The 57,671-nt window shown below is 37.3% G+C and carries 58 protein-coding genes and 1 tRNA gene (2 of these 59 only partly in view); 19 read left to right on the plus strand and 40 right to left on the minus strand.

The genetic code is table 11. The features are described from left to right. On the minus strand, positions 1-384 hold the 5' portion of the coding sequence (locus I5M19_RS12750) for a TonB-dependent receptor (RefSeq protein WP_200066714.1). Its footprint begins 1,914 nt before the window's first position; the window shows 384 of its 2,298 coding nt (coding positions 1-384); it begins with the start codon at positions 382-384; its stop codon lies off the left edge, out of view. A 62-nt stretch (positions 385-446) separates the two neighbouring features. Beyond that, a complete protein-coding gene (locus I5M19_RS12755; protein WP_200066715.1) occupies positions 447-773 on the minus strand; it encodes a hypothetical protein in 327 nt (108 codons plus the stop codon). 136 nt (positions 774-909) lie between these two features. Here I5M19_RS12755 and I5M19_RS12760 point away from each other — a divergent pair, with 136 nt between their 5' ends. The 3 genes from I5M19_RS12760 to I5M19_RS12770 are packed head-to-tail and all read left to right on the plus strand — an operon-like array spanning position 910 to position 2,755. Next, positions 910-1,254, plus strand: a complete 345-nt coding sequence (locus I5M19_RS12760; RefSeq protein WP_200066716.1) for a hypothetical protein — start codon at positions 910-912, stop codon at positions 1,252-1,254. 1 nt (position 1,255) lies between these two features. After that, positions 1,256-1,966 carry a peptidylprolyl isomerase gene (locus I5M19_RS12765; RefSeq protein ID WP_200066717.1) on the plus strand — a complete coding sequence of 237 codons (711 nt, stop codon included), beginning with the start codon at positions 1,256-1,258 and terminating at the stop codon, positions 1,964-1,966. Between the two features lie 21 nt (positions 1,967-1,987). Beyond that, positions 1,988-2,755 carry an exodeoxyribonuclease III gene (locus I5M19_RS12770; protein ID WP_200066718.1) on the plus strand — a complete coding sequence of 256 codons (768 nt, stop codon included), beginning with the start codon at positions 1,988-1,990 and terminating at the stop codon, positions 2,753-2,755. Between the two features lie 69 nt (positions 2,756-2,824). Here the strand turns inward: I5M19_RS12770 and efp are convergent, their stop codons facing one another. From efp to I5M19_RS12800, 6 genes are all read right to left on the minus strand, one after another. After that, positions 2,825-3,388 carry an elongation factor P gene (efp, locus tag I5M19_RS12775; RefSeq protein ID WP_200066719.1) on the minus strand — a complete coding sequence of 188 codons (564 nt, stop codon included), beginning with the start codon at positions 3,386-3,388 and terminating at the stop codon, positions 2,825-2,827. A 91-nt stretch (positions 3,389-3,479) separates the two neighbouring features. Beyond that, entirely contained in the window at positions 3,480-4,097 is a 618-nt protein-coding gene (locus I5M19_RS12780; RefSeq protein ID WP_200066720.1) for an ABC transporter ATP-binding protein, read from the minus strand. Positions 4,098-4,116: 19 nt separating this feature from the next. Next, positions 4,117-4,902: an acyl-ACP--UDP-N-acetylglucosamine O-acyltransferase gene (gene lpxA, locus I5M19_RS12785; protein ID WP_200066721.1), complete on the minus strand. Its 786-nt coding sequence runs from the start codon at positions 4,900-4,902 to the stop codon at positions 4,117-4,119. 6 nt (positions 4,903-4,908) lie between these two features. Further along, positions 4,909-6,306: a bifunctional UDP-3-O-[3-hydroxymyristoyl] N-acetylglucosamine deacetylase/3-hydroxyacyl-ACP dehydratase gene (locus tag I5M19_RS12790; RefSeq protein ID WP_200066722.1), complete on the minus strand. Its 1,398-nt coding sequence runs from the start codon at positions 6,304-6,306 to the stop codon at positions 4,909-4,911. A 21-nt stretch (positions 6,307-6,327) separates the two neighbouring features. Then, positions 6,328-7,380, minus strand: coding sequence for a UDP-3-O-(3-hydroxymyristoyl)glucosamine N-acyltransferase (gene lpxD / locus I5M19_RS12795; protein ID WP_200066723.1), 1,053 nt, complete (start codon positions 7,378-7,380; stop codon positions 6,328-6,330). Between the two features lie 80 nt (positions 7,381-7,460). Continuing rightward, positions 7,461-8,690, minus strand: coding sequence for an HD domain-containing protein (locus I5M19_RS12800; protein WP_200066724.1), 1,230 nt, complete (start codon positions 8,688-8,690; stop codon positions 7,461-7,463). Positions 8,691-8,828: 138 nt separating this feature from the next. On the opposite strand from I5M19_RS12800, the gene porX reads away from it, so the two are divergent. The 3 genes from porX to I5M19_RS12815 are packed head-to-tail and all read left to right on the plus strand — an operon-like array spanning position 8,829 to position 12,096. Then, entirely contained in the window at positions 8,829-10,382 is a 1,554-nt protein-coding gene (porX, locus tag I5M19_RS12805) for a T9SS response regulator signal transducer PorX (protein ID WP_200066725.1), read from the plus strand. A 20-nt stretch (positions 10,383-10,402) separates the two neighbouring features. Continuing rightward, a complete protein-coding gene (gene tsaE, locus I5M19_RS12810; protein WP_200066726.1) occupies positions 10,403-10,819 on the plus strand; it encodes a tRNA (adenosine(37)-N6)-threonylcarbamoyltransferase complex ATPase subunit type 1 TsaE in 417 nt (138 codons plus the stop codon). Between the two features lie 50 nt (positions 10,820-10,869). Continuing rightward, a complete protein-coding gene (locus I5M19_RS12815) occupies positions 10,870-12,096 on the plus strand; it encodes an alanine dehydrogenase (RefSeq protein WP_200066727.1) in 1,227 nt (408 codons plus the stop codon). On the opposite strand, the gene I5M19_RS12820 is transcribed toward I5M19_RS12815, so the two are convergent. After that, on the minus strand, positions 12,097-12,702 hold the full coding sequence (locus I5M19_RS12820) for a phosphoglycerate mutase family protein (RefSeq protein WP_200066728.1): 606 nt from the start codon (positions 12,700-12,702) through the stop codon (positions 12,097-12,099). 56 nt (positions 12,703-12,758) lie between these two features. Here I5M19_RS12820 and I5M19_RS12825 point away from each other — a divergent pair, with 56 nt between their 5' ends. The 3 genes from I5M19_RS12825 to I5M19_RS12835 all read left to right on the plus strand — a co-directional run bounded on the left by I5M19_RS12825 (position 12,759) and on the right by I5M19_RS12835 (position 17,762). Then, positions 12,759-13,766 carry a YihY/virulence factor BrkB family protein gene (locus I5M19_RS12825; RefSeq protein ID WP_200066729.1) on the plus strand — a complete coding sequence of 336 codons (1,008 nt, stop codon included), beginning with the start codon at positions 12,759-12,761 and terminating at the stop codon, positions 13,764-13,766. 184 nt (positions 13,767-13,950) lie between these two features. Continuing rightward, complete coding sequence (locus I5M19_RS12830) at positions 13,951-15,072, plus strand: aspartyl protease family protein (RefSeq protein ID WP_200066730.1); 1,122 nt, start codon at positions 13,951-13,953, stop codon at positions 15,070-15,072. Between the two features lie 92 nt (positions 15,073-15,164). Beyond that, positions 15,165-17,762: a zinc-dependent metalloprotease gene (locus tag I5M19_RS12835; RefSeq protein WP_235985839.1), complete on the plus strand. Its 2,598-nt coding sequence runs from the start codon at positions 15,165-15,167 to the stop codon at positions 17,760-17,762. 61 nt (positions 17,763-17,823) lie between these two features. Here the strand turns inward: I5M19_RS12835 and I5M19_RS12840 are convergent, their stop codons facing one another. Next, the gene (locus I5M19_RS12840) at positions 17,824-18,096 is read right to left on the minus strand and encodes a hypothetical protein (RefSeq protein ID WP_200066731.1); all 273 of its coding nucleotides are present in this window, start codon (positions 18,094-18,096) and stop codon (positions 17,824-17,826) included. A gap of 204 nt (positions 18,097-18,300) precedes the next feature. On the opposite strand from I5M19_RS12840, the gene I5M19_RS12845 reads away from it, so the two are divergent. Together I5M19_RS12845 and I5M19_RS12850 are read left to right on the plus strand one after the other, a co-directional pair. Next, positions 18,301-19,032, plus strand: a complete 732-nt coding sequence (locus I5M19_RS12845) for a collagen-like domain-containing protein (protein WP_200066732.1) — start codon at positions 18,301-18,303, stop codon at positions 19,030-19,032. 197 nt (positions 19,033-19,229) lie between these two features. Further along, positions 19,230-22,145: an outer membrane beta-barrel protein gene (locus I5M19_RS12850; protein WP_200066733.1), complete on the plus strand. Its 2,916-nt coding sequence runs from the start codon at positions 19,230-19,232 to the stop codon at positions 22,143-22,145. Between the two features lie 32 nt (positions 22,146-22,177). Here I5M19_RS12850 and I5M19_RS12855 read toward each other — a convergent pair whose 3' ends face one another. After that, entirely contained in the window at positions 22,178-22,552 is a 375-nt protein-coding gene (locus tag I5M19_RS12855) for a response regulator (RefSeq protein ID WP_200066734.1), read from the minus strand. A gap of 176 nt (positions 22,553-22,728) precedes the next feature. Beyond that, entirely contained in the window at positions 22,729-23,418 is a 690-nt protein-coding gene (locus tag I5M19_RS12860; protein ID WP_200066735.1) for a hypothetical protein, read from the minus strand. Between the two features lie 225 nt (positions 23,419-23,643). Between I5M19_RS12860 and I5M19_RS12865 the strand changes: the two genes are divergently transcribed. Beyond that, positions 23,644-27,891: a hybrid sensor histidine kinase/response regulator transcription factor gene (locus tag I5M19_RS12865; RefSeq protein ID WP_200066736.1), complete on the plus strand. Its 4,248-nt coding sequence runs from the start codon at positions 23,644-23,646 to the stop codon at positions 27,889-27,891. On the opposite strand, the gene I5M19_RS12870 is transcribed toward I5M19_RS12865, so the two are convergent. Both I5M19_RS12870 and I5M19_RS12875 read right to left on the minus strand, forming a co-directional pair. Beyond that, a complete protein-coding gene (locus I5M19_RS12870) occupies positions 27,888-28,994 on the minus strand; it encodes an acyltransferase family protein (RefSeq protein WP_200066737.1) in 1,107 nt (368 codons plus the stop codon). The genes I5M19_RS12865 and I5M19_RS12870 overlap by 4 nt on opposite strands. Continuing rightward, positions 28,969-30,507: a YifB family Mg chelatase-like AAA ATPase gene (locus I5M19_RS12875; RefSeq protein ID WP_200066738.1), complete on the minus strand. Its 1,539-nt coding sequence runs from the start codon at positions 30,505-30,507 to the stop codon at positions 28,969-28,971. The genes I5M19_RS12870 and I5M19_RS12875 overlap by 26 nt, the downstream gene beginning before the upstream one ends. A 137-nt stretch (positions 30,508-30,644) precedes the next feature. On the opposite strand from I5M19_RS12875, the gene I5M19_RS12880 reads away from it, so the two are divergent. Further along, the gene (locus I5M19_RS12880) at positions 30,645-31,403 is read left to right on the plus strand and encodes a class I SAM-dependent methyltransferase (RefSeq protein WP_200066739.1); all 759 of its coding nucleotides are present in this window, start codon (positions 30,645-30,647) and stop codon (positions 31,401-31,403) included. Between the two features lie 4 nt (positions 31,404-31,407). On the opposite strand, the gene I5M19_RS12885 is transcribed toward I5M19_RS12880, so the two are convergent. Further along, complete coding sequence (locus tag I5M19_RS12885) at positions 31,408-32,436, minus strand: acyltransferase family protein (protein WP_200066740.1); 1,029 nt, start codon at positions 32,434-32,436, stop codon at positions 31,408-31,410. A 157-nt stretch (positions 32,437-32,593) separates the two neighbouring features. On the opposite strand from I5M19_RS12885, the gene I5M19_RS12890 reads away from it, so the two are divergent. Then, positions 32,594-33,010, plus strand: a complete 417-nt coding sequence (locus tag I5M19_RS12890) for a cupin domain-containing protein (protein WP_200066741.1) — start codon at positions 32,594-32,596, stop codon at positions 33,008-33,010. A gap of 8 nt (positions 33,011-33,018) precedes the next feature. Here I5M19_RS12890 and I5M19_RS12895 read toward each other — a convergent pair whose 3' ends face one another. Together I5M19_RS12895 and I5M19_RS12900 are read right to left on the minus strand one after the other, a co-directional pair. Then, complete coding sequence (locus I5M19_RS12895; protein WP_200066742.1) at positions 33,019-33,393, minus strand: hypothetical protein; 375 nt, start codon at positions 33,391-33,393, stop codon at positions 33,019-33,021. Between the two features lie 437 nt (positions 33,394-33,830). Then, positions 33,831-33,942 (minus strand) — tRNA-Asp (locus tag I5M19_RS12900). A 152-nt stretch (positions 33,943-34,094) separates the two neighbouring features. Between I5M19_RS12900 and I5M19_RS12905 the strand changes: the two genes are divergently transcribed. Then, entirely contained in the window at positions 34,095-34,571 is a 477-nt protein-coding gene (locus I5M19_RS12905) for an Lrp/AsnC ligand binding domain-containing protein (protein WP_200066743.1), read from the plus strand. A 66-nt stretch (positions 34,572-34,637) separates the two neighbouring features. Here I5M19_RS12905 and I5M19_RS12910 read toward each other — a convergent pair whose 3' ends face one another. The 12 genes from I5M19_RS12910 to I5M19_RS12965 form a co-directional block, all read right to left on the minus strand. Next, on the minus strand, positions 34,638-35,825 hold the full coding sequence (locus tag I5M19_RS12910; protein WP_200066744.1) for a class I SAM-dependent rRNA methyltransferase: 1,188 nt from the start codon (positions 35,823-35,825) through the stop codon (positions 34,638-34,640). 57 nt (positions 35,826-35,882) lie between these two features. Continuing rightward, on the minus strand, positions 35,883-36,215 hold the full coding sequence (locus tag I5M19_RS12915; RefSeq protein ID WP_200066745.1) for an MGMT family protein: 333 nt from the start codon (positions 36,213-36,215) through the stop codon (positions 35,883-35,885). A gap of 5 nt (positions 36,216-36,220) precedes the next feature. After that, positions 36,221-36,868 carry a tRNA (guanosine(46)-N7)-methyltransferase TrmB gene (trmB, locus tag I5M19_RS12920; RefSeq protein WP_200066746.1) on the minus strand — a complete coding sequence of 216 codons (648 nt, stop codon included), beginning with the start codon at positions 36,866-36,868 and terminating at the stop codon, positions 36,221-36,223. A 69-nt stretch (positions 36,869-36,937) separates the two neighbouring features. Continuing rightward, positions 36,938-37,360, minus strand: a complete 423-nt coding sequence (locus tag I5M19_RS12925; RefSeq protein ID WP_200066747.1) for a hypothetical protein — start codon at positions 37,358-37,360, stop codon at positions 36,938-36,940. A 6-nt stretch (positions 37,361-37,366) separates the two neighbouring features. Further along, entirely contained in the window at positions 37,367-37,705 is a 339-nt protein-coding gene (locus tag I5M19_RS12930) for a phage holin family protein (RefSeq protein ID WP_200066748.1), read from the minus strand. 43 nt (positions 37,706-37,748) lie between these two features. Beyond that, entirely contained in the window at positions 37,749-38,015 is a 267-nt protein-coding gene (locus I5M19_RS12935; protein WP_200066749.1) for a YtxH domain-containing protein, read from the minus strand. 115 nt (positions 38,016-38,130) lie between these two features. Beyond that, positions 38,131-39,174 (minus strand): AI-2E family transporter, encoded by a 1,044-nt coding sequence (locus I5M19_RS12940; protein WP_200066750.1) that lies wholly within the window; start codon positions 39,172-39,174, stop codon positions 38,131-38,133. A 70-nt stretch (positions 39,175-39,244) separates the two neighbouring features. Beyond that, positions 39,245-39,454: a hypothetical protein gene (locus I5M19_RS12945; protein WP_200066751.1), complete on the minus strand. Its 210-nt coding sequence runs from the start codon at positions 39,452-39,454 to the stop codon at positions 39,245-39,247. A 2-nt stretch (positions 39,455-39,456) separates the two neighbouring features. After that, positions 39,457-40,866, minus strand: coding sequence for a sigma-54-dependent transcriptional regulator (locus I5M19_RS12950; RefSeq protein WP_200066752.1), 1,410 nt, complete (start codon positions 40,864-40,866; stop codon positions 39,457-39,459). A gap of 154 nt (positions 40,867-41,020) precedes the next feature. Next, positions 41,021-41,599, minus strand: a complete 579-nt coding sequence (locus I5M19_RS12955) for an outer membrane beta-barrel protein (protein ID WP_235985840.1) — start codon at positions 41,597-41,599, stop codon at positions 41,021-41,023. Between the two features lie 168 nt (positions 41,600-41,767). Next, a complete protein-coding gene (locus I5M19_RS12960; RefSeq protein ID WP_200066754.1) occupies positions 41,768-42,541 on the minus strand; it encodes an enoyl-CoA hydratase/isomerase family protein in 774 nt (257 codons plus the stop codon). A gap of 12 nt (positions 42,542-42,553) precedes the next feature. Further along, complete coding sequence (locus tag I5M19_RS12965) at positions 42,554-42,976, minus strand: cobalamin B12-binding domain-containing protein (protein WP_200066755.1); 423 nt, start codon at positions 42,974-42,976, stop codon at positions 42,554-42,556. A gap of 122 nt (positions 42,977-43,098) precedes the next feature. On the opposite strand from I5M19_RS12965, the gene I5M19_RS12970 reads away from it, so the two are divergent. Further along, on the plus strand, positions 43,099-44,763 hold the full coding sequence (locus tag I5M19_RS12970; protein WP_200066756.1) for a glutamine--tRNA ligase/YqeY domain fusion protein: 1,665 nt from the start codon (positions 43,099-43,101) through the stop codon (positions 44,761-44,763). On the opposite strand, the gene I5M19_RS12975 is transcribed toward I5M19_RS12970, so the two are convergent. The 9 genes from I5M19_RS12975 to I5M19_RS13015 all read right to left on the minus strand — a co-directional run bounded on the left by I5M19_RS12975 (position 44,760) and on the right by I5M19_RS13015 (position 52,750). Beyond that, positions 44,760-45,584 carry an N-acetylmuramoyl-L-alanine amidase gene (locus I5M19_RS12975; protein ID WP_200066757.1) on the minus strand — a complete coding sequence of 275 codons (825 nt, stop codon included), beginning with the start codon at positions 45,582-45,584 and terminating at the stop codon, positions 44,760-44,762. The two genes, I5M19_RS12970 and I5M19_RS12975, sit on opposite strands and share 4 nt — an antisense overlap. Before the next feature lie 51 nt (positions 45,585-45,635). Beyond that, positions 45,636-46,043, minus strand: a complete 408-nt coding sequence (locus I5M19_RS12980; protein WP_200066758.1) for a DUF4476 domain-containing protein — start codon at positions 46,041-46,043, stop codon at positions 45,636-45,638. A 56-nt stretch (positions 46,044-46,099) separates the two neighbouring features. Further along, positions 46,100-46,882 (minus strand): TerC family protein, encoded by a 783-nt coding sequence (locus tag I5M19_RS12985; RefSeq protein ID WP_200066759.1) that lies wholly within the window; start codon positions 46,880-46,882, stop codon positions 46,100-46,102. A gap of 78 nt (positions 46,883-46,960) precedes the next feature. Then, positions 46,961-48,250, minus strand: a complete 1,290-nt coding sequence (locus tag I5M19_RS12990) for a hypothetical protein (RefSeq protein ID WP_200066760.1) — start codon at positions 48,248-48,250, stop codon at positions 46,961-46,963. Next, positions 48,231-48,806 carry a hypothetical protein gene (locus tag I5M19_RS12995; RefSeq protein WP_200066761.1) on the minus strand — a complete coding sequence of 192 codons (576 nt, stop codon included), beginning with the start codon at positions 48,804-48,806 and terminating at the stop codon, positions 48,231-48,233. The genes I5M19_RS12990 and I5M19_RS12995 overlap by 20 nt, the downstream gene beginning before the upstream one ends. After that, positions 48,803-49,363 carry an RNA polymerase sigma factor gene (locus tag I5M19_RS13000; RefSeq protein ID WP_200066762.1) on the minus strand — a complete coding sequence of 187 codons (561 nt, stop codon included), beginning with the start codon at positions 49,361-49,363 and terminating at the stop codon, positions 48,803-48,805. The genes I5M19_RS12995 and I5M19_RS13000 overlap by 4 nt, the downstream gene beginning before the upstream one ends. 96 nt (positions 49,364-49,459) lie before the next feature. After that, a complete protein-coding gene (locus I5M19_RS13005) occupies positions 49,460-49,993 on the minus strand; it encodes an AAA family ATPase (protein ID WP_200066763.1) in 534 nt (177 codons plus the stop codon). Continuing rightward, positions 49,986-50,615 (minus strand): nicotinamide riboside transporter PnuC, encoded by a 630-nt coding sequence (gene pnuC, locus I5M19_RS13010; protein ID WP_200066764.1) that lies wholly within the window; start codon positions 50,613-50,615, stop codon positions 49,986-49,988. Before pnuC ends, I5M19_RS13005 begins: the two co-directional genes overlap by 8 nt. Positions 50,616-50,695: 80 nt before the next feature. Further along, positions 50,696-52,750 (minus strand): M13 family metallopeptidase, encoded by a 2,055-nt coding sequence (locus I5M19_RS13015; RefSeq protein WP_200066765.1) that lies wholly within the window; start codon positions 52,748-52,750, stop codon positions 50,696-50,698. Positions 52,751-53,356: 606 nt separating this feature from the next. On the opposite strand from I5M19_RS13015, the gene I5M19_RS13020 reads away from it, so the two are divergent. Next, positions 53,357-54,496, plus strand: a complete 1,140-nt coding sequence (locus I5M19_RS13020) for an acyl-CoA dehydrogenase (protein WP_200066766.1) — start codon at positions 53,357-53,359, stop codon at positions 54,494-54,496. A gap of 54 nt (positions 54,497-54,550) precedes the next feature. Then, positions 54,551-55,783, plus strand: a complete 1,233-nt coding sequence (locus I5M19_RS13025; protein ID WP_200066767.1) for a TlpA disulfide reductase family protein — start codon at positions 54,551-54,553, stop codon at positions 55,781-55,783. 8 nt (positions 55,784-55,791) lie between these two features. Here the strand turns inward: I5M19_RS13025 and I5M19_RS13030 are convergent, their stop codons facing one another. Continuing rightward, a complete protein-coding gene (locus I5M19_RS13030) occupies positions 55,792-56,643 on the minus strand; it encodes a menaquinone biosynthesis family protein (RefSeq protein WP_200066768.1) in 852 nt (283 codons plus the stop codon). 49 nt (positions 56,644-56,692) lie between these two features. Next, a complete protein-coding gene (mqnB, locus tag I5M19_RS13035) occupies positions 56,693-57,349 on the minus strand; it encodes a futalosine hydrolase (RefSeq protein WP_200066769.1) in 657 nt (218 codons plus the stop codon). A gap of 76 nt (positions 57,350-57,425) precedes the next feature. On the opposite strand from mqnB, the gene I5M19_RS13040 reads away from it, so the two are divergent. Further along, a protein-coding gene (locus I5M19_RS13040; protein WP_200066934.1) for a 6-pyruvoyl trahydropterin synthase family protein crosses the window boundary here: on the plus strand, positions 57,426-57,671 show its 5' portion. Its footprint extends 171 nt past the window's final position; only the first 246 of its 417 coding nucleotides appear in the window; it begins with the start codon at positions 57,426-57,428; its stop codon lies off the right edge, out of view.

A 57,671-nucleotide genomic window follows, 5' to 3' on the forward strand; every position in this document is an offset into this window, starting at 1 on the left:
AGCAGCCGATGTGCTATTATACTTGCTGGAGGCAGTAACGGGTGTGCCGGTAATTACCACTTCATGTGCTTCAATTATAGATTGTTCTAAAGCAAAAACCAGTGGCTTTGTTGTTGAAAAATCTACTGTTTGAGTTAAAGTTTTATATCCTACATATTGAACCTGTACCACAAATCTACCCTGAGCCGGTACCGATTTTAATGTAAATTCTCCATTGTTATTTGTGCCTACAGAGATATGTAATTCAGGTATGTTTATTACTGAGCCAGGAAGAGATTCACCTGTTTTAGCGTCAATAACTTTGCCTGTAATATTATTTGCACTTGCAAATGCTGAAATTTGTATAAAGAGAAATAGAAAGCAACTAATTAATTTTAGTTTCATAATAAATAAATTAAAAAATTTAATAATCCCGCTGTAGCGGATTAATTTTAAAAAGTAATGTATTAGGAAACCAAAGGAGGTGCGCGCCCGGCGGCAAGTATCAGAGCGATACTGGTGAATTCGTACTCAGGAGATTTAAAAGTGTGATCGGACGTGATTAGTGTTATAGTATAACCACTATGAGTTACCACATCCATATTGCTATGGTGCATAATATCACACAATTGGCACTTCTCTTTTACCGTTTGCTGGGTTGAGCTTTTAAGATCATGAAGTGAGGAGCTGTTTTTTATAATATTATGCTGATGTGCATACACCATATACTGACCCGCTATGAAACAGAAAAGTAATATCCAGGGACAGATAATTTGATAGGCGTTTTTTTTCAAAACAGGTAATATTGTTCAGCAATTTTTACAAAAGTAGTTAATAATGCTTTTTATTATTGTTTAAATCGTAACAATGTTGTTAAATATGTATTTATTAAAAAAGTGTTAACAAAGATACATATGTATATTTGCTTTCATGAAACCAGCGGAAGTAAATTTAAAATGGGAGCAACTGCAAAACCGTATAGCCGAAGATTTTGACAATGAAAAGCCGGATATTAAAGTATTGCTCTTTCTAATAGGTGTACAGGAGCTTGGACAAGGCCCGCGAAAGTTCAGTAAAAGGCAAAAAGAAGAATTAATGCATATTGCTAATTGTAAGCTATTTAGTAAAATGGGGTTTTACGAGTTGGAAGGTCAGGATCAGGATGGATGGCCTCACTGGAAATTGGTTAAAACCGTACCTAATTATACCTTACTTGAGCAAGAGATGCTGATAAGGTCGTTAATTATTGATTATTTTGACGAAAATGGGTACTAAAATGAAGAAAACTCTTTCTCTTGTTATGGCGATACTTATGGTAAGTATTGCTTTTGGAAGGCCACCTGAAAATCAATATGTCCGTATAAGTACAAGCTATGGAAGCTGTATTATACGTTTATATAACGAAACTCCGCTGCATCGGGATAACTTTATTAAACTAACCAAAAAGGGTTTTTACAATGGAACGCTTTTTCATAGAGTTATACAAAACTTTATGATACAAGGCGGCGATCCTGACTCAAAAGATACTCTTAAAGCCAAATCCGGAGCAGAGTTGGGTAATGGTGATGTTGGTTATACCATACCGGCTGAGTTCAGGGATAGCCTTTTTCATAAACGAGGTGTTTTAGCCGCAGCCCGTGATGATAACCCCAAAAAAGCATCAAGCGGATGTCAGTTTTACATTGTGGAAGGCAAAAGATTTACTGCAGGTAAATTGGACACCTTGGAGAAAACCCGTTTAAAAGGTCGTAAAATACCGGAGTGGCAACGCGAATACTATACTTCAGTTGGTGGTGCCCCGCACCTGGATCAAAACTATACCGTTTATGGAGAAGTAGTAAGCGGTATTGATATGATTGACCGGATAGCGGCGGTGAAAACTGATGAGCGCGACAGGCCGCTCAGTGATGTACCTATGACTATCACCCTACTGAATAAAAGGGAATGCCGGCGTCTGGATAAGATTTTAATGCCAAAAAATAATTGAATTGACTTTTAGTCTATAGAAATGAAGATCATTACTTATAACGTTAATGGCATACGGTCCGCAATCAGTAAGAATTGGCTGGCTTGGTTACAGGCTACCGATGCAGATGTGGTTTGTTTACAGGAAATAAAAGCTACGCCAGATGTATTAACTGATCTGCACCTGGTAGATGAGTTAGGATATGAACATTACTGGTTCCCTGCAGAGAAAAAGGGCTATAGCGGAACCGCTATATTTACAAAACATACACCCAAACACGTAGAATACGGTTGCGGTATTGAAGATTTTGACCGCGAAGGACGATGTATTAGGGTAGATTTTGATAAAGTGTCTGTGATGAGCGTTTATTTTCCATCAGGGTCAAGTGGTGATGACAGACAGGTTTTTAAATATCGTTTTTTAGATGAGTTTGGTAGATACCTTACCTTACTCAAAACAACACATCCTAATTTGGTAATATGTGGCGATTATAATATTTGTCATCGCCCGATTGATATTCATAATCCTAAATCAAATGCCAATTCATCAGGCTTTTTACCTGAAGAACGCGAATGGATGGAGAATTTTATGGAGTCCGGCTTTATAGATACCTTTCGGTACTTAAACAAGGAGCCTCACAATTATACATGGTGGAGTTTTCGTGCAAATGCCCGTGCAAAAAATTTGGGCTGGCGTATTGACTATGCTATGGCAAGTAATAAGTTAGAGGCTAATATTAAAAGAGCAGCCATTTTACCCGAAGCAAGGCATTCCGACCATTGCCCCGTATTGCTGGAATTGGAATTTTAATATTACCCTATAAAAGAGCATGCCCGCTTTATAAGCGGGCATGCTCGTATTTAAATGTTAAAGTAAAGTTTAACTTTTTGCGCGCTCAACATACGAGCCGGATGTGGTATCAACTTTTACCCTATCGCCGATATTAATAAATAACGGTACGCGTATCTCTGCCCCTGTTTCTAAAGTCGCACTTTTTAATGCTCCGCTTGAAGTATCACCTTTTACGGCAGGCTCAGTATAAGTAACCTCTAATTCCGCAGAACCCGGCACCGATCCGATTATTGGTTCTTCACTTTCAAAAGATACGATAACATTCATACCTTCTTTAATAAATTTTACGCCACTGCCAAATAATTCCTTGGGGATATTATATTGTTCAAAAGTAGTGTTGTCCATTACCACCAATGCATCGCCGTCTTCGTAAAGATATTGATAGTCATTCGTCTCTACACGTGCTATATCTACATCTTCGTCTGTACGGAAACGATATTCAACTAATTTACCGGTTTTAATATTTCGCATGCGGGCCTGGTAAAACGCACGCAGGTTTCCTGGTGTACGGTGTAAAAAATCTTCTACCTGTACCAGTTCGCCATTAAAACGAAGTATGTTGCCATTTTTTATATCGGATGCTTTTGCCATAAAATATTATAATTGAGGGGCAAAATTACTTATATGACGGCAAAGAAACAAGAGCGGGGTTGTTTAGGCAAAATGTAGTTGCAACAGTGCTCTATTTATAATCGGTTATATCAAGAAATTTATTGCAGAAACCATATTCATGTTCCTGATTTGAGCATACTATAGTTAACCTGTTTACACTAAATTTTTCAACCAGACTTAAATACCAATCAATTCCCTGCGTATCCAGATTAGAGGTTGGCTCATCAAGCATTAACATTGGGGTGTCTGAACAAAAAGCCAGAGTTAGTTTGAGGCGTTGTTTCATGCCTGAAGAAAAGTACTTAATCAGTTTGTTTTTACTTCCGGATAAATTTAAAATCTCGGCAACAGCAGTTTTATCCATTCCCACTCGGTAGGATTTGAATTTAAAATGAAAATCAACCATTTCATTTAGACTGAATTCTTCAATCAACTCTAAATATGGAGCAGCCATGCTCAAATAACCAAATGCCTTGTCTTCCTCAATTATTTGTCCGTTATAATTATATTTTATAGTACCAGCTGATGGGGTGAGGCTTCCGTTCAATATTTGTAACAGGGTAGATTTTCCGGAGCCGTTAGGGCCTAATATAGCATAACGGTCGGTATGGTTAAAAGAATAATCAACTCCTTTGAATATCCATTCACGATTAAACCTGCGGCCAATATTTTCGAGTATGATATTCATAGGTTTTGCCCGGGCGCAATCATGTATTGCCGAAACCTTTCATAATACCGCGTTGTGAATTTTGTACAAAGTTGATAATCTCGTCGCGCTCAATTGTAGGGTTAAACTCTGCTTCAATAATATCAAGCGCTTTAGTGATGTTATATTTTTTCAGAAAAATGATACGATAGATCTCCTGAATCTCATTAATAGTGGTGGCCGGGTACCCACGGCGGCGCAAGCCTACTGAGTTTATTCCAATATAGGATAAAGGTTCACGGCCGGCTTTAGTAAAAGGAGGAACATCTTTACGAACCAGGGAGCCGCCCGATATCATGCTATGAGCGCCTATTTCCACAAACTGATGTACTGCTGAGGTGCCGCCTATAAAGGCATAATCATATACGTTAATATGACCGGCAAGCTGTACTGCATTGGCGATAATTACATTATCGCCTATTATGCAGTCATGCGCAACGTGTACATAAGCCATTAAAAGACAATTACTGCCAATTGTAGTGGTATTCTTATCAAGTGCAGTGCCCCGGTTCAGGGTTACACACTCGCGAATAACCGTATTGTCCCCCACAGTAACAGTGCTCGGCTCGCCTTTATATTTCAGGTCCTGGGGTGGAGCAGACACAACAGCCCCCGGAAATATCCTGCAATTTTTACCTATACGCGCACCATCCATAATTACAGAGTTTGATCCTATCCAAGTTCCTTCACCTACCTCTACATCCTTATGTATAGTAACAAAAGGTTCAATAACTACGTTATCGGCTATTTTGGCCTGAGGATGTATATATGCCAGGGGTTGTATCATACTATACTATTTATATTTAACTATCTGAGCCATAAGTTCAGCCTCAACTACAATTTTTTCGCCTACCATTCCAATGCCTTTCATTTGCGCAATACCTCTACGGATAGGCGCAAGCAGGTCACATCGGAAAATTAACGTATCACCGGGTAAAACCTTATCTTTAAAACGAGCATTTTCAATTTTCAGGAATAAAGTAAGCCAGTTTTCAGGGTCCGGAACAGTATTAAGTACTAAAATGCCTCCTGTTTGCGCCATAGCTTCAATTTGCAAAACACCCGGCATAACAGGTGCCCCCGGAAAGTGACCCACAAAGAAAGGCTCGTTCATAGTCACCGCTTTTAAACCTACTACATGTGTTTTTGTAAGTTCTAATATCTTATCTATCAAAAGCATTGGTGGTCGATGCGGCAATATCTCCATTATTTGAACCGTATCATAAACCGGTTTCATATTTGGGTCGTAAACTTTAATATGCTTACGACTACGTTCTTTTTTTACCAGGGCTTTTATCTTTTTAGCAAAGGCGACATTAGCCGCATGCCCCGGCCGGGCAGCCATAATATGACCTTTAAGCGGTACGCCTACCAATGCCAGATCGCCAATCATATCCAGTAATTTATGACGTGCGGGTTCATTTTGATGCCGAAGTTCGATATTATTCAATATACCTTGAGGGGCTACACTAATATCTTTACGATTAAATAACTTAGCCAAATGCGCCAATTCCTCTTCGTCAACATTTTTATCTACAACAACTATAGCGTTATTTAAATCTCCGCCTTTTATAAGGTCATGTTTTAAAAGCGCCTCTAACTCATGTAAAAAACAAAAAGTACGACTGGATGCTATTTCTTTTTTAAATTCAGTAATAGTAGAAATGCTTGCGTGTTGACTGCCTAAAACTTGCGAATTATAATCGACCATGCAAGTAAAACGATAATCATCGTCTAAAGGCATTGCTACCATTTCAACTTTACGCTCAGGTTCGGAATAATGTATATTATAAGGTATATGATAGTATTCGCGGTCGGCATCTTGCTCGGTAAACCCAACTGATGATATTGCATCAATAAATTTAATGGCACTACCATCCATTATAGGGGTTTCAGGACCGTTCATATCAATCAAAACATTGTCTATTTCCAAACCAACTAAAGCAGCCAGCACATGTTCAACAGTACTTACGCTTGCGCCGTTTTGAGTAAGTGTGGTACCACGTGAGGTATCAGTAACGTAGTCAACGTCAGCGTCAATTATGGGCATCCCCGGCAAATCTATCCTGCGAAATTTATATCCATGTTTTTCAGCGGCAGGGTTAAACGTCATGGTAACGCTTTCTCCTGTGTGTAATCCGGTGCCTGATATGGATACAGGCGATTTAATAGTTCTTTGTTTTACATTCATAACTTTGAGTGCTGAGCCTATTTATGCTGACCCTGCATTTTTTTCACGTAATCCGGTTATTATTTGTTCAAGTTCGGTAACTCTTTTCTCCAGCTCAGGTAATCGGCGTATGTTTACATGTGAGCGCAGGTAGTCTTTATATGCCTGATAAGGGCTCCCACCCCATTGTTTATCCGGGATTTTAACTGATCGGTTAATACCAGTTTGCGCCCCGAACTGACTGCCATCGGCTATAGCTAAATGGCCGGCAAATCCTACCTGGCCGCCTATAACTACCCGTTCTCCTATTTTAGTACTGCCTGATATACCAGCTTGTCCGGCTATAACGGTATTAGTACCAATTTCCACATTGTGTGCTATCTGCACCAGGTTGTCTATTTTAACACCTTTTCCAATAACTGTTGAACCCATGGTAGCCCGGTCAATAGTTGTATTTGAACCTATTTCCACATCATCCTCTACAATAACATTCCCTATTTGGGCTATTTTGGTATATGAGCCGTTTTTATTGGGAGCAAATCCAAATCCGTCACTGCCTATTATAGCTCCTGAATGTATAACAACATTACTGCCAATAAAACAATCGAAATAAATTTTAACGCCTGGAAACAATGTTACATTATTACCAAGTGTTACATTGTCACCAACATAACAACCCGGATATATTTTGCAATTATCGCCAATTTTTACATCCTGACTAAGATATGCAAACGCGCCTATATATAAATTTTTACCGTTTTTTACTGTAGGATGGATAAACGAGGGTTCTTCTATACCGGTTTTATTAAGCTTTATCGTATTATATTTTTCTAAAAGCACCGAAAATGCATTATAAGCGTCTTCAACTCTTATTAAAGTAGAATAAACTTGCTTGGATAACTTTTGCCCATTATTGACAATAATTACTGACGCATTAGAAGTATATAAATATTGCTCATATTTATTATTTGCCAAAAATGACAACGCCCCCTTTCCTGCCTCTTCTATTTTTGCTAAATGATTTACCTCAGCTAATGGGTCACCTTCAATAGTTCCATTGAGCAGTAAAGCTATATCCTTGGCAGTAAATTGCATTTTACAAATTTATAGTTATTTATTTAATTGTATTTATGTGAAAAGGTATCCAAATAAACGCTAATAAAGATGGTTTAATATCAATCGATTAGGTCCTTAGCATAACAAAATATATATTTTTTTACAGTTTTTGACAAAGCTTCTAGATTCGAATTGTCACTTGCAAGAGTTATATCCGTAATGTCACCATTCTTCATTAATATATGGATATTACCATCTCCCTTGTTGTACGCATTATTGCGTATATTATCTGTAAATACAAAATATGATGCTTCGTTGGCTGTTATATTATACTTTTTAATGGCCTTTTTAATATGGTTGTCAATAAATTCTTCTTTGGGCGCTTCCGCAGTTATATCAACGTGAAAAAGTTTTCTGTTAATTAGGTTGTGACATAATGTTTTTAAGACAAAATCATCGCTATTTGCCCAGATTTTAACTGCTGCCATTACATCCGTGTCATCTAATAACGCAAAAGTATTTAAGTACGACTGGTTTGCCATAAACTCTTCTTTAGATATAACTTTCTCTAAAAAGAAACTTAAAGCGGGTGTTATAGGGAACTTTTTACCGCTTAAGGATAGTTCACGGCTGCGTTTGAATATTTTACAAAGCAACTGTTCAGCAGCTATAACTGTTTTGTGCAGATACACTTGCCAGTACATTAAGCGTCGGGCTATCAAAAATTTTTCTATAGAATATATTCCCTTTTCTTCAACCGTTATGCTATCATTTTTTACATTGAGCATTTTGATGATCCGGTCAGAACTTATTACCCCTTCTGATACGCCGGTAAAAAAACTGTCGCGATTAAGGTAATCCATTCTATCCATGTCAAGCTGGCTTGAAACCAACTGATGTAAGAATTTTTTAGGATGCGTTCCTTTAAATATACTTATAGCCAATGTTAAACGACCGCTAAATTGTTCATTTAATTTATCCATTAATAACAAGGATATATCTTCATGATCAATATCTTCTACTATAGTTTGCTCAAGTGCGTGCGAGAATGGCCCGTGGCCTATGTCATGCAAAAGAATGGCTATTGTCAAACCCTCTTTTTCTTCGGTAGTAATAGATAAGCCTTTATTACATAGTGTTTCAATTGCAGTACCCATCAAATGCATGGCCCCAATGGCGTGATGAAAGCGCGTGTGTAAGGCGCCTGGATACACTAAATGCGTCATTCCCAGCTGCTTAATATAACGCAGGCGCTGAAAAAATGGATGTTCTATCAGGTCAAAAACCAGTTCTGATGGGATGCTTATGAATCCGTAAACCGGATCATTTATTATTTTCTTTTTATTCAAAGTAGCTATAAAGTATGCAAATGTGTTAATTTATGACAAAACATGCACAGTATAATTGTTAATTTATGTTAATGGTTTATATATTTTTACAACAAAAACTTTACCGAGGGGTTATATCGGAACAAAATTAAATATATTATGCAGGATACTACCATATTATGGGCCGATGACGAAATTGATCTGTTAAAACCTCATGTATTATTTCTGAATGAAAAAGGATACAAGGTTACAACTGTTACAAATGGTACCGATGCTGTAGATGAATTCAGAAAAAACTTTTTTGACCTCGTCTTTTTAGATGAGAATATGCCTGGCTTAACCGGGCTTGAAACCTTGTCCCAAATAAAAAATATAAAAAGTGACATTCCTATAGTACTGATCACAAAAAATGAGGAAGAGTATTTAATGGAAGATGCTATTGGTTCCAAGATTGATGACTACCTGATAAAACCGGTACATCCAAAACAAATTTTGCTAACTATAAAGCGCCTTACCGAAAACAAACGCCTGGTTACTGAAAAAACTACCATGGCCTATCAACAGGATTTCAGAAATCTGGGCATGACATTAAATGATAACCTAAACTATCAGGAGTGGGTTGATGTTTATAAAAAACTAATTTATTGGGAGTTGGAATTGGAGCGGTTGGAAGATGCAGGAATGCATGAGATATTAACATTGCAAAAAGCTGAAGCAAATGTTCAGTTTTGCAAATTTGTAGAGAAAAATTACCTGAACTGGGTAAAAGATATCGATAACGCACCTACATTATCTCCGCAATTATTTAAAAAGAAAGTGTTTCCAAAGTTGGATGGTAAAGGCCCGCTTTTTTTTATTTTGATAGATAATTTGCGCTTTGACCAGTTTAAGATTATTAATCCTATAATATCCGAATATTTTAGATTAGAGGAGGAAGATACCTATTATAGTATACTGCCAACAGCAACCCAATATGCGCGCAATTCAATATTTTCGGGTTTGATGCCGCTTGATATGGAAAAACGTTACCCCGGGATGTGGCAAAATGACGAGGATGAGGGCGGCAAAAATTTATATGAGGCTGATTTTATTACCGACCAATTAAAAAGAACATTACGAAAAGATATTAAACATTCTTATCATAAAATATTGAATATTGATGAGGGACGAGCGTTAAACGAGTCTGTAAATAACCTGATGAGTAACGAGCTTAATGTGGTGGTATACAACTTTGTTGATATGTTGTCTCATGCTCGTACAGATATGCAAATGATCCGCGAACTGGCAAGTGATGATGCCGCGTATCGCTCACTTACTCTATCATGGTTTGAACATTCACCGTTATTTGAATTGTTAAAGTTTTTAGCGCAAAAGCAGGTAAGAGTTATCATTACTACAGACCATGGTACTATTCGTGTCAAAAATCCAAGTAAAATTATTGGTGATCGTAATACCAATACTAATTTACGTTATAAGCAGGGTAAAAATTTAAACTACAATGCAAAAGAAGTGTTTCATATCCGTAACCCGCATGATGCTATGCTTCCAAAACTTCATGTAAGTTCTAGTTTTGTTTTTGCAAAGGGCGATAGTTATTTTGTTTACCCTAATAACTATAATCATTTTGTTAATTTTTATAATGAAACTTTTCAGCACGGAGGCATATCACTTGAAGAAATGATTATTCCTGTTGTAACTTATGGTCCAAAATAAAATTAATTGAAAGTTTCCTCGTGGATTTACATATAAACTCCATTGCCGACCTTCCGGCCATTGCTACAGCGATTATAAATTTTAGCAGGGATAATAAAATCTTTCTGTTTTACGGAGACATGGGCTCGGGTAAAACAACGCTTATTAAGGCCTTATGCGAAAAATTAGGTATTCCGGAAGGGGTAACCAGTCCTACTTTTTCCATTGTTAATGAATATTCAGGTAATATGGGGCCGGTTTTTCATTTTGATTTTTATAGACTCAAAAACCAAACGGAAGCCTTAGACATGGGATACGAAGAGTATTTCTACTCTGGCAACTATTGTTTTATAGAGTGGCCCGAAAAAATACCCGATCTGCTGCCTGAACATTATAATACAGTAAAAATACGCGTATCGGCAAAAGGTATCAGAGAGATCACTGTTGAAAATATTTAATATTCAATTCCTTTTTTTGCTTAACTTCATCATCCGGAAAAAAACATAACATGAGTTCAGGGAAATATACTGGGTTTTCTGATGTTGCTAAACAGGCAATGATGCAACCCCAAGAGTCAATGCTGGAGGTTAAGAACAAAAAGAATAAGCTTTATATAGGAATACCGAAAGAGGTCTCTTTTCAGGAAAACAGAATTGCCTTAACCCCACTTTCCGTAGCATTATTAATTAATAATGGGCATCAGGTAATGATGGAGAGTAATGCAGGGCAGGCCGCCAACTTTTCCGATAATAACTATAGTGAGCAGGGCGCGCAAATAATATATGATACTAAACGTATTTATGAAGCAGACATCATTATTAAAATTGCTCCGCCCACCATGGCCGAGATAGAAATGATGAAACCCGGCCAATTGCTTATTTCGGCTTTGCAACTGTCAACCTTAAAAGCCGAATGCTTACACGCGCTAATCAATAAAAAAATAACAGCACTTTGTTTTGAACATTTACAGGACGAAGGTGGCTCATTGGCTGTAGTAAGGGCTATGAGCGAAATAGTAGGTGCCACATCTGTATTAATTGCAGCTGAATATCTAAGCAATATATTTGATGGGAAAGGATTAATGCTTGGTGGTATAACAGGGGTACCTCCTACTGAAATTGTAATATTAGGAGCAGGTACTGTTGGTGAATATGCCGCGCGTACTGCTATCTCATTAGGTGCAGAAGTAAAGGTTTTCGATCCATCTATTTATAAATTACGTCGCTTGCAAAATAATATTGGCAGCAGGGTGTTTACATCGGTAGTGCAGCCAATTGTATTAGAAAAGGCTATTACCACTTGTGATGTAGCTATCGGAGCAATGCGTGCTGCTGATGGGCGCAGCCCGTGTATTGTATCGGAAGCAACGGTAAGCCGTATGAAACCCAACTCTGTGATAATTGACGTAAGTATCGATCAGGGAGGATGTTTTGAAACATCTGAAGTTACTAACCATACACATCCGGTTTTCAGGAAGTATGATGTGATACATTACTGTGTGCCTAATATCGCATCAAGGGTAGCCAGAACCGCAACATACGCGCTTACTAATATTTTTTCACCTATACTGTTGGATATAGGGGAGCAGGGAGGGCTTAAAAATGTAATATGGAAGAAGGCCGGAATACGTAATGCGGTGTATATATATCAGGGCCATCTTACAAATAAACACATAGCCGAAAGGTTCTCCATTCCCTGTAAAGATCTTGATCTGCTGGTGGTATCAAACCACTGATCAAAAGTTAGTAAATGGTCTGATTATTTCAGGATGTGTAACTTCGGGTTTGTATTTTTCAGGCAGTTCAGACACGTGATGATTAGCTCCGAAATAGGTTACCTCCAATTCGGTTTCACCCGATTCCTTTTTAGTTACTTTAAAAAGCATGTCGTAATCACCCTCATTTAAAGTTGTAAATGGTGTATCAGCACCAAATGCGGCAAGCAATGGCATAACGGTATTACTATGCCCTATAATTAAAACATTTTTTCCTCTGAAATTTCTGTAAATGACATCAGCGAATTTTTTAATGTCGCCGGTATACTCACGTGGTAAAATTTTATTTTTTACAGCAAGTGGCTTAGCAGTTTGCCCTGTTCGTTTATAATTAGTAACGTAAATGGCTTTTATATGCTTATGCTTAAGTTCGTTAGCTAAATCTTTGGCTCTTTGTTGTCCTTCAGCAGTTAAAGAAGGATCATCATCGCCGGTACTTGTTTTTGCTTTTTCGGCATGGCGTACTATCCAAATAGTAGTTTTTTGAGCTAAGGCATTATAATTGTTCAGTAACAAACAAATTAACAGCAGCTTGAAAAATTTTGCATTCACAAATACATTTTTCATAAAATGGTGTTATCATTTAAAAAACAAACATACTTAACAAATATATTCGATTTAATATGAAGTTTTTAAGCAAAGATTATCTAAAGCAGTTATGGAAAGTATTAATGGCTACATTCAGTGGTTTTGGAAGGGATAATGGCTTAAAATTAAGTGCCTCATTAGCATATTATACAGTTTTTTCATTAGGGCCATTACTTATACTGATCATTTCGCTCGCAGGATTGTTTTTAGGAACGGATGCGGCCACTAATCGCCTATATCCTGAAATTGAACATTACGTTGGCTCAAAAGCGGCAATGCAAATACAGGAAATGTTAAAAAATCTTGCACTCTCCGGCAAAACCGGTATTGCTGTGGTTATTGGAGTTGCAACACTATTGCTTGGAGCAAGCAGTATATTTGTGGAGATACAGGACTCCTTAAATATTATTTGGCGTGTAAAAGCTAAGCCAAAACGCGGATGGGTTAAACTTTTAACAAACCGGTTTCTTTCATTTTCACTTATTGTAAGTCTGGGGTTTTTATTACTTGCTTCTTTATTGATTAATTTAATAATGAAAGCATTGAGTGAAAGGATAGAACATTTTTTACCTGCGGTTACTGGTTTGTTATTGCAAGTTGTTAACTTAGGTATTACACTTATTGTTATTTCCGTGCTTTTCGGCATTATATTTAAATTTCTGCCCGATGTAAAAATAAAGTGGAAGGATGTACGCTCAGGGGCGTTCTTCACCGCTATATTATTTATGATAGGTCAATATATAATAGGGCTTTACATTCAGTATACTGCACAAAGCTCAACATATGGTGCGGCAGGATCATTAATAGTGATACTGGTATGGATATATTATACCGCGGCTATTTTATATATGGGTGCTGAATTTACACAGGTTTATGCTGAAGCTATAGGTAGCCGCATTGAGCCAGCTGATTATGCCGTACATGTTAAGCAAACCGAAGTGGAAAGGGTTGTAAAAGATTTACCTGCCCAAAATCCGCAACTTGAGGGCCATCTTAAATGCGACGAGGATAAAGAGGTTAAAAAGCTTAAGAAAAATAATTAGTAGGCAGTTACGAGGTGTTATACATTATTAAATAATAATGTAAATTTAAGCTGCCAATTTTAATGATTTGTTAGCCTATCCGTATAATTTTAAATTAAAACATCTATGGCTTAGTATATTACTTTGCTGTGTATGCATGTCAGCCTGTGCGCAATTTTTTCAATTAGATAGTAGCCGTAGAAATGTGAATATTCCTTTTCGCATTGTGCGTAATATGGTTATTATTAAGCTAAATATTAATGGAAAGGGTCCCTTTAATTTTGTATTGGATACTGGTGTTGGGCTGATGCTAATGACAGACCCGAAAATGGTTGATTCTATTAACCTTGTTCAGAAACGTACCATAAAGCTAACCGGACTTGGTGATGATGGTGATTACGAGGCTTTTGTAACTACTCCTTTAAATGTAGAATTACCAGGCTTACATAGTTTAGGTGTTTCAGCAGCTATATTAAAAAAAGATTATTTTAACTTATCTGGTTATGTTGGAATGCCTATTCATGGGTTGTTAGGATATGATTTCTTTAATGCTATGGCCGTAAAAATTGATTTTAGCGACAGTACTTTAACTGTTTGCCGTCCAAAGGATAACAAAGGTTTAAGGCGAAGTGTGAAGATCCCTATTACCGTTGAGGATAAAAAGCCATATATGCATGCTGATATTATATTTCCGGATGGTAAAAAGTTAAACAGCAAATTGGTGGTCGATCTGGGAGCGGGGCACCCTTTATCATTAGAGAATATGATAAAAAAGCATGGATTGCCCAAAAGGTATATAAAAGCTAATTTAGGGGTGGCCCTTAACGGCCCTATAAGTGGTTACATAAGCCGTATTAATGAGATAGATCTGGGTAAATACAAAATAAAAAATGTGATAACATCTTTTCCGGATTCCGGGAGTGCGAACAGGACATATTTTGTGCCAAGAGATGGCAATTTGGGCATTGGTATATTAAAAAAGTTTACTGTTATTTTTGATTACAGCAATAATCTGCTTTATCTTAAGCGTGGTAGGACTTTCAAAGATCCGTTTGAGCATGATATGAGTGGAATGGAGTATTATGCTAGCGGAGATAATTACCAGCATTTAATAATCAGCCGAGTTGAACCTGGTTCACCTGCAGATGAGATAGGTTTAGAGGGGGGGGATGAAATAGTTTCGATAAATTTCAAACCAGTGGTAAAAATGAGTGTGGAAGAAATTGATGCTATACTAAAATCTAAAAATGACCGAAGCATTTTATTGGAAATATTTCATGATAAAGTATATGATAAGGTAATATTGACGCTTAAGCGAAGGATTTAATTACGTAACAAAACTATTGCTATTGCCTTTATTAGTTAATATTCCATATTTTTAGCTTTTCCAAAAACTAATTAATTTATTAACTATTAAAAATGAATAGATTTTTACGGGTAAGCAATGGCTTACACGTAGCTATAATGGCACTTGCTGTAATGGCAAGTTCATGTGCTACAAAAAAGGAAGCGGTGCCAACCGTTACATTAAAAACCACCACTACGCCAACGGGCTCAACCTCCACCGCCACTGTGGGTAAAGGGAAGAAAGATGAAATCAAAAAGTTTGGTGATCTGATAGGTAAAACAAAAGCGGATAAAGGGCTTTTTAACACTTACAATGTAGATGGCAAGTATTATTTCGAAATACCCGACTCACTTTACAACCGCGAAATGCTGGTGGTTACACGGTTTGTTAAAACACCAACCGGATTAAAATCTTTTGGCCAGCAGTATGGCGGCGAGGAAGTTAACGATCAGGTTTGGAAATGGGAGCGCCATGATAAGCAAATATTTATTCGTGTGCCAAGCTACTCTGTCAGGGCTGATAGTACGAGTGACATGTATCAGTCAGTACAGAATTCCAATCTTGATGCTGTATTAGCCTCGTTTGATATTAAAGCGTATAATAAAGACACCACCGGGGTATTAATTGATGTAACAGATTTATACAATGGAGACGTGCCTGCTATTGGCTTGCCAGAGAGCATAAAAAAAGCATATAAAATAATGTCTTTGGATAACTCACGTTCATACATTGATACTATAAAGAGCTTTCCAATAAATATTGAAACTCGTACGTTAAAAACCTATAAAGCCGGTGATTCTCCTACTGATAAAACAAACGGGGCATTAACTTTCGAGTTAAACACCTCCATGTTACTTTTACCTAAAACTCCTATGGAGCCACGTTTAAGTGATGACAGGGTTGGGTTTTTTGGTCAGCGCCAAACTGATTATGGTACTGATGCTCAAAAAGCAGAGGTAACCTCCTATATCCATCGCTGGAGGTTGGAACCCAAGGATGTAGCTGCTTACGAACGCGGCGAATTGGTTGAACCAAAAAAACAGATAGTTTACTATATTGATCCTGCTACTCCAAAAAAATGGGTGCCTTATTTAATTGCCGGGATAAACGATTGGAATAAGGCTTTTGAAGCCGCTGGCTTTAAAAATGCAATAGTTGGTAAAGTGGCGCCAACACCTGAACAAGACCCTGAATTTAGTACAGAAGATGCACGTTACAGCGTATTAAGGTATTTCGCATCTGATGTACAAAATGCTTATGGCCCTCATATATCCGATCCGCGTAGTGGCGAAATATTAGAAAGTCATGTAGGCTGGTATCACAATGTAATGAGTTTGTTGCGCAACTGGTTCTTTATACAAACTGCTGCAGTTAACCCATCAATACGTATGGCCAAATTTACTGATGAGCAAATGGGCGAACTTATCCGATTTGTGTCATCTCACGAAATTGGCCACACCCTGGGTTTGCCACACAATTTCGGTTCAAGCTATGCTTATCCTGTTGATTCATTACGATCAAAAACATTTACCGATAAGCATGGTACAGCACCATCTATAATGGATTATGCGCGTTTTAATTATATAGCGCAACCTGGTGATGGTGTTACCCATCTTTATCCGCAGATAGGCGAATATGATCTTTGGGCAATTAAGTGGGGTTACACTTACTTCCCGGGCCATAAAACACCAAAACAAGAGAAAGAAATACTTGATGTATGGACAAAGCAAAAAGCGGGAAATCCCCTTTATTATTATGGCAGACAAGGCACTTCAATAGATCCGCGCCTTCAAAACGAAGACTTAGGTGATAATGCCATGAAAGCGAGTACCTATGGTATTGCCAACCTTAAACGCATACTGCCTAACATTGAAAAATGGACATATCAAAAAGGTGAGGAGTATGATGATGTACAAACCCTGTACAATGAAGTGATCAATCAGTTCAATAGGTATATAGGTCATGTTACCATGAACATAGGAGGGATGAATGAGAACTTTAAAACATACGATCAAAAGGGGCCTGTTTATGATTTTGTGAGTAAATCCCGTCAGGAGGATGCGATGACATTCTTAAAACAACAGGTTTTCAAAACACCATTGTGGTTGGTAAACCATGAAGAATTAGGCAAATTTGATAATGGAGTAGTTATAAGCAGAATTAAAGCTGTTCAGGTAAATGCATTGAATAACGTGCTTAATCCGTCACGGATGGCCCGAATGTTTGATAACCAAGCCAAAAATGGCTCAAAAGCGTATACCGTGGCCGAAATGTTAGGTGATTTACGCAACGGGATCTTTACTAAAGGTAATCCGGACGAATATCAGCGTAATTTACAACGTGGATATATTGAAAGCTTAAATGGGTTATTGAATGACGAACCTAATAAATCACGCCCCGGTGCATCTGCGTCTCAATTAGCGAATTATGGTTTAACACCGATAAACATTGAACTGTCAGATATAAGACCGATGGTACGTGCGGAACTAAGTAAAATAAGTGCTACGTTACCAAGAGGAGGAGATGCATTAACAGCAGCTCATTATGCCGACCTGAGGTTGCGTATAAAAGAAGCTTTAAGTCCTACAAGGCCGGTTATAAATGTAGATAACGGCGGACAAGGCCGTGGTTTTACAGATTCAGCAACGGATAATAATATGAACTGGTAATTTAAACAATGCAAAGCCCCGATACGTGTTGGTATCGGGGCTTTGCATTGTTTATTATATATTATTTTAACTGACTGATGTTCTCAAAAAATGCAGATTGAAGGTCGAGAAGGGTTTTAACATTCATTTTTTCGCCATAGGTATCAAAACACAAAAATTTAGCCTTATTTGGATCGTTATTTTTTGATCTTTCAATAAAATTAAATGTTTCAAAGAAATAATGATTTGTAGTGATCTTGTTTTTGAAATTTGTTTGTGATGCATTAAGCCTAAAGCCAATTGCATCAATCCATTTATGCACCTTTGAGTGCAATGATTTACTCAGATTATCCATAGGTTAATATTTTTTAATGTTTAACGAAATCAAATTAAAAATGTTTAACCCTTTTGTTAAGTATTTTTAACAATTGTGAATAGCCGATGTTAAAAACCGCATCTGGAAATAAATAAAACAATTAAGATAATTATTTTCAGGAAAAAGGCATTTATGAAACCAAATTGCCGGATATCCGTAAAACAAATCCTTATTGATCTCAGTATGAAAATAAAATCTTTACTTTCTTTTTTAATAATAGCTACTATAAGCCTGAATGCCTGCACTAAAACAGGTGCTCCGGGCCCCCAAGGTCCTCAGGGCGTTCAGGGGGAAAAAGGTGATGCCGGCGCAACCGGTGCTACAGGTGCAACTGGGCCCCAGGGTCCGCAAGGAGCAACCGGAGCTACTGGCGCAACCGGTGCTACTGGAGCCACGGGTGCTACAGGCGCCACAGGTCCGCAGGGTCCGGCTGGTCCAACCGGTGCCACAGGAGCCACGGGCGCACAAGGCCCGGCTGGCGCTACGGGAGCTACCGGTGCTACTGGAGCCACAGGAGCTCAAGGCCCTGAAGGCCCACAAGGACCTGCAGGAAGTGCTAATGTGCAAAGTTTCGTATTAACAAACCAAAGTGTTTATTTAACGGGTTACACAACATTTAATATACCTGCAATTACACAGGATATAGTTGATAAGGGACTGGTGTTGATATATTTTAGAGCTTCTGGTAATACCGGTTATTTTGCTTTGCCATTTAGCGAGGATGGGCAAACTATCAATTTATCATCATACGGCGTAGGGTATGTTAATATTAAAGCTAATTTTAATGCTTCGGGTTTAGACTTTAGGATAGTGGTGATACCCGGATCATCGCTTACCAATTTATCTATGACTACTCCTAATCTTAATTTTAAAAACTACGCCCAGGTAGCTGCTGCATTACAGTTAAAAAATTAAATATTATTCGTGATAATTTATATATGACCCTCGCAAAAAGCGGGGGTTTTTATTTGACGTGTAACAATTATATTGAATTGTGCCAATAATATGTAACAATAATATGATTATTAAATATATAAAATATTTAAAATGAACATTTGCAAACTATTTGTGTCTATTGTGAAATATTAACTTTTGCGTGCCTTTAAAATAACATGAAATATATCTATTTAATTGTAACCCTTATCTGTTTTAGTGTGCTGCGATCAAATGCACAGGCTACGCGTGAAGTGCGTGGAACCATAATAGATTCAACTAAATTAACGCTTCCTGGTAGCAATATAAAACTTACCTCTGAAAAAGGGGACAGCGTAATTGCGATTGCAGATGCTAATGGAAAGTTTGCCTTTCCGGAGGTGAAAGGTAAGAATTTAACACTCGCTATAACGTCCATCGGTTATCAGGCAGTTAAAAAACATTTTAACTTAGACAATAATAATAATGCGGTAGTGCTTCCGCCAATAATATTACAGTCGGAAACTAAGCAATTAAATGAGGTGACCATTGTTGGTGTTAACCCTGTTGTTTTTAAAGAAGACACGGTTCAGTATAGTGTTGGTGCTTATAAAGTAAGAGAAAATGCTCCTATTGAGGATGTGCTCAAAAAAGTTCCCGGCATTGATGTAGCTAAAGATGGTACCATCACCGCCGAAGGTAAACAGGTAACAAAAGTTCGCGTTAACGGAAAGGATTTTTTTGGAGGGGATGTGCAAAGCGCCACCAAAAATCTACCTGCTGATGTTATTGAAAACATTCAGGTTATTGATGATTATGGAGATCAGGCTAATTTAAGTGGTGTAAAAACCGGCGAACCTAATAAAATATTAAACTTTACAATACGTAAAGATAAAAACTACGGTTATTTTGGCCAGGCAACAGCCGGAGACGGGCAAGATGCTTTACCGAAAAATCCGGGTGTTACTAACGATAATCGCTATATAGGATTATTGAACTTTTTTAAGTTTAAAGGAGATCAACAAATATCCGTTTTAGGAAGTATTAATAATACAAACGTAAACACTTTCAGCTTTGGCACACCAACCGGTGGCGGCGGTGGTTTTGGCGGCGGTCGTGGTGGCCGTGGTAACGCATTACGGGGTGGTGGTAGCTCTACCACTAATGCCAATGGAATTACTGATGCCCGTTCAATTGGTATTAACTTCCGGGATCAGTGGGGCAAAACGGTGTCTGTTTATGGTAGCTATAGTTTTAACGATAATACTGTTAATACCAATTCATCAACCTTACAAACTAACAATTTTCAAACACCAAGTGTTAGTAATCAGATAAGTAATGAAACTGATAAGCCACAAAACCATAGGTTTAATTTTAATGTGGAATGGAAGCCAGATACAGTAAATTATTTAAAAGTTACACCTACATTCTCTTATTCAGGTAATGATGTGGTTAGTTTTGATAATGTAACTTCAACCCGTGGTGGAGTTACCAATTTAGCTTATACATCAAATTCAATCAGTAATAGCTCTGCCCCTAATTTTGGCTTTACCGGTTTGTACAATCACCGTTTTAATAGCCATGGGCGTAATTTGAGTATTGATTTCAACGCAAATTCATCTAAAAACTCGCAATATGATAATCCTATTTATGACTATACCGTTGGTTCGGGTACTGCTCCAATGAACCAGGTTATAAACACAGATAATCGTACAAATAGTTATGGTGCTAATTTATCGTATCTGGAGCCGTTGAGTAAGGTTTCGTTCCTGGAATTTAATTATGCCTATAACCATTCTTATACAAGCAGTAATAAAGAAACAGATACTTTATATACTGCAGACAGATATCATAAATATGATTTGTTAAGTAATAATTACGATTATACTTTTACTACTAACCGTATAGGCCTTAATTATAAATATGTAGAGAAAAAAGTTAATTACACTTTAGGTATTGGAGTTCAACCTGCTACCCTTTCCGGAAAATCAGACAAAACCAGCATCCCAACAAAAATTAACACATTTAATGTAATACCAACTGCTCGTTTCGATTATACAGTTTCAAGAAGCCAGTCATTACGTTTTAGCTATAACGGAAGCAGCAATCAGCCTTCATTTGACCAACTACAACCTGTTACTGATTTTTCTAACGCGTTATATCCGGTGCAAGGTAATCCAAACTTAAATCCTGAATTTACTAATAGATTTTCGTTAAGGTATAACAACTTCAGCTTCCAAACAGGAAACATATTTTTCAGCAATTTATCTTATACCAGCACAAATGATAAAATTGTAGCCAGTACTATTACCTATCCGGTTAAATTTACTCAAGCGGTGTTAGCGGCCAATCCTTCACTTAAAAATTTGCAAAATACCAATCTTACACAATACTTAAATACAAGCGGCTATTATCAGGCATCGGCATTTGTGGTTTATTCAAAGCCATGGTCTGAGCGTAAATACACCTTAATACTTAATGGTAATGTAAACTATACAAACAATATCGGTTTTTCCGGATCTGTTGATAGTAATAATGTCGCCTCAGCAATCGAGAAAAATATTGCAAAAACATTTACTGTTTCACCAGGCGTCCGTTTCAGAGTTAACATTAACGACATAATAGATGCAGAAGCAAATACTAGTTATTCAATAAACAAAACTTCAAATTCATTAAATACACCTCTTTACAGCGCAAATACCAATATACGAACACTAAATATAGGTTTGAATGGAAAGAACTATTTTTGGAAAGACTGGACTTTAAGTTATGATTATACGAAATCTTTAAATTACGGATATGATCCAAGTATAGGTGTAAAAAATCCTAATCTGTTAAATGCGTATGTGGAACGCAGGTTTTTAAAGGATCATAGAGGTACTTTACGTTTTGCAATGAATGATATCTTTAATGAGAATACAGGGTTTTCAACCACAACTAACGGCAGTATAGTAACTCAAAGTAACGTAAACAGATTGGGCCGCTATTTCTTACTTACATTTACATTACGTTTGCAAAAATTCTCCGGTAAATCTACTGCTCCGCCTGATGCCGGCAGAGGATTCAGGGGTCCTGGCGGTGGTGGAAGACGGCCCGGCGGGGATAGTGATATGTAAAAAGAATGCCGCTCAATTGAGCGGCATTCTTTTTAACTTTTTATTAAAACGCTGTTCACTACCTTTTCCAACTCTTCCAGATCAAAAGGTTTGGCAAGATGTGTTTCTGCACCCGCATGCTGGGCGAGTAATTGTATGTCACTGTTTGCTGAAAAGTAAACAACAGGTATATTTTTTAAGCTTTCATTTTTTTTCAGGGTTTGTGTAGCAATTATACCCCCAGATTCTGGTATCCAGTTATCCATTAAAATTACATCCGGCATAATCCCTGATACTTTCTCAAGTATATTGGTGCAATCAGTAAAGGTGTAAACATCCCAACCCTGCTCTTCTAAAATATAACTACAGATGGATAAAATATCTTCATCATCATCAAAAATTATAATTTTATGGTTATCGTTATTCATGTATGTATAGAGGTGTGAAGCTAAATATAAGTTTTAAATTAAGCAAATAATTTAATTAGTACGTTAACCATGTCATGCAGGTTTTAATATTATCCTTTTTTACATAAACTATATTGAAAAATAGAAAAGGCAGCTTCATAAGCCGCCTTTATTAAAAAGAATAAGTATTCTATAGATTAATAAGTTGTCATGTTATACATTTCAATTTGCTGGCCGGAATTTCCAGAGCCACCATACCAGTGATTGGTTCCAACGAAGTAAAAGAAATGATTCCAATAGCTGCCGCTGTTATTGGTAAGGGTAAATTTATATGCACCATCAACATAAAAATCAACCTGATGTACATTGTTTGAACGCGCCTGACATTTAAAGGTGTGATAACCATTATCACCAACAGATATTACCTGGGTAATATATTGACCGCCACCCTGAAGATAACCTTTAAGTGCATTATCATTAAGAGTTTTAACAAAACCCATCTCATTACCGTTCCATTGCGAAACATTATCTGCTAAAAATACGGCTTGTTCGCTTGCTGAACTATAAGCGCTTGTGCCACCTTTAAAACAACCGTTGAACTGTAGTCCGGTAGCATTTTGACCGTTATTTTGTTGGGCAGCATCTATATCGGTTCCGCAATTTCCTACCGGAATACATATTCCGTTTGTTCCTGAAATATTGTAGGGATTCCCATTACAAGTTGACCATAGGTTAAATGCGCTCTGTGGTACCGCGGCACGCGGTATGGTCGCATCGTTTTTAGCAGTGGTAGCATCTGTACTTGCTACATCTTTTTTACAACTCACATACAATACAGCGGATACAGTCATTACTGCCAACAGCAATAAGTTAATTTTCTTTTTCATGGTTTTAATAATTTTTGGTTAGTTAATTTTTATACTACAAAAATGTAAGAGTTGTTGAAAGTTGCCTTATGCAATAGTCCTGATTGCTTGTAAAATAGTACAGGTTTAACTAAATGGTTAAGAACTGATACTATTTTAACCAATTCATGTTAAATATTGCTTTTATAAAACCTATCGCATAAATAACCAGTACAAAGATTAACCAATATTATAAACCTGTATTATATGCTTAAAAAGTATTTATATATTTTTTGCATTGTAATTGCTCCTTACGCAGTATTTGCTCAAATAGATAATTATAATATATATAATTATTCAACGGACAACGGATTGCCTACAAATGATTACCAATACATTTATCAGGACTCTTTTGGTTTTTTGTGGCTGGCATCATATGATGGACTTTTTAGGTGGGATGGTAATACATTTAAAAAATATTATCACGATGAAAAAGACCCACATAGTCTGGATCATAATATAGTATATTCAATATTTGAGGATAGCCAAAGGCACTTATGGATAGGCACCATAGGCGGTTTAAATCTTTATAATAGACCGGCTGATAATTTTATAAAGTGCGATATAAGGCTGCCCGGTGAAAATATTCCGGTGAATGCCATAGTTGAGGATTCGAAAAGACAATTATGGTTAGGTACGTCTAACGGATTATGCTGTTATAATCATAACGATCGGCTACACACCTGGTATAGTGAAAAAAATAGCGAAGACGTAATATTTTGTTTAGCTATTGATAAAAAGGATAACATATGGGCCGGAACATTTAACGGAATTACCAGGAGATTCTCGCCGACAAGCAAAAACTTTAAAACAGTAAATGTCCATGCAGAATCAAATCGTACTACAGCTAATAAAGTAAAAAGCCTGCTTGTTGATCATGAAGGTAGAGTTTGGATTGGCACATCCGAAAATGGTATTGATGTTTTAAGCGCACAGGGCAATTTTATAAATCATTATGATATCAGCGGTAGTAAAAGTTCATCTATACAAAGTAGCATTAATTGCATGTATGAGGATAAAAATCATACTATTTGGATAGGGGCTGGTCGTGAGCATGTTTATTATATAAATAAGAATATATCAGTTCCCAAAGTTTTAAATAACACGATATTAAATTATAATCAAAATCGGTTTTTAGGGGTAACATCTATTACTGAAGACAGTTTCGGGAATCTTTGGTTTGCTACGGCAGGTAACGGGTTGTTTTATACCAATCATAATAAAAACATCTTCGGAAATTATTTACAGGATCCGGATGTTGTAAAAAGAATTGGCTCTAACATGGTAACCAGTTTTTACGAGGATGTAAGGGGCGTTATATGGATTGGTACCAATGGCGGAGGATTATTAAAATTTGACCCTGATAATAAAAAAACAGTAAGCTATAACACAGTAAACAGCAGCATAAGCAGCAATGCGGTAAACGATATAAAAGGTGATAAATATGGAAATTTATGGTTGGCCACATGGGGTGGAGGTATTATAAAATTTGATCCCGCAAGCCAATCCTTCAAAATATATAAACATGATGATGCCAACAAAAATTCCATTATATATAATGACGCTAAAGCAATATTACCCGATGATAGCTTATTGTGGATAGGTACCCATGGGCAGGGAGTTGCAGTTTACAATCAAGTAACACACAAATTTATTGATTATCGTAATAATCATAGTATTCCGTTTAAACTTGGCGAACCAGCCTGGATAAATCATTTATTTAAAGATTCAAAGAAGCGACTTTGGATAGGCACCTATAGCGGGCTGTATATGTTTGACGGAGCCAGACTCGTTCACTTTCAGCACACTTTACAGAATAATACCATAAGCGGTAATTCGGTGAACATGGTAACAGAAGATTCCGCCGGTAATATATGGGTGGTTAGCGAATCGGGCGGACTTGACAAGTACAATGAAAAACAAAAAAACTTCACACGTTGTACAGCGGCATATGGCCTCCCTTTAACTATGAAGGGCATCATTGCCGATAAAAATAATACGTTATGGATAAGTTCAAACGAAGGGCTTATATTTTTAGATCCCCTGAACCATAATGTTAAAAGGTATGGCGAGGCTGAAGGGCTACAGGGGAACACTTTTTTCCACAAGGCTGTATTGCGGACACGAAACGGGAGGCTTTATTTTGGAGGGCCAAAAGGTTTTAACGTGTTTAATCCCGACAGTTTAAAACCTATAAAAATTCCATCTTATTTTTATTTCACCGATTTATATATTTATAATGAAGTACAGTTGGCAAGGGTAAAAGATTCTCCGTTGACTAATGTTTTGGCCTTTACTGATGAGATTAAACTTAAACCAGATCAGTCTTTCTTTTCTATTGAATTTTCAGCAATTAATTTATATGCGTCTTCTAAAGTAAAATATGCATACAAGTTGGAGGGGCTACATGACCAATGGATAAACCTAAATAATGAGCGTAAGGTATCTTTTACAAATCTTGACCCCGGGCATTACACTCTGCAAATAAGATATACTAATGGAAATGGTAAATGGTTAATAGCGGGCAAAAAATTAACAATTATTATTTTACCGCCATGGTGGCAAACATGGTGGTTCAGATTACTGTTAGTTATTTCATTTACGGGAGTAATAATAACAATCTTTTATCTGCGCATATCAAGCATAAAAAAGCGCAACCATACTTTAAAAACAGAAGTGGAGAAGCGGACGCACGAGCTGAGCGAGGCAAATATGCTTTTGACAGATCGTAATGAAAAGATTAAACATCAAAAGGAAATATTAGAAGACTTTAACGCTGAATTGCTAAAAAAATCCAGGCAAATACTTGATCAGCAAAAGCATATTTATGCTCAAAAAATCACTCTTGAAGATACGGTAACAGAGCTTAGTAAATTGAATACTGCTAAAGATCACTTTTTTTCGATACTTGCTCACGATCTGAAAAATCCTATTTCGGCTATTACCGGATTAAGCGACTTTTTAAAAAACAACATTCAAAAACTTAAGGCAACAGACACTCATACTTATTTGAATAGCATTCATAAATCGTCTAATGCGATATACGATCTTTTAATAAACCTGCTCAATTGGTCACGAACACAATCAAAAAATATAGATCATGTGGCTGTTGAAGTAAATGTTAAGGAGCTGGTGTGTAAAAACGCAGCACTATTAGAACAGCAATTCAATAACAAACATATAAAGTTAAATATAAGTATCGACTCACATCACAGGATATATGCCGACCTTAATATGTTTGATACGGTAATAAGGAATTTAATGAGTAACAGTATAAAGTTCACTGATTTTAATGGCGAAGTAAGTTTAAGCACTGTTAGGGAAAATGAAAGCATAGTTTTATGCGTCGCAGACAATGGTGTCGGTATGAATGCCGAACAGGTAAAAGGATTATTTAAAATTGATAAGTCGAACACATCAAAAGGAACAGCAGGTGAAAAAGGAACAGGTTTGGGTTTAGTGGTATCGCAACAGTTTATAAATATTAATGGCGGAAGCATGCGGGTGGAAAGCATAGCAGGTACCGGCTCGAAGTTCTTTGTAACTTTGCCGGAATTTTACCGGTCATTTGACAAAAGTGCGGTGTCAAATAGAGATGCTGTAGTACCCAAGATACGTCCTCAATTGGATTATTGGGAGAATTTATCCGAAGATAAATTGATAAACTTTAAAGGGCAACGTATACTCATCATTGATGACAATAAAGAGTTAAGAATATACTTAAGACTTTTGCTCGCTGATGTTTTTGAAGTTCATGAAGCGGAAAATGGCAGCGGTGGATTATTATTAGCCACCCAAATACAGCCGGCAGTTATTATAACTGACCTGATGATGCCGGTAATGGATGGTATTGAGTTTTGTACTGAATTAAAAAGTGATAATAACATATGTCATATACCTGTTGTGTTGCTTACCAGTCAGGCAGAGGAAAATACCCAGTTAAACGTATACGAGGCCGGGGCTGATGTTTACCTTTCCAAGCCTGTAAAAAAGGAATTGCTGATACAGGTCATACTAAATGTTATACAATCGCGTGAAAGAATAAGCCATGTATTAAGAGAACATTTATTGGACAGGCAGCCACTACCGAGTTGTTCAAATCTTAACAAGCTTGACCAGGATTTTTTACAGAAGTTGATAAAAGTGATACTAGTTAATCTTGCTGACCCTGAAGTCGACGCAAGGTTTATAAGTGAAAAAATGGCAATAAGTCGTACCGTGTTGTATGCAAAAGTGAAAACACTTACTAACCAAAGCGTTCATGAACTTATTAAAACTATACGGCTAAAAAAGAGCCTTGTTTATTTATTGGAGGGTAATTTAACCATTAGCCAAGTGGCTTATGAAGTGGGTTTTAACAGCCATTCCTATTTCGATAAATGTTTTATCAAACAATATGGCATGGGCCCCAAGGAGTACGTCAACAAAAGGAAACCAGCCACACAAGCACACTAAATTTTTAATGATGAATTTTTGTTATTGAATTTATCGTTCAAAAATACTTTCATTTTTTTACCGTAAGGTTTTTCTATGTAAACCGTTATCAGATAAGCGAGTAATATTACTATTGGTACGGTAACCCCCAAGGTCGATATCAAAAAAGGTATATTAAAGCGCCTTTCTAAGAGGCCTATAACTCCTCTGAAAACATAATTATGAATAAGATATAAAGCGAAAGATATTTTGCCTAAAAAAACAGCTGGCTTCGAAATTATAAACTTTAGTTTTCCATTTACAAACAAAATAAATAGAGTAAAATATAGAAGTAGCATACCTATATATTGGAAAAGGCTGATGTGTGCCGGATCTGATCCCGCGAATCTGTAAATGATAATTTGTGTAAGCAGGCAAAAAGAAATGATGATATACCCTTTTAACTTGGAGATCATCCCATGCATTAACTGATAAAATATAATGCCACCAAAAAATAACGCGAAATGATTAAGAAGCGGGAAGTATCTACTATAATTAGGGATATAATGCAGCGTAATCATTACGAAGTCTATAATGATGTACACGTTAAGCAAACAACCAATAACTATAATATATTTTAAAAGTTTAGTTTCATATAGAAATAGAATAAGGAGATAAAAAAGCATTTCAATTATCATCGTCCAATACGGTACATCAATATCCGGAATGTGCAGATAGTATTGAAACATAGTAAGATTCGCGGCATAATCAATAAAACCAACCTCGCGTGCATGATTAAGATTGAAATGTATAAGCCGTAATAAAATAATCACACCGAAAGTAAAGGTGACACAAGCCCAGTAAGTAGGGTATAACCTTGCTGCTCGGTTGATAACGAACTCCCGGCCCGATGATACCTTATTGATGCTCATGAATATTACGAAACCACTGATCAAGAAAAACAGATCGACACCGGATACGCCAAGATCAAAACCGCTCCAGGCATTCTTCCCCTCGGTGTAATGGAAGAACATCACAAAGACTGCTGCAAAACCTCGTAAAGCATCTAATTCCAGATATCTTTTTTGATGAATCATGCCACCATTATATTGCAGTATTTTAACCAGCCCAACCTTCCCTGTCAAGGCTTCTGAAATGTATAGCCTCTGCAAGATGTTCTAATTGTATATCTTCGCTGCCTCCAAGGTCGGCTATGGTGCGTGCTACTTTTAATATGCGATCATAGGCACGGGCAGAAAGCCCCAGTTTTTCCATTGCCTTTTTTAATAAATTTTGTCCTGCCTGGCTTATCTTACATATTTCGCGAACCATTTGCGGGCTCATCTGAGCATTTGCATGTAATTCTGCTCGTTGGCTAAAACGTTCAGCTTGTTTTTCGCGGGCCTTAATTACGCGCTCACGTATAAATTCGCTTTTTTCGGCAAGCCTTTCCGATGATAATTCACTAAAGTTGACCGGTGTAACTTCCACATGCAGATCAATGCGGTCAAGCAATGGCCCCGAAATTTTGCTCAAATATTTTTGAACAGTTCCCGGAGGGCAAATACACTCTTTTTCGGGATGATTATAGTATCCGCACGGGCACGGGTTCATGCTGGCCACCAGCATAAAACTGGACGGGTAGTCAACTGTAAATTTGGCACGCGAAATAGTAACACGTCTTTCTTCCAATGGTTGCCGCATCACTTCTAATGCCGTTCGTTTAAATTCAGGCAGTTCATCTAAAAATAATACGCCATTATGGGCAAGTGAGATTTCGCCAGGTTGCGGGTTACTGCCGCCACCTACAAGTGCCACATCACTTATAGTATGATGGGGTGAACGGAATGGACGGGTGGTTACCAGCGCGTCCGCCGAAGAGAGTTTACCTGCAACAGAATGTATTTTGGTAGTCTCTAATGATTCATATAAACTCAGCGGTGGCAGTATAGAAGGTAATCTGCGTGCCAGCATGGTTTTACCCGCACCAGGTGGGCCTATTAATATCACATTATGGCCACCAGCAGCGGCTATTTCTAAAGCGCGCTTTATGTTCTCCTGCCCGCGTACCTCACTAAAGTCGCTGTCATAAGCGGTAAGGCTATTGAAAAACTCTTCACGGGTGTTTACTTCTTCCCGCTCCAATGCAGTGTCACCATTAAAAAAGTCAGCAACCTGTTTTATGTTTTCTACACCATAAACTTCCAGATCATTAACTATAGCGGCCTCTCTCGCATTTTGTTTAGGTAATATAAAGCCTTTGTATTTTTCTTTACGAGCTTGTATAGCTATGGGTAATGCCCCTTTTATAGGCTGCAAACCTCCATCAAGGGAAAGCTCACCCATAATAAGATATTTATCAAGGTCTTGAGTTTCTATCTGGCCTGAGGCAGCAAGTACGCCGGTAGCTATGGTCAGGTCATACGCCGAACCCTCTTTTTTTATATCAGCGGGCGCCATATTTACCACTACTTGCTGGCGCGGCATTTTATAACCACAATTTTTTAGCGCTGACTCTATCCTGAAATAGCTTTCTTTAATGGCTATATCCGGCAAGCCCACCACAAAATATTTAGTGCCGGGTGCAATATTTACTTCAACTGTTATGGTAATAGCTTCGATACCATAAACCGCACTGCCATAAGTTTTAACTAACACGTGTTAAGGTTTTATTATAGCGTAAGATATATAAATTATTTGAGGGATTGTTAAAGCTTTTGCTGGATGATGGTTTTTGAGAGCTGTTTGATTAATGAATAATTTTTTATCTTGCTGAACAAATATGCTCTAAATTTATGCTTGACCAGGTAAAACATCAGCAACATGCCTATGAAGAAATTTACGCACCTGAACAAATAGCGGAATTTGGTTTTCATATTACAACCGACCTTCTAACCCGCTACTTGCGCGATCGTCGTTTATTAAAAAGCTTGAAAGTACTACAGAACCAATGTCCGGAAATGCGGGAGTGGAGTGTGCTTATAACATGTGGTGGTGTAGGTGGAGAAGGGCTTTTTTTTAAGAAACAAGGATTTAATTCTGTAACCGTATCTGATATTTCAGAGAACTCCCTGAAAATTTGTAATCAATTTGATCCGGAGATAAAAACAATCATGCTGAATGGCGAGAGTCTTGATCTTCCGGATAACTCCTATGATTTGGTAGTTGTTCAGGACGGACTACATCACTTGCCCCGCCCGGTATCCGGCTTTACCGAGATGCTTCGGGTAGCAAAAAAAGCTATTGTAGTTATTGAACCGTATGATAGTTTAATTGGTAATTTAATGGGTACTGAATGGGAGGTACAGGGTGATGCAGTTAATTATGTTTATCGGTGGGATAAAAACAGCATCACTCAGGCTGTTAAAAGCTTTCTGCTTAAAGATTATAAACTAATTAAGGTTTTGCGCTTTTGGGATCATGGACTTATGGTTTCAAGGATAACAGGTAAACTTCCTAAAAGTGTACAACCAATCGCAGCAAAAGTTTTTTATGGATTATTTTGGCCATTTGATGCTATTGGTAATATGATGGTTGCTGTAATACTTAAATAAGCAGTTAATCCACTGCTCTTATTGTCTTTTCCTTTCGTTTCATAAAAGGTTTCTCAATAAATATCCACGACAGGGATGCTAATATAATGGTTAGTCCTATAACAATAGGTAAATTAATATAGGGCACTAACTTTAGTTGTACAGCAACAGTAAGTATTAGTCCATGATAGATATAGATGCCATAAGATATATCGTTTTTTTGTAATAGCTTATCGGCAAGCCGGGGCAAGGTGTACGCCATAGACAGTATGCAGAAAGACAGAAATAAATATTGAATAGTGGTAAAATACGCTGCATCTATCCGGTCAAAAAATATCATGCTAAAAACCACATACAGAACTATCCAATATAATGCCTTACCATAAATATATTTAGATTTATAAATACGAAGCCGTTGAAGAATTACACCTGTAAGAAACAGGAAAAAATGTGGTATAAAGGAATAACGTATCAACTTATTTATAAGATAACCGAAATCGATTAGTTCAAAAATTATGTAACCGGCTGTAAATACTATAAGTAAGATCCAAAACCACTGATTCATATATTTTTTAGGCGCAAAAAAGAAACAGGCAGGTAAAACGATATAAAATTGTAGTTCAATAGGAATAGTCCATAAGCTGCCATTGTAGGAGCCAAAACCATAACTATCTAAAAAGTTGGGGGTGTAAATACCACCTATTAATTGCGAGGGAAGCCACGCTATAGTTTCTCTGTTAAAGAAATTAACGCCGGTTAAACTGAAAATTATAAGAGTGATAATTATACACCCCCATAAACCCGGGTAAATTCGTAACGCCCGGTTCCTGAAGTAATTACGCAGACTATTATTTCTCTCAAATGATGCTGATATGAGGTATCCGCTTATTACAAAAAAAATTGGCACTCCCGGAAATAAGTACATTATTTTTAGCCATAGATGTCCTATAGGAATGTTAAGATGCTGAAAATAGTGGTCGAAAATTACCTGAGTAGCAGCAAGTAGCCTTAGCAAGTCAAAGTTATTTATCCGGAATTCCTTTTGTTCCTCCATTAATTTTATGAGCGGCAATGAATTGATTCCGCATGCGAATAGCGAAAGATATATATTTTAAAAAGGACGCACAAAAGTTATTATCTAATAAAATTAACAGTGTTATGTAACACACACGTACATGCGTCCGTCATAGCCTTATAATAAATATTTTAAATTGAAACTTGTAGAAATAGAGCCGGATAGGCGTATAAAAATAAATACAATATTATCCAAAGCTTGTAGCGGAGGGAAACTAACTATTATAGAGTATTTGGTAGGTATTGGAGCAGGTTGTACCGCACATGTTTGTCCACATGAAGATAAAGTATTATACGTAGCCGAAGGTAAGTTTCTCTTATTGGCCGGAGGATATAAATACATTGCAGAAAAGGGATCAAATATTTTAATTCCATGCAACACATGGCATAATTTTAAGAACATTGGTACTATTACAGGTAAACTATTGGTTACCCTTACACCGCTCAACAAAACTAAAATGCCGAATAACCTTACTCCAAAAGTAAAGATATTCGGCAATAATATTTTAAAATTAAAGAAGACCCCACAAACTTTTGAGGTCGTTTTAATTTAATGCCTATGCTAAATTAAGCAAAAACCGCAGGCAATAATAACATTGGTCATTAATACCACAGAATACATAGTAATATTACGGCGACTAACTGTTGCTAACTGAACGTTAACTTTTTTCAGCCATCGGTTGTTCAGTAATATAAAATGGTTAGCTATCAGGAAAAATACCATTACAGCTACGATAGCTAAACAAGAGTAAATATTAAGTTTCACCAAGTGTTCCTTCAGAATCAGTTTGGTAATCAGCATTACATTTGTAAGCAAAATTATCAATAAAAAACTCACGTTAAATAACGATTTAAACTGAGGTAATTTTCCCTGTCCAAAATTTTTAAAGCTCCACCTGTAAACCTTTATATAAATGGATTGATAAGATTTTAACATAATGCTTAGTTTTTAAGTTAATGGATCTCAACAGCTACAAAAATTGCTTTTTTATAATTGTTATACTTTTTAAACGAAATGCTGTTTGTTTTGTTGCAATTTATAAAATTTTATTCTGATTAAATGCAATAATTCAATATAAAAATTTATTTCTATTGTAAATAAAAAAGAGACCATTATACATCTCTCTTTTTTATTTGTCAATCATACGTATAAAAATCTATATAAACAGTAAAGCCCCTGATGGGCAGGGGCCTTTACTAACCAATTATAAACCTAAATTATGAGAAGAGCTGTAGGAGAAGGGGTCGAACCTTCAAAGAGTGGTTATTCTTATTTCTAAGAGTTTCCCAGAATCTCCGCCACCGCGACAAGGAGGTGTGTTTGCCAAAAATTTCACCATCCTACAGGATATAATTCTGAATTGCTCAGAAGCGCTGTTGGGGAAGGGTTCGAACCTTCAAGGAGTGGTTAGCCCGCTTCGGGTTTCCCATAATCTCCGCCACCGGGACAAGGAGGTGTGTTTGCCAAAAATTTCACCACCCAACATTGTTTTGTTTTTTAAAGAACATTAAGCAATTGTTATTTGCTTTATACAAATTTAAAGCAGATGGTACTTTCTTGCAAATATTTCAACGAAATATTTTTATTTTTACTTTTATTTTAATTAAACTTGTATTTGAATATAGATATTTAAAATTATGCCTCACAGGAAACCTCAAAATTTAGAAATTGATAATCTTGATATACAAATTTTATCAATATTGATGAAAAATGCGACTACTCCTTACACGGAAATCGCGAAAGAGTTGATTGTTTCCGGCGGAACCATACACGTGCGGATGAAAAAATTAGAGGAACTGGGTGTGATAAAAGGAGCCAGCCTGGAAGTTAATCCCCAAAAGTTGGGTTATGATGTCACCGCTTTCTTAGGCATATTTTTGGAAAAAGGCTCACAATATAACGATGCCGTAAAGCAATTAAAAGCAGTACCGGAAATTGTGGAGTTACATTATACAACTGGGCAGTGGAGTATTTTTGCGAAAATTGTCTGTCATGATACGAATCATTTGCGTGAGGTATTAAATGAGCAGATACAAAGTGTTAAAGGAATACAACGAACAGAAACATTTATATCTCTAGAAGAGAGTATAAAAAGGCAAATTACATTGGAATAAAATTATCGTAAAATAAAAATGCCGGATGGGTTAAAAATTCCTATCCGACATTTTTATTTTAAGGCGTTACCATACTTTGCAAAGCAGGCCTTTAAGATATTCGCCTTCATGGAATGATGCTCTTACCGGATGATCTTCCGGCTGGTGAAACTGATAAATAAACTGTACTTGTTTACCGGCATCTAACGCAGCCCACGCTATAACCTGTTTAAATGTTTCCATATCCATAGCTCCCGAACAAGAAAATGTAGCTAATAAACCACCAGGTGTTAATAATTGCATACCCAAACGATTCAGATCTTTGTATGCCCTGGATGCGCGTGTTAAAGCCGAGCGTGATGGGGCATATTTAGGAGGGTCGAGTACTATTATGTCGAACTTTTCTCCGTTTTCTTTTAGTTGCCTTAACTGGTTATTTACATCTGCCTTAACAGCGTTATGTAAGTTAGCGGGTAATTTATTAAGACGTATATTTTCGTAAAGCGTTTCAATAGCCAATGCAGAGCTATCTACACTTGTTACCCATGATGCGCCGGTTTGCAAACAGTTTAATGTGAAACCACCAGTATAGCAAAAGCAATCAAGCACTTTTTTGCCTTTGGCATATGAAGCAAGTATTTTACGGTTGTCTCGTTGATCACAGTAAAATCCTGATTTTTGGCCCTCGGTAATATTAATGCCGTAGGTTATGCCATTTTCCTTTACAATTACTAATTGCGGTGGCGGCGTGCCATCCAATAAAATGTTGGTAGTTTCTAATCCTTCGTGAGCTCGTGAAGCGGCATCGCTTTTATCAAAAATACTTAATGGATTTAGCAGGTTTTTTAACTCATCTATAATAATTGGCATTGCGTTTTGCATTCCCGATGTTAATACTTGCACAGCTAAATGGTCGGCATACTTGTCAACTATTAATCCTGGTAAGTAATCTGATTCACTAAATATAAGGCGGCATGTATCTGTTTCTCCATTGGTAAGTATATGTACCCTGCTGCTAATTGCGGAACTTACTTTATTTCTGAACCAGTTGTCATTTATTAATATATTTTCATCCCACTCTAATAAACGTAAGGCTACCCTTGATTGATGATTGTAAAATCCATAAGCCAGAAATTCATTTTTATTATTTAGCAATCGAACAATTTCGCCGTTTTCAGCCTTACCCTTTATTTTTTCCAAAGCACCCGAAAACACCCAGGGATGGCGCTGTAATACTGCTTTTTCCTTCCCCTTTTTTAATATCACGTCAATCATGGTCCAAAGGTATAAATAACAGTATAGTTCGAATATATAAAAAATAAGCCTGCCTTTTCAAAGATCGAGTTCAATAGCCGGATCCCAAAAAAGCTCTCTAAAGTTTTGAACTTGATTATCTATGACCTGTATACCCTCGTTTTGTAACAACTGTTCCATAGTGTCTCCTCTGAAGTGAAATTTACCGGTAAGCATGCCCTGGCGATTAACCACGCGATGTGCAGGTACAGGCGGATTTGCATTGCTGCAGGCCATCATAGCATAACCTACAATTCTTGATGATTGTTTTGAACCTAAATAACTGGCTATGGCGCCGTAAGACGTTACTCTGCCTGCAGGTATTAATCTTACCACATCATAAACATTATCGTAAAAATTATAATCAGGCATCTATCTTAAAATGAGAATTTAAGATAGTTAATGTTTTTGTTGTGCTGCAAATATTTTTTTTCGTAGTAAGTTTTAATCGAGAGTACTTCATTGGCATATGGTGAATTATACAAATCTTCTGTTTTGATATGTAGCAGTAAGTTTAATTCTGTTATCTTATCAGAAGTATATGCATGTAAGCCATCGTTGTCGGTTTTTAAGTTAACATATCCGCCAGTCTTAAGCAATACTTTGTATTTGTCCAAAAATCTCGGCGAGGTGAGTCGTTTTTTTTCCCGGCTTAACTGTGGCTGAGGATCAGGGAAGGTTATCCATATTTCGTCAATTTCGCCTTCTTCAAAATAATCGAGTAAATTTTCAATTTGTATTCGTAAAAAGGCCACGTTTTTTACCCCGTCTTCTAATGCAGTTTTGGCGCCTCTCCATAAACGATTTCCTTTATAGTCTATACCTATAAAGTTTTTTTCAGGAAACATACGGGCAAGGTTAACCGTGTACTCTCCTTTACCACATGCGAGTTCAAGGATAATCCGGTTATCGTTTTTAAAAAAATCTTTTGACCATTTTCCCTTATTCGGTTTCCCGGCATCTAGTTGAACTACATTGCAAAACGTATCAATTTCAGCAAAACGCCTTAATTTGTCTTTCCCCACCTTGTAAAAAATAAAATGCGAAAATACGTTTTTTAAAAATGTATCAAAACCCTGAAATCAACAGGAAAATCACTCACCTTTGGTATAATAGGCTGGCGCCTCAGGTGTTTTTTTCGTATACTTATTAAAAAGTGCTTTTGCCTTATCCCATATGCCACCTACTGCATCTTCACTAATATAATGCGATGCTTTTTGCGAAAGCAGGCCAACCAAAGTTTTCACCAAAAAATTAGAATGTTTAAATATCGTTTTGTTTAATGTTAGCGGTAAAGCTATTCTTGATATTAATCCCAAAAAATCCTGGTTAAAAAAGCCGGCACTTTTAACGCCATCAACAGTTGGTGATTTAGGAAATAACGTCATTGCTGTAGCGAAGATAGCCGAAGGGCTGTTAAAACGAAGTTTTAAAGCCACAGATTGTTCAACTTCCAGATTTTTTAACCTTGCTATCTCAATTTTAAGATCGTTTATATTTTTAATTGGGGTATCCATAGGTATTTAGTTGAATAGCTTTCTGATGATAATATTAATTACTGGCCGTTTAAATACATGTCTGCTTAAATAAACAGCGAAAGCTATTAGCAGATATATTAAAGACACGCTACCAAAGCCTTGCCAGTAGGAGCCAAAACAATCAGATAAAAATAGTGCTAATGTAAGACTGGCGAATAGGAATGTAAGCAACAAACATATTATTATGCTAAGGTCAATTACAATGCCCGCAATAACCGCGCTGCTCCGGTCTATACCTTCGTATTTTAAGAGCTTTAGGCGTGTTTCTACATATTCCTTAAGCTGATCAATAATAGGGCGTGTAGATTCTTTTTGGGGTTCCATAGGCGGTTTTAATGCCCCGGAACTTTCCGGGGCGGTATATTATTTATGCATGTTCCAGATCGTCCTGATATTCCTCTTCGGCTGATCTAACTTTGTTTTTTATATTGTCAACTACTTTCTCTTTCAAATCCACAAGATTATCAATTTCTGCTGCTGCAGTTTCTCTGATTGAATCTCCAAGATTCTTTAACGATTCGGAAAGTTTATCACGTGTTTCACTTCCTGAATCAGGGGCAAATAGAATTCCCAATGCCGCTCCTGCCGCTAATCCTACTAACAGTGCAACGGCCGCTTTTGTACTATCATTCATATTGTATTAATTTTTAAGATGAATATTTGTTTTATAATTATAAAATTTATTTACAATGGATGCAATTTCGAAGGTTTTTAAATTTAATCAATTCCGTTTAAAAAAACTATCGTTGTTAAGTGTCGTGGCCGATTTTTATGCGATCTAATCTATCAGCCGCCATTCGGTTCGTTTCATAAATTTCAAGCAGCAACAAAAAATAGGATAAAAGCACAGGCCCAAAAACCAAGCCAAGTATTCCAAATAAGGGCAATCCTATAAATACTCCAATTACTGATATAATAGGGTGAGTATTGGCAATGCGTTTATTAATGATCATACGCAACACATTATCTACATTTCCTATAAATAATAGTCCGTAAGCAAGTAATAATATTCCCTTTACGTTATGGCCCGTTGCAAATAATATTATACTTGCAGGGATACACAAAGTGGGTGCGCCAACAACGGGTAAAAAGGAGATAAATGCACCAATTATCCCCCAAAATACAGGGTCGGGTATGCCAAATATCCAAAAACCGTTTGCCAGTAATATTCCTTGTGTGAGCGCTATAATGCCTTGGCCTAAAACATTTGAGTAAGTAGAATCGCGCAGAGCAATAGCAAACCTTAAAGCGTGCTGCTCTCTGAAAGGGGCGTACTTTAGCAAACCTGATTCAAACTCGCGCATTTGCACAAACATAAAATACAATAAAAAATAAAGTACAAGCAGTGTAAGTATGATGTTGGCAGCGCTTCCTAATATCGACGGGAAAAGATCTGCCGCATATGCCCCGAGTTTTTGCAGGGTGTTTTCTGCAAAGTGAGGCTGATTTAAATTTTTTGCTGTGAAGGCATCTATCGAAGCTGTCCATTTATCAATAGGTAAGGCATCACGGTTAATGCTTGCTATCCTGCCGATCACCATAATACTCAATGAGAGAAAGGGGATTACTATAACTATAAGCGATATAAAAATTATAATAAGTGCAGCCAAAGGTTTATTAAATTTCCTCTTCTCAACCATGTAAAGGTAAAATGGGCGGAAAATGGTAAATAGCACTATCGCACCTAAAATAGAGCTGAATAATTCACTCAAGGCATATAACAAGAAACAACCAAGCACAATTATGCTTACCAATATGATATTGTTGCGTTGCTTATGGTTAAAAATGGACATTGTGAAAAAGCTTATTATGTAATTATATACACAAAAAGCTAAATAAAAGTTTTAATACTATATCCAAATATTAGCTTATGATATTTAATAGCTTGTCGATTTTTTCAGCAGATTTAGCCATGCTATCTAAATAAAGGTCGCATTCATCAGGGTTTTCGGTAATGTCAAAACTGAGTCCTTCAAGTGCAAGCTGTATATTAGATAATTGATTTTTTATATCATGCTTTAGCTTAAGTAACTCTTCAAAGCTGAGAGGGGCGTTATTGTTTATACCTTCCATACCTATTTCAGGTTAATAGCCTTCATTTTATTATACAAGGTTTTACGGTCGATATTTAAAATCTCTGCAGCTTTAGTTTTATTAAAATTTACCTCGCGCAGAACTTTCAGAATAGTTTCATGCTCGGCACCAAGAGCGGCGTTCTTTAAATCGTGTTTGGGTTCCTTAGCTTCATTAACCGGTGCAGAGGATGCTGGTTCGTATGAGGATACTTTAAAATTAGATATTTCTAACGGAAGGGTTTTCATGGTTATCTCGTTTCCTTCTGACAATAAAGTAGCACGACGAACTACATTTTTTAGCTCGCGGATATTACCCTGCCAGCGATAATTCATAAAACATTCTATAACTTCCGGGGAAAAAGTAGTTACGTTTCTGTCGAGTTCCTGATTCGCAATTTTCAAGAAATGTTCAGCCAACATCATAATATCATTTCCGCGATCCCTTAACGGTGGCATGTATATACTAAATTCGTTGAAACGATGATAAAGATCTTCGCGGAACTTTCCCTTTTGAATACCTTCTTGCAGGCTCTCATTGGTAGCAATAATAATACGCACATCCAGATCAATCTCTTTTGTGCTTCCAATTCGTTTTACCTTGCGTTCCTGTACGGTTCTTAATAACGCCGCCTGTATTTCATAGGATAGATTACCTACCTCATCTAAAAACAATGTGCCGCCATTTGCCATTTCAAAATGACCTATTTTGGTATATAATGCACCAGTGAAAGACCCTTTTTCGTGTCCGAAAAATTCACTTGCAGCAAGCTCTTTGGTAAGTGAACCGCAGTCCATAGCAACAAAAGGTTGATTATGGCGCGGACTATTCATATGTATGCTTTTAGCTACCGACTCTTTTCCGGTTCCACTTTCGCCTAAAATAATAACGCTGTAATTTGTAGGAGCAACCAACTCTATTTGTTTCAAAAGTTCTTTTGAGGCCCGGCTGGCACCTACTACAAACTCGCCTGATAATATTTGTTTTTTGTGTTCTTTTTGTGGCTTGTCAGTACTCTCGTATTCGTTACCACGCATCTCCTGCAAAGCGTATTGTGTTTCAATCGCCTTGGTTATGGTATTTAAGATCTCATCGGGATAAAGGGGTTTTGTTATATAATCATAGGCCCCCATTTTTATCAGCTCTACAGCCATTTTAATATCAGAGTATCCTGTTATAATGATTACACCTGTATCCGGATAAAGTTGTTTGATATTTTTCAGCATCTCACGACCATCCGTATCTTCCAGTCTGAAATCACACAGCACCAGGTCGAAATGATTGTTTTTAAGACATTCCATACCAGTGCTACCGTTAGAAGCAGTTTCAACCTGAAACCCGTTACGGGTTAAAAACTTAGATAATAGCAATCCAACATTTACTTCATCATCAATGATGAGTATCTTTTTCATATCAATTTATACAGTTTACAGGGTGATGTATTCGGCTGGTTAAGGTACGAATATTTGATAATTTAAACTAATTATTTGAATTCTGCCGCAAAAACAGAGGGAAGGCCATTTGGCCTTCCCTCTGTTTTAAATGTTTGAAGATGTAGGTTTTATATTAGAAACCGTATGCTACACGCACACCTACAAAATTTACTTTACTGTTATCAAAGGTACTGCTGTATTTAGTTGTAGCTTCGTAACGGATACCGGCATCAATAAAATTAGTTGCACTTACCGGGAACTGTACACCTATTTGCGGCGCGTAAACAAATGCTGTTGATTTATCATTAAAAAAATCAGATTTGTTTAACAGAAATGCTGCACCTGCTTCACCCTGGATGTAAAAATTAGCTACCGGGAAAAATTTCAAACCTGCTTTTACAGGTAAAAGATGAACATCAGGTACTTCCACAGTGGTTACACTGGAAGAGTTAGATGAATTTAAGGTCTCGCCGAAGAAATTGTTGTATCCGGCATTAACAGTAACAAATAGTTGGCTGGTAACCGGTATATCAGCTTGTGCTGAACCGCCCAAATTCCATTTGTACCCGTCGTTAAAATTACCCGTAGGTACGCCTGCATCTACACCAATGCTATATTTTACTTTGTTTGAGTTTGTAGTTTGAGCTTTTGCTCCGTAAGATAAACCTGCTAATGCAAGTACTAATGCTGTGATTTTTAATGTATTTTTCATGATTACTTTATTAAATTTTGTGCTTGTTATTTTTAAACACGGGGCAAAGTAAAGCAAGAAATTAACACGATTTTTCATCCAATTGTCACGATTATTCAATCGATTGATTAGCAGGTATTTATTTTTTGACCCTATTGGTTATTTAGTCAGAATAATGTAATTATCCGGTTATTTCCCTTTAAAATCAGGCTTACGTTTTTGTAGAAACGCAGTTACTCCTTCTTTAAAATCATCGGTTCCGAAACAGCGCGAAAACTCATCTATTTCAGTTTCAAAGCCATGTTTACCTACCGAGTTTACGGCCCGTATAACCGATGCTAATGCGAGCGGGGCACGTGTTAATATTTTTTGCATCAACTCTTCTGTTGATTCAAGTAATTTATCGCTTTCAACAACATGGTTAACTAAGCCAAACTCAAGTGCTTGCTGGGCAGTTATGATATCAGCCGTCATAATTAGTTCCAAAGCCTTACCTCTGCCTGCCAATTGTGTTAAGCGCTGTGTGCCACCATAACCTGGTATAAGGCCAAGCGTAACTTCGGGTAATCCCATTTTAGCATTATCAGCAGCTATTCTTAAATGGCAAGCCATTGCAAGCTCAAGTCCACCACCTAATGCATAACCATTTATAGCTGCAATTACAGGTTTATTTCCATTTGCTATAAAATCAAAAACCAATTTATGACCTTTACGGGCTATTTCTCTTCCTTCATCAATGTCTTTTCCTTCAAACTCGGCTATATCGGCACCTGCAACAAAAGCTTTTTGCCCTGCACCAGTTATAATAACACCTCCTACACTATCATCATTAAATGCATGTTTAATGGCATTATGTAATTCCTCAATGGTAATATTATTTAAGGCGTTCAGCTTATTTTCACGGTTAATGATAATATACTGTATTGTCCCGCTTTGCTTTATAAGTAGATTTTGAAAAGCCATAGTCTTAGTAAATTAAAAGTTGCGATACTTGTGTACCCAGTCAGTAATATAGTCAACAATATGCTGCGTACTGGTTCCGGGAGGGAAAAGTTCTCCCACGCCATGTCTTTTTAACTCCTGCATATCCTCTGCAGGAATAATGCCACCGCCTGTTAATAATACATCATTCATGTTTTTGTCTTTCAACAGCTTTATTACTTTTGGGAAAACAGTCATGTGTGCGCCTGAGAGTATACTTATACCTATTGCATCTACATCTTCCTGCAAAGCGGTATTTACCACCATTTCAGGCGTTTGCCTCAGGCCGGTATATATTACTTCCATACCCGCATCACGCAATGTAGTAGCTATAATACGGGCGCCACGGTCATGACCGTCAAGGCCAATTTTGGCAACTAATACGCGTATAGGCCGGTTAAATTGGTTATTGCTCATATAAACCATATTGGTTGGATGTAAAAGTAAGAAATTTTAATAGCTAGAAGATCAATCGGATGGAAGGTACACACATAAACCCCTTGATTTTTTTTCTATTTTTGCCAATTGTTACAAATATTATGAGCGAAGAAAGATCATTAAACTTTATAGAGGAAATTGTTGAAGAAGATATTGCAGCGGGCAAAAACGAAGGTCGTGTACTTACCCGTTTCCCGCCTGAACCTAATGGATATCTGCATATAGGTCATGCAAAATCTATCTGCCTTAATTTTGGACTGGCAAAAAAGTATAATGGAGCTACCAATTTACGTTTCGACGATACCAATCCGGTAAAAGAAGATGTGGAGTATGTTGACAGTATTAAAGATGATGTTCGTTGGTTAGGATTTAATTGGGCGAATGAACTGTATGCATCTGATTACTTTGATAAATTATATGAATTTGCTGTTGAGCTGATAAAGAAAGGATTAGCTTATGTTGATGACAGCACACCAGCCGAAATTGCAGCACAAAAGGGTACACCTACAGAACCTGGCACACCTAATCAATATCGTAGCCGTAGTATTATAGAAAACCTGGAGTTATTTGCAGAAATGAAAGCAGGTAAATATCCGGATGGTGCCAAAGTGCTTAGGGCGAAACTTGATCTGGCAGCACCAAATATGCATCTCCGCGATCCGTTAATGTATCGAATTAAACATGCACATCATCACCGTACGGGCGACAAGTGGTGCATTTATCCTATGTATGATTTTGCACATGGTCAATCTGATGCCATTGAGCAGATCACACATTCCGTGTGTACTTTAGAATTTGTGCCTCACAGACCTTTATATGATTGGTTTATTAATAAGTTGAATATTTTTCCGAGTAAGCAATACGAATTTGCCCGTCTTAACCTTAACTATACCGTAATGAGCAAGCGCAAATTGCTGCAATTGGTAGAAGAAAAGCATGTTGATGGATGGGATGATCCGCGTATGCCTACTATTAGCGGTTTACGCCGCCGAGGATATACTCCTGCCAGTATACGAGAATTTTGCGAGCGTATAGGTGTTGCCAAACGTGAGAACATGATAGATGTAGGTTTGCTGGAGTTCTGTATCCGTGAAGATCTGAATAAAACTGCCTGGCGCAGAATGGCGGTACTTGATCCTGTTAAATTGGTTATAACTAATTATCCGGAAGGACAAACGGAAATATTCAGCGGTGAGAACAATCCGGAAGCGGAAGACGGTGACGGCAGCAGGGAGTTTCCGTTTAGCAGGGAATTATGGATTGAACGCGACGACTTTATGGAAGTGCCTGCAAAAAAATACTTTCGACTGGGTGTTGGGTTAATGGTAAGACTTAAAAATGCTTATATTATTAAAGGGGAAGATTTTGTTAAAGATGCAGATGGTAATATCACTGAAATACATTGCAGCTATATTCCCGAATCCAGATCGGGCAATGATACCAGCGGTATTAATGTTAAAGGCACTATACATTGGGTAAGTGTGGCTCATGCTAAAACCGCTGAAGTTCGCCTGTATGATCGTTTATTTAAAGTGGAAGACCCGGGCAATGAAGATGGTGATTTTAAGGATTACATCAATCCGGATAGTTTGCAAATAATACCAAATGCTTATATAGAACCTGATTTGGCTAACGCCGTATCAGGTACGCCTGTGCAATTTATGCGTAAGGGTTATTTTACGCTTGACAAGTATTCAATCCCTGACAAATTGATATTTAATCGTACAGTTACCTTAAAGGATGGCTGGGCAAAAAAAGGTAGTTAATACTTACGGTAGAGATTATATAATATGTCAAGATCGCATGGCGTTAATACAGGCGTTTGATCTGTTTGTACGAAATGCGACTTAAAGGCAATAATAGCGGCGTTCAGGTCGGTAGTATCATATCCTATAAGCTTGAGTGCCGTTGTACTGTCGAAATTTTCAGGCGCCGGAAACATTACGGTATCAGTCCAATAGCCAAAACCTTTTTGCGCTAATAGCTTCCAAGGGAAAAATACACCAGGATCTATTTTACGTTGAGGTGCAACATCCTGATGGCCTATAAAATTTGCTGTAGGTATATTATATGTTTTCTTTAATTGAGTAAGCAGTGCTAATAAACTGTTAATTTGTTTCGGGCTGAATGGCTCATGACCATTATTGTCCAGCTCAATTCCTATCGAGCAACTATTCATGTCAGTTATATTGCCCCATTTACCTACGCCTGCGTGCCAGGCCCTCATATAATCGTTAAGCATATGTACCACGTTGCCGTTTTTTCCTATTACATAATGCGCGCTAACCTGCGTTTTTACCAGTGTGAAGGTTTTAAGCGTTTGCGCGGTGGAATCCTGTGCGGTATAGTGTATAACCACGTAATTAGGTTTTCGGAGATTGAAATTTACGGTACCCACCCATTCAGCCGGAATTTGAGTGCCGTTACTATCTACTAATAAAGGTGGTGTTTCCTGTTGTATGGTTTGGGCATAAACCGCTACTTGTTTTTTATAGACCTTGTTGGTTAATGCATATGGTCCTTTCGGTGAACAGGATACAATAATAACAGAAAGCAGCAGGTAGTAAAGTAAATAATGTTTTCTCATTAACGCCAGTATATGTTGGCGAAAGTAAGCAAATAATGCACCAGCCTTTAATTATTTATTTTTATGCACGTAATCCTCTAATTCAATCTTATATTTTTCTTCGCCAAACAAATCTTGCAGATCCATATAAACTTTATAATTTACGGTATAAGCGTACGCAAACTTTGCAACGGTAAGTTTTGCATCATCGGTAGAGAATTGGTTAAGCAAAACAGTAAGTTGATTAACAGTAATACCATTATTTACTAGTCCGGATTTCAGCACTTCTATCTTTTCAGCATCATTGCGTTGTTTACGCATAACATTTAATATACTATCCCTTCTGGTATCAGGCATGGCCTTGGTGGGGTGTTTGAGCTTTTGAGTGAAAGGCGATAAAGGTTTTATAACCATAGTATCTGCAATGGCAATGCTCATTACACAAAAAAGGACTAATACTAACGCAATTATTTTTTTCATGGATTTTTTGATTTATCAATTAGTTTAAAAGAAATAAATAACTTGAATTTATTTTACTAAACGTTATTCTTCGTTACTATATCTTTAGCGTTCCTTGCAGCCTTTTTAGACCGCATCTTTAAATTCAGCATCTCAACTAATACGGAAAACGCCATTGCGAAATAGATATAACCTTTTGGAATGTGCTGCTCTAATGCCTCTGCTAAAAGGGAAACCCCAATAAGCAACAAAAAGGATAGCGCCAGCATTTTTACAGTAGGGTGTTTATTAACAAAGGAAGCAACTCCATTTGATGCCCAAATCATAATGCCTACCGCTATTATCACAGCTGCTATCATGATCTCTACATGACTGGCCATACCAACAGCGGTAATAACCGAATCAAGCGAGAATACGATGTCAAGCAGCATGATCTGGAATATGGTTCCCCAAAATGAATGCGGTTTTACATTGGCATCACCTTCTTCTTCTCCTTCAATTTTATGATGTATTTCAGATGTGCTTTTATATATTAAAAATAGTCCTCCGATTATTAAAATCAGATCACGGCCGGATATGGCAAGTTTTTCTACCCATTCCGGGTTGGTAATATCCATCATCCCTGCTATATTAAACAAAGGTGTGGTTAACGTCATTACCCAACTTATGGATAACAGCAATAATATCCGTGTAAGCATAGCCATCCCCAGGCCTACCTTTCGCCCTTTGTCTTGCTGATTGGCAGGTAATTTATCCGACAGGATAGATATAAATATAACGTTATCAATACCCAGTACTATTTCTAAAACAGTTAATGTAATCAAAGATATCCAGGCTTCCGGATCGGTAAATATTTCCATGTAACAAATTTATGCCTAAAATAATAAAACCCTTGCCGGTAACAACAAGAGTTTTATAAATAGGTTCGGGTTAATGTATTATTGAAAATTTACCTGGGTGAAATTTCCGCGAATAATTATTTTACCATTGGTATTAGCTTTGCCGATGTATCCCTTATATGTTTTGGTAGATGACCAGCCTTTTTGCTCATCCGTTGATTTGTACGTACATTTTACCTTATCATCATTAAAATCGAATCCCCCCATTTTTGTAGTAACATCAAAGTTAAAAGCCTCGGAATTTTTAAAATCAAAATCTATATTAGTAAATGCTGCATCAACATTTATATTGCTAACGGTTTTATCGATGGTGCCTATTCTGAAACCATCGCCATATTTTATATCTACATTGGCCGCGCCTTTTAGCCTGTCAATATCTATTGAGGAGAAACTTATATGTGCATCAATATTATTAACAGTGCCGGTTTTTAAACTTCCGTAGGAAACTCTTAATTTTCCGCTGTTAAAATCTGTAATATTGGCATCTCCATAACTTACTTTAACATCATTTTCGGTATTTGTAAGGCCTGCAGCAGTTAAACCACCATAACTAACCCTTAACAAGGTTTTACCCGAGAGCTCCGGAAGAGACACGGAACCAAAACGATTGGTAATATCTATACCATTAGACGCCGGCATATAAACCGTGTAGTTAATTTCTATATGTGTTCTGTTATTATTGCCGGAATTGCCATTAAATAAATTAGTTTTAAATGATACTACAGAGCCTGTTTTACTGCTACTAATACTTGACCCATCTGCCATATAATTCACAGTTGATTCATCCCTTGCTCCGAATTTCATTTGTACATCAACTTTAAATTCGTTCTTGTTCCAGGTATTAACCGTAATTTTGCCAAAAGTGTTATTTATTTGCAGTACATCATTTCCGTCAACACTATAACTCTTACTGTAATTTTTTATCTTTTCTACCAATTTACCATCAGCCAACTGCTGTTTATAATCATCTTCTGATAATCTGGCGGGGTTGTCGATATCAATAGATATATCGGGTATATTTACGTTGAAATTTTTATCGAAATTATCCCCAAAATCCTTAAATCCGGCTTCGAGGGATTTTCCAAGATCCTGCATAGCTAACTCTACTTGTTTGCCTTGTATTGTGCTCAGGTTTTTGATAGTAGTTTTAAGTTTTTCCAGATTAATATTTACATTGATATTAATATCATCGTTATCATTAATCGCATGATCTTGAGCTTTTGGCGTTACTGGCGGTGCTGCCGGTATTTGTTGTGAAAAGGCAGTAAGGCTAAAAACAGACATTAGCATTAAAGCAATAATACTTTCATTAAATACTTTTAATTTCATTTCTTTGATCCTTTTTACTTTGATTGAATTGTTCAATTACACTTAATTGTTGATTAAGCACCTCTGTTTGTATTTGCAAGTTCCGGATCATTGCACGTAAAATACGTTCCTGATTAGGACTGGTAGCCAAATCTTTAGTTAGCTTTTTGTAATTCTCCTGAATTTTAGCGATATCGTTATTAAACTCCTGATATAACTGAGGGTCGAACTTTGCTACTTGTTTTAATTCAATACGTTTAGTATTAATTGCAGATACGAGTTGAATTTGTTGTTTAGCATAAGTGGGATTTATATCAGCCAGTTTAATGTTTGTGTTTTCTGTTTTTTGACTTTGTATGTACACGCCGAAACCTACGCCCATAATTACTATTATTATGGCGGCAACCCTTAGTACAAAGCCAAGGGAGAACGTTCTTGCTCCCCGCTTTTTTGGCAGTTGGCTAGCCTCCCACATATCCAGCTCTTTTTCAATATTACCCCAAATATCATCGCTTGGCTGTAGGTCATCAAATTTCTCCCTGTTGTCGCTAATAAAATTTTCAAGCCGTTTGCTCATCTTGTAATTCCTTTCCTGATTAATATATCATTCAATTTCCGTTTAGCCCTCAAAAACTGGGTACGCGATGTGTTCTCTGATATTTCCAGCACTTGCCCTATCTCCTCATGGTCGTACCCCTCCAGTAGGTAAAGCGTCAGTACTATCCTATAACCATCAGGCAATTCATTAATTGCTCGCTTTATCTGTTGTACTTTATATTGGAGGTCACTGTCATCAATTATCTCTGTATCCGGTATGTTTTCTAATTGCCCTTCTTCTATTTCTACCAATTCAAGTTTGCGCTTTCGAAGCATGTTAATAGCACGATGTATTACAATTTGTTTAAGCCATAGTCCAAAAGTGGTTTCCTGTCTAAAATCTTTCATCCGTTTAAAGGCATCTGTAAAAGCTTCCTGTAATACATCTTCAGCTTCCGCAATATTACCCACTATCCTAAAGGCGACGTTAAGCATCGCTTTAGCATACAATCGGTATAATTCATAACAGGCCTTCTTACTACCCTGTTTACACTCAACTACAAGGCTATAGTGTTTATCAACGTATACGGCTTCCAAATTAATAATAGGTTTCAGATTAAATGACGCCGTGTAACCAACAACGTTGCATTGCAGTTAAAATAATTTTCGAGGAGAGGATATAATATATTTAGCTTATTGTGTGGCTAAAAATTTATCAATGGCACTTATAGCATTCGCATATCTTTCCGGACCGTTTCCGGATATCAATTCATAGCGGGCATTTAGCTCTCGGAGTTCTTTATACCAAACATCCATGAAGTGTTCGCGCATGTGCGGGAAATCACGTAAAGGGTCGTGTTCCCAAGGTAGGTCAATATTTAGCAGCAGGTAAAAGTCATAAGTGTGTTTAGGTAATTCATCAAGTACTTCCTGTGGTGCTTTCCCGAAAGTATATTCACTCCATATTTTTACCGTAATAAATGTGGTATCGCAAATTAAGATCTTATTGGCTTTAGGGAGTAGTTCATATTCAAGAGCCAGCTGACCATTAAACATATTGATCTCATCCTGCCATGTGGGGGTATCTGTTAAACCTTCGCAATATGCACGGGCAAACTCAGGCACCCAAACTGTACGGTAATGCTCCGCCAAATATGCAGACATGGTAGATTTGCCGGTAGACTCCGGTCCAACTATAGCTATTTTGAATATATCTGTTTTATTCATCAATCCTCGCGTCTGTAGCTTTAATTAACTGACTTTTGTAATCCTTCTTCCAGTCAATGTAGCCCATTAAGGCGATACCCACATATATGGCGTACATAACTGCTGTAAGGTGCAGATCTTTAAATATATAAACGCCAACGTAAATTACATCAACAAATATCCATATCAGCCAATTCTCTAAAACCTTCCGAGCCAGGAAAACCTGTGCAACCAGGCTACATGCTGTGCAAAAACTATCAATATAGGGATATGATGCGGGAGTGTATTTTAAAAGTGTGCCTAATATAAAGGTGAAAAAAGCTATAGCAATAACAGATACTAATACTTCCTTTTTAGTGATTATTGCAACCGGTGTTTTCTTTTCGTCTTTAGGTTTTTTGCTCCAGTAATACCAGCCATAAATATTGACTATGAAGAAATAAACCTGTAGGCCCATATCCGCATACAGATGTGCCTCAAAAAATATAAAGATATAAAGTGTAACGCTGATGATGGCAATGGGCCAGTTCCATATATTGTTAACCGCAGCCAGGTAAACACATAACAGTCCGGTTATAACACCACATAGCTCCAGCCAGGTTTGTTGTTGCCACCAATCTTGCAGCAAGTGTACAATTTGCATGGCGTAAATATAAGTAAGGTATTTAATTAAAAAGCCTCATCTGAATCAGAGGAGGCTTTAAATGCACTTATATTACCAGCTTACCATATTTTTACCCTTTTATCAGGGTCGATCCATAATTTATCTCCTTTTTTTACACCAAAAGCTTCGTAAAACTCAGGAACATCGGCAAATGGTCCGTTAACCCGTAAAAAGTCTGGTGAATGCTCGTTGGTAAGTATCTGACTTAATAACGACTCTTTTCGGGCTTGCCCCATCCAACCTAATGCATAACCTAAAAAGTAACGCTGAAGTGGAGTAAGCCCGTTTATTTTTTTGCCCTCTTTATATTGATCCGTCTTTTTAAAGGCATCAAGTCCAATTACAATTCCACCAAGGTCTGCAATATTTTCCCCTAACGTGGCTTTACCATTAACAGATTGACCATATACTTTATAATTATTGAACTGATCTACCAGTTTTTGCGCGCGCTTAGCGAAATTAACAGAGTCCTGTGGTAGCCACCATTCTTTAAGATTTCCCTTTGCATCAAACTGACGGCCCTCATCATCAAATCCATGGGTCATTTCGTGGCCTATTGTTGATGCCGCCGCATAGCCATAAACAACCGCGTCATCAACATTTTCATCTGCTGTGCCGGGCAGGGTAAGCATAGCAGCAGGTAAAACTATCTCATTGTTTGATGGATTATAATAGGCGTTATAGGTTTGTGGTGTCATTCCCCATTCCTCCCGGTCAACTGGTTTACCCAGTTTATCAGCATTACGCTGATGTAAAAAAGCATTTCCGTTCATTACATTTTGTGCGTAAGATGAACGGTCTATCTTAAGATCCGAGAAGTCTTTCCACTTATCCGGATAGCCAACTTTAGGGTAAACCTTAGCCAGTTTCTCGTATGCCTTTTGTTTAGTTTTCTTACTCATCCAATCCAGCTTTTCAATATGCTCTTTAAAGGTGGCGCGCATGGCCTCAACCAGGTCTACATAACGTTTTTTTGTTTTTTCTGGAAAGTATTCTTTCACAAATATTTGTCCCAATACTTCACCCATTAAACTATTCTCGGTATCCAGGACGCGTTTCCAACGCGGCAACTCTTCTTTACGACCTGATAATACAGTGCCGTAAAAACGGAAATTCTCATCAGCAAAAGACTTACTAAGGTATGGGCTGTAATCATTCACCAGATTTTTACGCAGATAGTTTTTCCAATCATCAATGCTATAGCTTTTTAGTGCTTTGTTCACTGCCCGATAATACTCCGGCTGCCCAACAATAACAGTGTCCACATTCTTATATCCCATGGTCTCAAATGTCGCTTTCCAGTCAATATCAGGTGCCAGTTTACTTAAACCAGCTACAGGCATTTTGTTATAATTATGATATGGATCGCGCAGATCGACCAATTTACGTGAGCTATCTGCCAAAAACTTTTCTAACTCATACGTCTTGTTTGTGGCGGCCGTTGCTGCATCAGGTGTTAACCCTATTAGTTTGTATAAAGCAGGCAAGTGTTTTTGTTGATAGTCTGTACGTATATCAACACTATGCTGATCGGTATTAAAATAATAATCTCTATTAGGTAATCCGATACCTGTTTGATACAACTGTAAGGCTATTTTATCACTGTTTTTGTCATCCTGCCCGGCATAAGCACCAATAGGAGTAGGTACACCTATGGTTGCCAGGTGTGCGAATTCATTTACCAGACTTTTTATATCGGTAATGTGATCAATTTTGGCGAGCTCGTCTTTTAATGGACTTAAACCTTGTTTTTCAATGGATACCGTATCCATGCCGGTATAATAAAAATCGCCGATTTTTTGAGTGTTGCTTCCCTTTTCAGCATTTGCCTTCATCGCATCCTCATTGATTTTTTTGAGTTTGCTGCGCAGATCTTCCTGTACAATGTTGCCTAAGCCCCAATAAGAGTAAGCATCTGGTATAGGGTTTTCCTTAATCCATTTACCATTGGCATATTTAAAAAAATCATCGCCTGGTTTTACGGTTGTGTCCATATGACCAATCACCTGGTCATTTTCCGCATAAATTTTAGTGCGGTCTTTATCTTTGCAGGCGGCAAGAAATAGTGCGCCGATTGAGCAAATAGCAATAGCGATAGTAGTTTTGTTTTTCATCTTTTTAATTTTTGTATATAAAAAAATACAAGTAGTGTATGTTATAGCAGAATGTGGTAATAGCGTACTTATCCGGCTTTAATAAATTTTATTAAATGTGAGGTTAAAGCGGCATTAAAGCAAAATAATCTTTAAAATATTACAAAGAAAAATTCAACTAATAACATTATTGACTCTGATGAATTTTAGCAATTGGATTGAGCGGTTTTAAATAAGCCATATTTGTAAATATTTAAATATCAGTTATTAATAAATATTTGGAGCTGAGAAATTACAACTGTTAGATTATACCGAATAATTTAGCAGGCAATATTTTTCCGGAAATGTGACCGTAATTCTTAGTATGCTAAATTATCTGGCTTCACTTTTGTAAAACAATTATGACTCTGCATTTAACTGTGAAAAAAATAAAATACATCTACCTATAAAAAATTTTGTTTTGAATTCTCAGGCGCCCAAGTTGAGATGGAATTGTTCTTTATTTTGGGTTTAATCAATAGTTTAAATTAATTAGGGGAAAAGGGAGCTTCAAAAGGCTCTCTTTTTTTATGTACGATATTTTGCTATGCATGCATAATATTCATACCTTTAAATTTTCCAAACACTATGCAATTCAATTTAACTGAAGAACAAATTATGATTCGCCAGGCGGCGAGGGATTTTGCGCAAACCGAATTAAAACCGGGTGTAATTGAGCGCGATGAACATCAGAAATTTCCGGCTGAACAGGTAAAGATGCTTGGCGAGCTTGGTTTTTTGGGTATGATGGTGTCTCCTGAATATGGTGGTAGCGGCATGGATGCCATATCATACGTATTGGTAATGGAGGAGTTATCCAAAGTAGATGCTTCTGCGTCAGTAGTGGTATCTGTTAATAACTCGTTAGTTTGTTACGGGCTGGAAAAATATGGAACCGAAGAACAAAAGCAAAAATACTTAGTGCCGCTTGCCAGGGGCGAAAAAATAGGTGCCTTTTGCCTTTCGGAACCTGAGGCAGGTTCTGATGCTACTTCGCAGCGTACTACAGCAATTGATATGGGCGACCATTATTTATTGAACGGAACTAAAAACTGGATCACCAATGGCAATTCAGCTTCTACCTATATAGTAATGGCGCAAACCGATGCGTCAAAAAAGCACCATGGGATTAATGCTTTAATTGTTGAGCGGGGAATGGAAGGATTTGAAGTGGGTGCTAAGGAGAATAAGCTCGGCATTCGTGGATCAGATACGCATTCTTTAATGTTTACTGATGTTAAGGTACCAAAAGAAAATCGCATAGGCGAAGATGGTTTTGGTTTTAAATTTGCCATGAGCATTTTGGAAGGCGGCCGTATAGGTATTGCATCGCAGGCATTAGGTATTGCGGCCGGCGCTTATGAACTATCAGTACAATATGCTAAAGAAAGAAAAGCATTTGGTAAAACCTTGGCCGATTTGCAGGCCATACAATTTAAGCTGGCCGATATGGCTACGGAAATTGAAGCTGCAAGATTACTGTGCTATAGAGCTGCATGGTTAAAGGATAATGGTCTGCCATATGCTCAGGCAGCATCAATGGCCAAACTTTTCGCATCGGAAACGGCTATGAAAACAACTGTTGAAGCAGTACAGATACATGGAGGCTATGGCTTTGTAAAAGAATATCACGTAGAGCGTTTAATGCGTGATGCCAAAATTACCCAGATATACGAGGGGACATCTGAAATTCAAAGAATTGTCATATCGCGCGAAGTGTTAAAATAGTTAAATCTGTTTCGTTATTTTTGATAGTATACAGAAGAGGTAGACTATTTATTGATGATCAAAAAAGTAATATTAAACTGCATACTATTTACAGTAATTGCATGTGCTGGTTTTGCACAGGTCAAATTAAGTGATGGTACATGGCGCGGAGCATTAATTACTAAAACAGGAAATGAGATCCCGTTTAATTTTGAAGTGACGCATACCAATGGCAAAGCTGTAATTGCTATTATAAACAATACCGAACGTTTTAAAGTAAACGATATAACTATCCGGCAGGATTCTGTTTTTATAAAGATGCCTTTGTTCGATTCGGAGTTTCGGTTAAAATTAGCCGATAATACGTTAACCGGGCAATGGATAAAGCATTTAGGTGAAAGCGATGTCCCCATGGATTTTACCGCAACAGCTAATACCCCCTGGCGTTTTTTAGCATCTCCTGAACCCCCTGCTCAAAATTTATCCGGCAGATGGTCTGCTATATTTGGCGATGGTGATTCCCGGGATACTACTGTTGGCGAGTTTACACAAACGGGCAATAAAATAGCCGGAACATTTTTAACTACAACCGGTGATTACCGTTTTTTAGAAGGCACAGTTTCGGATAATAAATTACAGCTTTCGTGCTTTGACGGAGGCCATGCTTTTTTGTTTACGGCTGATATAAAGAACGATAAAACATTAACAAACGGAAAGTTTTTTTCAGGCTCAACGGGAACTGATGTATGGGAAGCTTTGCGAAACGAGAATGCAAAACTACCGGATGCTTATTCATTAACAGCATTAAAACCCGGCTACAAAACACTGGCTTTTAGTTTTAAAGATTTGAATGGTAAAGCGGTCTCGCTAACAGACCAACGATTCAAAAATAAGGTGGTTATTGTGCAAATTTTAGGATCGTGGTGCCCAAACTGTATGGATGAAACAGCGTACCTTGCGGGTTACTATAAAAAATATCATCCTAAAGGTGTGGAAATAGTTGGGCTGGCTTATGAACGTACTACAGATTTTGATCGCTCTAAAAGGGTGCTTACCCAAATTAAAAAGCGCTTTAATATTGCTTACCCCCTACTAATTACCGGCTATACCAATAACAAAACAGAGGCTGCCAAAAGTTTACCCATGCTTACTAAAGTAGTAAGTTTTCCATCCACCATTATTATTGATAAGAGCGGTAATGTGCGTAAAATACATACCGGCTTTAGCGGACCCGGTACAGGCGAACATTATACCGAATTTATCAATGAGTTTGAAAAATTGACGGACGATCTGCTGGCTGAAAAGTAGTTTTTTAATTAAGGATTCAGGAACAAACTTTCGTTTATCATAGGGATGATGCCTTTTTCTAATGCGGTATCAAACAATAGCTTTATAGCTTTTTTACCATCTGTTCCTAAATTAACCGAAAACTTGTTTACATATAGTTCAATGTGTTTGTACATTACCTCTTCACTCATTTCCTGCGCATGTGAGCGTATATATTCCAAACCTGATTTTGGATGGGCAAAGGCAAATTCTACAGAGCGTTGTAACACCCTGTTTATTTTATGCTGAACATCAGCAGGCAGATTACGGTTAGCAACTATTCCGCCTAATGGAATGGCGCAGCCTGTCCTTTTTTCCCAGTAATCGCCCAGGTCAATTATTTTTTGCAGGCCCTTGTCCTGATAGGTAAAACGATTCTCGTGAATAATAAGACCGATATCTATCCTATCTTGTAAAACAGCATTCTCTATATCCGAAAAAACAAGCTCCTGTTTATTAACGGCCTCCGGAAAAGCCAGGCTTAATAAAAAATTTGCTGTTGTATATTTACCGGGTATTCCAATTTTGAGCGTTGAATTCCCTAATTTTAAGCGTTCATGGAGTTCTGCAGCATTCCCCTTGCAGATCAACAAAGGCCCCACTCCGAAACCCAGCGCACTGCCTGCATCCAGTAAAATGTATTTATCGGTAGCATAGGCAAAAGCGTGGTAACTTAATTTGGTAATATCCAGTTCACCACGAAATGCTTTTTGATTGAGTGTTTCCACATCCTCATAAAAAACATCGAAATCAAGTCCTTCGGTGTCTATCTTATGGTGAATAAGCGCGTCAAAAATAAAAGTATCGTTGGGGCACGGCGAAAAGCCAATAGTAAGTTTCATGAATTTAATTTTACCGGGGTTAAAGATTAAAAGCCGATTATATAGCCTGTCAAACTTCTAACCTGTGTAATAGTTGCAGCGCAAATGTATTAAGATTTTTAACGGCCAGGCCTATCTGCCAGGTATCCCGGTTACGTTTCTCCACGTAATTTGACACTGCCCTGATCTGTATACAAGGTAATTTTGCTTGGTGGCATGCATAAAAAAATGCCGCGCCTTCCATACTTTCCATATTTGGATTTAAACGCTCTATTATCTTTTTAATAGATAATTCGTTGCCATGAACAGTATTCACAGTAATGGCGGTAGCTTTTCTTAGCTCTATACCGTCAACTATATCTGCCAGCTTTTTACTTGCTTTAAAAACGCTTTCGCCAAATCCCAGTTCATTTATCGTTAAGAAAGAGCTATCATCTTGTGCGCCTAGTTCAGCTAATGTATCAGAGGTTATTTCTACAACTTCGCCTAAAGCAATGTTGCGGTCAAAACTACCTGCAATACCCAAATTAATGGCCAAATCATAGTGATTTTTTGCATGTTCGTGTCCTATTGCAAACGCCGCAGCTACCATACCCACCCCGGTGATAATTAAGGTATGTTGTAAATCTGCTGAAATATAACGGCCGCCAGTTGGCGTTGCTTTTTTAAATTTTGACACTAAACCATCAACCTCCGGCACTGTAGCTGCTACAAATAAAATACGCATACTGGCTTTTTTTGACTGCTAAGATAAAACAACTCACCTGTTTTTGTTTTGTATATTTGCACCATTAATTGTTATGATGATACATATTACGCGCAAAGAGCATTTTAATGCAGCACACCGGATGTACCGGGAAGAGTGGAGCGCAGAGAAAAATAACGAAGTGTTTGGCAAATGTGCCAACCCAAACTGGCATGGCCACAATTACAATTTGTTTGTAACGGTAAAAGGCGAGGTAACGCATGCAACCGGGTATCTTATTGATCTTAAAGAGTTAAAAGATATCATTAACGAATATATAATTGAAAAGCTTGACCATAAGAAC

Origin of the sequence: Mucilaginibacter segetis (genome assembly GCF_016522075.1) — a bacterium.
Lineage (GTDB): Bacteria > Bacteroidota > Bacteroidia > Sphingobacteriales > Sphingobacteriaceae > Mucilaginibacter > Mucilaginibacter segetis.

Bases quoted from the DNA above. Each gene is read 5' to 3' on its own strand.
- I5M19_RS12930 (WP_200066748.1), bottom strand. From the start codon at position 37,705: ATGGAACCCCAAAAAGAATCTACACGCCCTATTATTGATCAGCTTAAG.
- I5M19_RS12790 (WP_200066722.1), bottom strand. From the start codon at position 6,306: ATGAATGTAAAACAAAGAACTATTAAATCGCCTGTATCCATATCAGGC.
- I5M19_RS13015 (WP_200066765.1), bottom strand. From the start codon at position 52,750: ATGAAAAACAAAACTACTATCGCTATTGCTATTTGCTCAATCGGCGCA.
- I5M19_RS12980 (WP_200066758.1), bottom strand. From the start codon at position 46,043: ATGAAAAAAATAATTGCGTTAGTATTAGTCCTTTTTTGTGTAATGAGC.
- I5M19_RS12925 (WP_200066747.1), bottom strand. From the start codon at position 37,360: ATGGATACCCCAATTAAAAATATAAACGATCTTAAAATTGAGATAGCA.
- I5M19_RS12840 (WP_200066731.1), bottom strand. From the start codon at position 18,096: ATGGATAATCTGAGTAAATCATTGCACTCAAAGGTGCATAAATGGATT.
- I5M19_RS13030 (WP_200066768.1), bottom strand. From the start codon at position 56,643: ATGAAACTTACTATTGGCTTTTCGCCGTGCCCCAACGATACTTTTATT.
- I5M19_RS12935 (WP_200066749.1), bottom strand. From the start codon at position 38,015: ATGAATGATAGTACAAAAGCGGCCGTTGCACTGTTAGTAGGATTAGCG.
- I5M19_RS12975 (WP_200066757.1), bottom strand. From the start codon at position 45,584: ATGAGAAAACATTATTTACTTTACTACCTGCTGCTTTCTGTTATTATT.
- I5M19_RS12985 (WP_200066759.1), bottom strand. From the start codon at position 46,882: ATGGAAATATTTACCGATCCGGAAGCCTGGATATCTTTGATTACATTA.
- I5M19_RS12895 (WP_200066742.1), bottom strand. From the start codon at position 33,393: ATGTTAAAATCTTATCAATCCATTTATATAAAGGTTTACAGGTGGAGC.
- I5M19_RS12760 (WP_200066716.1), top strand. From the start codon at position 910: ATGAAACCAGCGGAAGTAAATTTAAAATGGGAGCAACTGCAAAACCGT.
- I5M19_RS12965 (WP_200066755.1), bottom strand. From the start codon at position 42,976: ATGAGCAATAACCAATTTAACCGGCCTATACGCGTATTAGTTGCCAAA.
- I5M19_RS12825 (WP_200066729.1), top strand. From the start codon at position 12,759: ATGAAGTTTTTAAGCAAAGATTATCTAAAGCAGTTATGGAAAGTATTA.
- I5M19_RS12845 (WP_200066732.1), top strand. From the start codon at position 18,301: ATGAAAATAAAATCTTTACTTTCTTTTTTAATAATAGCTACTATAAGC.
- mqnB (WP_200066769.1), bottom strand. From the start codon at position 57,349: ATGCGTATTTTATTTGTAGCAGCTACAGTGCCGGAGGTTGATGGTTTA.
- I5M19_RS12915 (WP_200066745.1), bottom strand. From the start codon at position 36,215: ATGCCTGATTATAATTTTTACGATAATGTTTATGATGTGGTAAGATTA.
- porX (WP_200066725.1), top strand. From the start codon at position 8,829: ATGCAGGATACTACCATATTATGGGCCGATGACGAAATTGATCTGTTA.
- I5M19_RS12955 (WP_235985840.1), bottom strand. From the start codon at position 41,599: ATGAAAAATACATTAAAAATCACAGCATTAGTACTTGCATTAGCAGGT.
- I5M19_RS13005 (WP_200066763.1), bottom strand. From the start codon at position 49,993: ATGAATAAAACAGATATATTCAAAATAGCTATAGTTGGACCGGAGTCT.
- I5M19_RS12815 (WP_200066727.1), top strand. From the start codon at position 10,870: ATGAGTTCAGGGAAATATACTGGGTTTTCTGATGTTGCTAAACAGGCA.
- I5M19_RS12770 (WP_200066718.1), top strand. From the start codon at position 1,988: ATGAAGATCATTACTTATAACGTTAATGGCATACGGTCCGCAATCAGT.
- I5M19_RS12940 (WP_200066750.1), bottom strand. From the start codon at position 39,174: ATGTCCATTTTTAACCATAAGCAACGCAACAATATCATATTGGTAAGC.
- lpxA (WP_200066721.1), bottom strand. From the start codon at position 4,902: ATGATACAACCCCTGGCATATATACATCCTCAGGCCAAAATAGCCGAT.
- I5M19_RS12855 (WP_200066734.1), bottom strand. From the start codon at position 22,552: ATGAATAACGATAACCATAAAATTATAATTTTTGATGATGATGAAGAT.
- I5M19_RS12970 (WP_200066756.1), top strand. From the start codon at position 43,099: ATGAGCGAAGAAAGATCATTAAACTTTATAGAGGAAATTGTTGAAGAA.
- I5M19_RS12945 (WP_200066751.1), bottom strand. From the start codon at position 39,454: ATGGAAGGTATAAACAATAACGCCCCTCTCAGCTTTGAAGAGTTACTT.
- I5M19_RS12885 (WP_200066740.1), bottom strand. From the start codon at position 32,436: ATGGAGGAACAAAAGGAATTCCGGATAAATAACTTTGACTTGCTAAGG.
- I5M19_RS12780 (WP_200066720.1), bottom strand. From the start codon at position 4,097: ATGAATATCATACTCGAAAATATTGGCCGCAGGTTTAATCGTGAATGG.
- I5M19_RS12905 (WP_200066743.1), top strand. From the start codon at position 34,095: ATGCCTCACAGGAAACCTCAAAATTTAGAAATTGATAATCTTGATATA.
- pnuC (WP_200066764.1), bottom strand. From the start codon at position 50,615: ATGCAAATTGTACACTTGCTGCAAGATTGGTGGCAACAACAAACCTGG.
- I5M19_RS13025 (WP_200066767.1), top strand. From the start codon at position 54,551: ATGATCAAAAAAGTAATATTAAACTGCATACTATTTACAGTAATTGCA.
- I5M19_RS12995 (WP_200066761.1), bottom strand. From the start codon at position 48,806: ATGAGCAAACGGCTTGAAAATTTTATTAGCGACAACAGGGAGAAATTT.
- I5M19_RS12765 (WP_200066717.1), top strand. From the start codon at position 1,256: ATGAAGAAAACTCTTTCTCTTGTTATGGCGATACTTATGGTAAGTATT.
- I5M19_RS12880 (WP_200066739.1), top strand. From the start codon at position 30,645: ATGCTTGACCAGGTAAAACATCAGCAACATGCCTATGAAGAAATTTAC.
- efp (WP_200066719.1), bottom strand. From the start codon at position 3,388: ATGGCAAAAGCATCCGATATAAAAAATGGCAACATACTTCGTTTTAAT.
- I5M19_RS12990 (WP_200066760.1), bottom strand. From the start codon at position 48,250: ATGAAATTAAAAGTATTTAATGAAAGTATTATTGCTTTAATGCTAATG.
- I5M19_RS12865 (WP_200066736.1), top strand. From the start codon at position 23,644: ATGCTTAAAAAGTATTTATATATTTTTTGCATTGTAATTGCTCCTTAC.
- I5M19_RS12960 (WP_200066754.1), bottom strand. From the start codon at position 42,541: ATGGCTTTTCAAAATCTACTTATAAAGCAAAGCGGGACAATACAGTAT.
- I5M19_RS12820 (WP_200066728.1), bottom strand. From the start codon at position 12,702: ATGAAAAATGTATTTGTGAATGCAAAATTTTTCAAGCTGCTGTTAATT.
- I5M19_RS12860 (WP_200066735.1), bottom strand. From the start codon at position 23,418: ATGAAAAAGAAAATTAACTTATTGCTGTTGGCAGTAATGACTGTATCC.
- I5M19_RS12950 (WP_200066752.1), bottom strand. From the start codon at position 40,866: ATGAAAAAGATACTCATCATTGATGATGAAGTAAATGTTGGATTGCTA.
- I5M19_RS12835 (WP_235985839.1), top strand. From the start codon at position 15,165: ATGAATAGATTTTTACGGGTAAGCAATGGCTTACACGTAGCTATAATG.
- I5M19_RS13020 (WP_200066766.1), top strand. From the start codon at position 53,357: ATGCAATTCAATTTAACTGAAGAACAAATTATGATTCGCCAGGCGGCG.
- I5M19_RS12850 (WP_200066733.1), top strand. From the start codon at position 19,230: ATGAAATATATCTATTTAATTGTAACCCTTATCTGTTTTAGTGTGCTG.
- I5M19_RS12910 (WP_200066744.1), bottom strand. From the start codon at position 35,825: ATGATTGACGTGATATTAAAAAAGGGGAAGGAAAAAGCAGTATTACAG.
- lpxD (WP_200066723.1), bottom strand. From the start codon at position 7,380: ATGCAATTTACTGCCAAGGATATAGCTTTACTGCTCAATGGAACTATT.